Annotated in this window: 50 protein-coding genes, 1 tRNA gene and 1 riboswitch (1 of these 52 running past the window's edge); of the genes, 19 read left to right on the plus strand and 32 right to left on the minus strand. The window is 65.8% G+C overall.

Features of this window, described 5'->3' with window-relative positions:
- Positions 1 to 124 precede the first annotated feature (124 nt).
- From ACZ6YI_RS04695 to rnr, 3 genes are read right to left on the minus strand one after another with little or no spacing between them, the layout of a single operon-like run.
- Positions 125 to 397, minus strand: a complete 273-nt coding sequence (locus tag ACZ6YI_RS04695; RefSeq protein ID WP_440327984.1) for a CBU_0592 family membrane protein — start codon at positions 395 to 397, stop codon at positions 125 to 127.
- A complete protein-coding gene (gene rlmB, locus ACZ6YI_RS04700) occupies positions 394 to 1,143 on the minus strand; it encodes a 23S rRNA (guanosine(2251)-2'-O)-methyltransferase RlmB (protein WP_440327983.1) in 750 nt (249 codons plus the stop codon). The genes ACZ6YI_RS04695 and rlmB overlap by 4 nt, the downstream gene beginning before the upstream one ends.
- A 3-nt stretch (positions 1,144 to 1,146) precedes the next feature.
- Positions 1,147 to 4,044, minus strand: coding sequence for a ribonuclease R (gene rnr / locus ACZ6YI_RS04705; RefSeq protein ID WP_465777630.1), 2,898 nt, complete (start codon positions 4,042 to 4,044; stop codon positions 1,147 to 1,149).
- Positions 4,045 to 4,168: 124 nt separating this feature from the next.
- On the opposite strand from rnr, the gene ACZ6YI_RS04710 reads away from it, so the two are divergent.
- Both ACZ6YI_RS04710 and ACZ6YI_RS04715 read left to right on the plus strand, forming a co-directional pair.
- Positions 4,169 to 4,253: transfer RNA gene (locus ACZ6YI_RS04710), tRNA-Leu, on the plus strand.
- Between the two features lie 60 nt (positions 4,254 to 4,313).
- A complete protein-coding gene (locus ACZ6YI_RS04715; RefSeq protein ID WP_465777631.1) occupies positions 4,314 to 4,658 on the plus strand; it encodes a hypothetical protein in 345 nt (114 codons plus the stop codon).
- Between the two features lie 17 nt (positions 4,659 to 4,675).
- Here the strand turns inward: ACZ6YI_RS04715 and ACZ6YI_RS04720 are convergent, their stop codons facing one another.
- Both ACZ6YI_RS04720 and ACZ6YI_RS04725 read right to left on the minus strand, forming a co-directional pair.
- Positions 4,676 to 4,924: a hypothetical protein gene (locus ACZ6YI_RS04720; protein ID WP_465777632.1), complete on the minus strand. Its 249-nt coding sequence runs from the start codon at positions 4,922 to 4,924 to the stop codon at positions 4,676 to 4,678.
- Between the two features lie 182 nt (positions 4,925 to 5,106).
- The gene (locus ACZ6YI_RS04725; RefSeq protein ID WP_465777633.1) at positions 5,107 to 5,784 is read right to left on the minus strand and encodes a Rossmann-fold NAD(P)-binding domain-containing protein; all 678 of its coding nucleotides are present in this window, start codon (positions 5,782 to 5,784) and stop codon (positions 5,107 to 5,109) included.
- 226 nt (positions 5,785 to 6,010) lie between these two features.
- Here ACZ6YI_RS04725 and ACZ6YI_RS04730 point away from each other — a divergent pair, with 226 nt between their 5' ends.
- On the plus strand, positions 6,011 to 6,517 hold the full coding sequence (locus ACZ6YI_RS04730) for a type II toxin-antitoxin system HigB family toxin (RefSeq protein WP_465777634.1): 507 nt from the start codon (positions 6,011 to 6,013) through the stop codon (positions 6,515 to 6,517).
- 52 nt (positions 6,518 to 6,569) lie between these two features.
- On the opposite strand, the gene ACZ6YI_RS04735 is transcribed toward ACZ6YI_RS04730, so the two are convergent.
- Both ACZ6YI_RS04735 and ACZ6YI_RS04740 read right to left on the minus strand, forming a co-directional pair.
- Positions 6,570 to 8,606, minus strand: a complete 2,037-nt coding sequence (locus ACZ6YI_RS04735; protein WP_465777635.1) for a M13-type metalloendopeptidase — start codon at positions 8,604 to 8,606, stop codon at positions 6,570 to 6,572.
- 201 nt (positions 8,607 to 8,807) lie between these two features.
- Positions 8,808 to 10,766 (minus strand): CocE/NonD family hydrolase, encoded by a 1,959-nt coding sequence (locus tag ACZ6YI_RS04740; protein ID WP_465777636.1) that lies wholly within the window; start codon positions 10,764 to 10,766, stop codon positions 8,808 to 8,810.
- A gap of 155 nt (positions 10,767 to 10,921) precedes the next feature.
- Between ACZ6YI_RS04740 and ACZ6YI_RS04745 the strand changes: the two genes are divergently transcribed.
- The 3 genes from ACZ6YI_RS04745 (at position 10,922) to ACZ6YI_RS04755 (ending at position 12,896) form a co-directional block, all read left to right on the plus strand.
- Positions 10,922 to 11,779: a LysR substrate-binding domain-containing protein gene (locus ACZ6YI_RS04745; RefSeq protein ID WP_465777637.1), complete on the plus strand. Its 858-nt coding sequence runs from the start codon at positions 10,922 to 10,924 to the stop codon at positions 11,777 to 11,779.
- A 14-nt stretch (positions 11,780 to 11,793) separates the two neighbouring features.
- Positions 11,794 to 12,417: a LysE family translocator gene (locus ACZ6YI_RS04750; RefSeq protein WP_465777638.1), complete on the plus strand. Its 624-nt coding sequence runs from the start codon at positions 11,794 to 11,796 to the stop codon at positions 12,415 to 12,417.
- A gap of 221 nt (positions 12,418 to 12,638) precedes the next feature.
- Positions 12,639 to 12,896, plus strand: a complete 258-nt coding sequence (locus ACZ6YI_RS04755) for a hypothetical protein (RefSeq protein WP_465777639.1) — start codon at positions 12,639 to 12,641, stop codon at positions 12,894 to 12,896.
- A gap of 41 nt (positions 12,897 to 12,937) precedes the next feature.
- On the opposite strand, the gene ACZ6YI_RS04760 is transcribed toward ACZ6YI_RS04755, so the two are convergent.
- Entirely contained in the window at positions 12,938 to 13,576 is a 639-nt protein-coding gene (locus tag ACZ6YI_RS04760) for a TetR/AcrR family transcriptional regulator (protein ID WP_465777640.1), read from the minus strand.
- 86 nt (positions 13,577 to 13,662) lie between these two features.
- Here ACZ6YI_RS04760 and ACZ6YI_RS04765 point away from each other — a divergent pair, with 86 nt between their 5' ends.
- From ACZ6YI_RS04765 to ACZ6YI_RS04785, 5 genes are all read left to right on the plus strand, one after another.
- Positions 13,663 to 14,394, plus strand: a complete 732-nt coding sequence (locus tag ACZ6YI_RS04765) for an SDR family oxidoreductase (RefSeq protein ID WP_465777641.1) — start codon at positions 13,663 to 13,665, stop codon at positions 14,392 to 14,394.
- A gap of 166 nt (positions 14,395 to 14,560) precedes the next feature.
- A riboswitch (glycine riboswitch) is annotated at positions 14,561 to 14,654 on the plus strand.
- A 41-nt stretch (positions 14,655 to 14,695) separates the two neighbouring features.
- Positions 14,696 to 17,566: an aminomethyl-transferring glycine dehydrogenase gene (gene gcvP / locus ACZ6YI_RS04770; protein WP_465777642.1), complete on the plus strand. Its 2,871-nt coding sequence runs from the start codon at positions 14,696 to 14,698 to the stop codon at positions 17,564 to 17,566.
- Positions 17,567 to 17,774: 208 nt separating this feature from the next.
- On the plus strand, positions 17,775 to 18,440 hold the full coding sequence (locus ACZ6YI_RS04775) for a carbonic anhydrase (protein WP_440325591.1): 666 nt from the start codon (positions 17,775 to 17,777) through the stop codon (positions 18,438 to 18,440).
- On the plus strand, positions 18,437 to 19,315 hold the full coding sequence (locus tag ACZ6YI_RS04780) for a bestrophin family protein (protein ID WP_465777643.1): 879 nt from the start codon (positions 18,437 to 18,439) through the stop codon (positions 19,313 to 19,315). The genes ACZ6YI_RS04775 and ACZ6YI_RS04780 overlap by 4 nt, the downstream gene beginning before the upstream one ends.
- Positions 19,316 to 19,509: 194 nt before the next feature.
- Entirely contained in the window at positions 19,510 to 21,915 is a 2,406-nt protein-coding gene (locus ACZ6YI_RS04785; RefSeq protein ID WP_465777644.1) for a GH92 family glycosyl hydrolase, read from the plus strand.
- A gap of 89 nt (positions 21,916 to 22,004) precedes the next feature.
- On the opposite strand, the gene ACZ6YI_RS04790 is transcribed toward ACZ6YI_RS04785, so the two are convergent.
- Positions 22,005 to 24,275, minus strand: coding sequence for a copper-transporting P-type ATPase (locus ACZ6YI_RS04790; protein ID WP_465777645.1), 2,271 nt, complete (start codon positions 24,273 to 24,275; stop codon positions 22,005 to 22,007).
- A complete protein-coding gene (locus ACZ6YI_RS04795) occupies positions 24,209 to 24,625 on the minus strand; it encodes a MerR family transcriptional regulator (RefSeq protein ID WP_465777646.1) in 417 nt (138 codons plus the stop codon). The genes ACZ6YI_RS04790 and ACZ6YI_RS04795 overlap by 67 nt, the downstream gene beginning before the upstream one ends.
- Positions 24,626 to 25,338: 713 nt before the next feature.
- On the opposite strand from ACZ6YI_RS04795, the gene ACZ6YI_RS04800 reads away from it, so the two are divergent.
- The 3 genes from ACZ6YI_RS04800 to ACZ6YI_RS04810 all read left to right on the plus strand — a co-directional run bounded on the left by ACZ6YI_RS04800 (position 25,339) and on the right by ACZ6YI_RS04810 (position 32,957).
- Positions 25,339 to 28,554 carry a TonB-dependent receptor gene (locus tag ACZ6YI_RS04800; RefSeq protein ID WP_465777647.1) on the plus strand — a complete coding sequence of 1,072 codons (3,216 nt, stop codon included), beginning with the start codon at positions 25,339 to 25,341 and terminating at the stop codon, positions 28,552 to 28,554.
- Positions 28,555 to 28,636: 82 nt separating this feature from the next.
- Entirely contained in the window at positions 28,637 to 31,003 is a 2,367-nt protein-coding gene (locus ACZ6YI_RS04805) for a GH92 family glycosyl hydrolase (protein ID WP_465777648.1), read from the plus strand.
- A gap of 85 nt (positions 31,004 to 31,088) precedes the next feature.
- Complete coding sequence (locus ACZ6YI_RS04810) at positions 31,089 to 32,957, plus strand: glycoside hydrolase family 2 protein (RefSeq protein WP_465777649.1); 1,869 nt, start codon at positions 31,089 to 31,091, stop codon at positions 32,955 to 32,957.
- Between the two features lie 26 nt (positions 32,958 to 32,983).
- On the opposite strand, the gene ACZ6YI_RS04815 is transcribed toward ACZ6YI_RS04810, so the two are convergent.
- The 19 genes from ACZ6YI_RS04815 to rclC all read right to left on the minus strand — a co-directional run bounded on the left by ACZ6YI_RS04815 (position 32,984) and on the right by rclC (position 50,274).
- The gene (locus ACZ6YI_RS04815) at positions 32,984 to 34,780 is read right to left on the minus strand and encodes a GGDEF domain-containing protein (RefSeq protein ID WP_465777650.1); all 1,797 of its coding nucleotides are present in this window, start codon (positions 34,778 to 34,780) and stop codon (positions 32,984 to 32,986) included.
- Positions 34,781 to 34,808: 28 nt separating this feature from the next.
- Positions 34,809 to 35,126: a hypothetical protein gene (locus ACZ6YI_RS04820; protein ID WP_465777651.1), complete on the minus strand. Its 318-nt coding sequence runs from the start codon at positions 35,124 to 35,126 to the stop codon at positions 34,809 to 34,811.
- Between the two features lie 87 nt (positions 35,127 to 35,213).
- A complete protein-coding gene (locus ACZ6YI_RS04825; protein WP_465777652.1) occupies positions 35,214 to 36,059 on the minus strand; it encodes an SAM-dependent methyltransferase in 846 nt (281 codons plus the stop codon).
- An 86-nt stretch (positions 36,060 to 36,145) separates the two neighbouring features.
- Positions 36,146 to 36,715, minus strand: a complete 570-nt coding sequence (locus ACZ6YI_RS04830; protein WP_465777653.1) for a DUF488 domain-containing protein — start codon at positions 36,713 to 36,715, stop codon at positions 36,146 to 36,148.
- 4 nt (positions 36,716 to 36,719) lie between these two features.
- The gene (locus ACZ6YI_RS04835) at positions 36,720 to 36,932 is read right to left on the minus strand and encodes a hypervirulence associated TUDOR domain-containing protein (protein WP_440330095.1); all 213 of its coding nucleotides are present in this window, start codon (positions 36,930 to 36,932) and stop codon (positions 36,720 to 36,722) included.
- A 67-nt stretch (positions 36,933 to 36,999) separates the two neighbouring features.
- Positions 37,000 to 38,307 (minus strand): DUF58 domain-containing protein, encoded by a 1,308-nt coding sequence (locus ACZ6YI_RS04840; RefSeq protein WP_465777915.1) that lies wholly within the window; start codon positions 38,305 to 38,307, stop codon positions 37,000 to 37,002.
- On the minus strand, positions 38,307 to 39,314 hold the full coding sequence (locus ACZ6YI_RS04845; protein WP_440325504.1) for an AAA family ATPase: 1,008 nt from the start codon (positions 39,312 to 39,314) through the stop codon (positions 38,307 to 38,309). Before ACZ6YI_RS04845 ends, ACZ6YI_RS04840 begins: the two co-directional genes overlap by 1 nt.
- The gene (locus tag ACZ6YI_RS04850) at positions 39,311 to 40,393 is read right to left on the minus strand and encodes a DUF4350 domain-containing protein (RefSeq protein WP_465777654.1); all 1,083 of its coding nucleotides are present in this window, start codon (positions 40,391 to 40,393) and stop codon (positions 39,311 to 39,313) included. The genes ACZ6YI_RS04845 and ACZ6YI_RS04850 overlap by 4 nt, the downstream gene beginning before the upstream one ends.
- A complete protein-coding gene (locus ACZ6YI_RS04855; protein WP_465777655.1) occupies positions 40,390 to 41,904 on the minus strand; it encodes a DUF4129 domain-containing protein in 1,515 nt (504 codons plus the stop codon). The genes ACZ6YI_RS04850 and ACZ6YI_RS04855 overlap by 4 nt, the downstream gene beginning before the upstream one ends.
- Positions 41,894 to 42,871 (minus strand): stage II sporulation protein M, encoded by a 978-nt coding sequence (locus ACZ6YI_RS04860; RefSeq protein ID WP_465777656.1) that lies wholly within the window; start codon positions 42,869 to 42,871, stop codon positions 41,894 to 41,896. The genes ACZ6YI_RS04855 and ACZ6YI_RS04860 overlap by 11 nt, the downstream gene beginning before the upstream one ends.
- Positions 42,868 to 43,548 (minus strand): RDD family protein, encoded by a 681-nt coding sequence (locus ACZ6YI_RS04865; protein WP_465777657.1) that lies wholly within the window; start codon positions 43,546 to 43,548, stop codon positions 42,868 to 42,870. The genes ACZ6YI_RS04860 and ACZ6YI_RS04865 overlap by 4 nt, the downstream gene beginning before the upstream one ends.
- Positions 43,548 to 44,033, minus strand: a complete 486-nt coding sequence (locus ACZ6YI_RS04870; protein WP_465777658.1) for an RDD family protein — start codon at positions 44,031 to 44,033, stop codon at positions 43,548 to 43,550. Before ACZ6YI_RS04870 ends, ACZ6YI_RS04865 begins: the two co-directional genes overlap by 1 nt.
- Before the next feature lie 28 nt (positions 44,034 to 44,061).
- Entirely contained in the window at positions 44,062 to 44,568 is a 507-nt protein-coding gene (locus ACZ6YI_RS04875; RefSeq protein WP_465777659.1) for an RDD family protein, read from the minus strand.
- A gap of 130 nt (positions 44,569 to 44,698) precedes the next feature.
- Positions 44,699 to 46,384 carry a hypothetical protein gene (locus ACZ6YI_RS04880; RefSeq protein ID WP_465777660.1) on the minus strand — a complete coding sequence of 562 codons (1,686 nt, stop codon included), beginning with the start codon at positions 46,382 to 46,384 and terminating at the stop codon, positions 44,699 to 44,701.
- Positions 46,381 to 46,527 (minus strand): hypothetical protein, encoded by a 147-nt coding sequence (locus tag ACZ6YI_RS04885; protein WP_465777661.1) that lies wholly within the window; start codon positions 46,525 to 46,527, stop codon positions 46,381 to 46,383. The genes ACZ6YI_RS04880 and ACZ6YI_RS04885 overlap by 4 nt, the downstream gene beginning before the upstream one ends.
- Before the next feature lie 39 nt (positions 46,528 to 46,566).
- Positions 46,567 to 48,777, minus strand: coding sequence for a TIR domain-containing protein (locus ACZ6YI_RS04890; RefSeq protein WP_465777662.1), 2,211 nt, complete (start codon positions 48,775 to 48,777; stop codon positions 46,567 to 46,569).
- Between the two features lie 145 nt (positions 48,778 to 48,922).
- Positions 48,923 to 49,297, minus strand: a complete 375-nt coding sequence (locus ACZ6YI_RS04895; protein WP_465777663.1) for a lipid-A-disaccharide synthase N-terminal domain-containing protein — start codon at positions 49,295 to 49,297, stop codon at positions 48,923 to 48,925.
- A 3-nt stretch (positions 49,298 to 49,300) separates the two neighbouring features.
- Entirely contained in the window at positions 49,301 to 49,435 is a 135-nt protein-coding gene (locus tag ACZ6YI_RS04900; protein ID WP_465777664.1) for a hypothetical protein, read from the minus strand.
- A 221-nt stretch (positions 49,436 to 49,656) separates the two neighbouring features.
- Positions 49,657 to 50,274, minus strand: a complete 618-nt coding sequence (rclC, locus tag ACZ6YI_RS04905; RefSeq protein ID WP_465777665.1) for a reactive chlorine resistance membrane protein RclC — start codon at positions 50,272 to 50,274, stop codon at positions 49,657 to 49,659.
- Between the two features lie 226 nt (positions 50,275 to 50,500).
- Here rclC and ACZ6YI_RS04910 point away from each other — a divergent pair, with 226 nt between their 5' ends.
- The gene (locus tag ACZ6YI_RS04910) at positions 50,501 to 50,698 is read left to right on the plus strand and encodes a hypothetical protein (RefSeq protein WP_465777666.1); all 198 of its coding nucleotides are present in this window, start codon (positions 50,501 to 50,503) and stop codon (positions 50,696 to 50,698) included.
- Positions 50,699 to 50,710: 12 nt separating this feature from the next.
- Here the strand turns inward: ACZ6YI_RS04910 and ACZ6YI_RS04915 are convergent, their stop codons facing one another.
- The gene (locus ACZ6YI_RS04915) at positions 50,711 to 51,601 is read right to left on the minus strand and encodes a LysR family transcriptional regulator (RefSeq protein ID WP_465777667.1); all 891 of its coding nucleotides are present in this window, start codon (positions 51,599 to 51,601) and stop codon (positions 50,711 to 50,713) included.
- Between the two features lie 118 nt (positions 51,602 to 51,719).
- Between ACZ6YI_RS04915 and ACZ6YI_RS04920 the strand changes: the two genes are divergently transcribed.
- The 4 genes from ACZ6YI_RS04920 (at position 51,720) to ACZ6YI_RS04935 (ending at position 55,609) form a co-directional block, all read left to right on the plus strand.
- A complete protein-coding gene (locus ACZ6YI_RS04920) occupies positions 51,720 to 52,442 on the plus strand; it encodes an SDR family NAD(P)-dependent oxidoreductase (protein ID WP_465777668.1) in 723 nt (240 codons plus the stop codon).
- Positions 52,442 to 52,927: a RidA family protein gene (locus ACZ6YI_RS04925; RefSeq protein ID WP_465777669.1), complete on the plus strand. Its 486-nt coding sequence runs from the start codon at positions 52,442 to 52,444 to the stop codon at positions 52,925 to 52,927. The genes ACZ6YI_RS04920 and ACZ6YI_RS04925 overlap by 1 nt, the downstream gene beginning before the upstream one ends.
- Before the next feature lie 74 nt (positions 52,928 to 53,001).
- Entirely contained in the window at positions 53,002 to 54,426 is a 1,425-nt protein-coding gene (locus ACZ6YI_RS04930; protein ID WP_465777670.1) for a hypothetical protein, read from the plus strand.
- Positions 54,427 to 54,520: 94 nt separating this feature from the next.
- Entirely contained in the window at positions 54,521 to 55,609 is a 1,089-nt protein-coding gene (locus tag ACZ6YI_RS04935) for a glycosyltransferase family 9 protein (protein ID WP_465777671.1), read from the plus strand.
- 158 nt (positions 55,610 to 55,767) lie between these two features.
- On the opposite strand, the gene ACZ6YI_RS04940 is transcribed toward ACZ6YI_RS04935, so the two are convergent.
- Together ACZ6YI_RS04940 and ACZ6YI_RS04945 are read right to left on the minus strand one after the other, a co-directional pair.
- A complete protein-coding gene (locus ACZ6YI_RS04940) occupies positions 55,768 to 57,153 on the minus strand; it encodes an ATP-binding protein (protein WP_465777672.1) in 1,386 nt (461 codons plus the stop codon).
- Positions 57,150 to 57,671 carry the 3' portion of a response regulator gene (locus ACZ6YI_RS04945; protein ID WP_465777673.1) on the minus strand. The gene runs 144 nt beyond the window's last position, so only the last 522 of its 666 coding nucleotides appear in the window; its start codon lies off the right edge, out of view; the stop codon is at positions 57,150 to 57,152. The genes ACZ6YI_RS04940 and ACZ6YI_RS04945 overlap by 4 nt, the downstream gene beginning before the upstream one ends.

The raw sequence follows: 57,671 nt of genomic DNA on the forward strand, positions 1-57,671 counted from the left end.
GTCCCCCGCCCCCCCTCCCCCCCCGCTCCCCCCCCCCGGCTTGGGGGGGGGCGCGGGGGGGGGGGGGGGGGGCGCCCGCCCCCCCCCCCCGCCCCCACCCCCGCTCCCACAAGACGGGCGCTGGCTACGGCAGGATCTGCGCGGCCTTGCGGGCGCGTACGCCGCGCACGATGCCGTACACGCTGATCAGGAACCAGGCCATCTCCTGCAGGAACGCCGGGAGATTGAAGGTGCCGAAGATCAGCGAAAGCAGGATGCCGAACGCACCGAGCAGGTTCATCACCTGGTACGGGTAGCCCTGCCCCGAGAGCTTGTGCGCCTGGAGCAGGAAGAACGCGACCAGGACCAGGGCTACACCAACGAGGCCGCACCAGTCATGCCACAGCAGGCTGCTCATTTCTTGATACCTCGCTGGCGCAGCGCCTCGAACAACACGACACCGGTGGCCACGGAGACGTTGAGGCTCTCCATGTTGCCCGGCATCGGGATCTTCGCGACGAAATCGCAGGTTTCCCGGGTGAGATGGCGCATGCCATCGCCTTCGCTACCCAGCACGATCGCCACCGGGCCCTTGAAGTCCACCTGGTAGATCGACTGCTCGGTCTCACCGGCCATGCCGGTGATCCACACGCCGGCGTCCTTCATCGAACGCAGCGCGCGCGCCAGGTTGGTCACGGCCACCAGCGGTACCAGGTCGGCACCACCGGCGGATGCGCGGCGCACCGTCGGGGTGAGCCCGACGGCACGATCCTTCGGGACGACCACGGCCGTGACCTTCGCCGCCGCCGCGCTGCGCAGGCAGGCACCGAGGTTATGCGGGTCGGTCACGCCATCGAGCACGAGGATGAGGCAGTCCGGGCCCGCCTTCTCGACCAGGCTTTCCAGCTCGTTCTCGCCGAGCATGGGCGGGGTTTCATAACGCGCGACGACGCCCTGGTGGCGCGCTTCGCCGCTCATTTTCTCAAGCTGGTCCTTGCCCATCGTGCGCACCTGGATGCCGTGCTTGCGCGCGGCGGCCAGGATCTCGTTGATGCGGGCGTTCTTCGAGTTCTGCTCGACCAGCAGTTCACGCACCCGCTCCGGATCGTTGGCGAGGGCGCCTTCGACCGGGTTGATGCCTACGATCCACGTTTCTGTCGCCATGACTTACTGCTTGCCTTTGTTCGTACGCGGCGCGGCTTTCTTTGCCGCGGCCTTCTTCGCGGGTGCCGCGTTCGCGGTGCCCTTCTTCACGGCCTTCGTTGCGGCAGGCTTTGCCGGCGCGGCCTTCTTTGCCGGCGCCTTCGCCGCCGCCTTCTTCACGGCCGGCAGCGGGGGAAGCGCGGGGAGCGCATGATCCCCAACCGGCGTGCCCGGGGCAACCGCGGCCTGCTTGCGCGTGGACGCTGCTTTCGACGGTGCGGGCTTCTGCGACGGGGCCTTCGTTGCCGGTGCCTTTGCCGCGGGTGCCGGGGCGACGTGACCGCGCGGCGCCGGGGCTTTCGCGGCCGGTGCCTTCGGAGCCTGCGACTTCGGCGCGGGCGTCTTCACGGGTGCCGGCTTCGCCTGGGCGGCCTTCGCAGCCGGAGTTGGCGGCGCCTTGCTTGCGGCAGCCTTCGCGGGCGGTGCCTTCGAAACGGGTGCCTTGGTAGCCGCGGCCTTCTTCCCGGTAAGCTTTTCGGCCACCTTCTTCACCACGCGACCGAAGGCACGACCCACCTGGGCCACGGTGCCGACCGGCATCACCGGCGGCGGTGCGACCGGCGGCGGCAGCACGGGCTGCGGCAGCGCCTGCAGGCGTGCCTTCAGGCGGAAGTCGATCTTGCGGTCTTCCATGCTCGCGCGGAGCACCTGCACGCTGACGTAGTCGCCCAGGCGGTAACGCTCACCCGTGCGCTCGCCCGCCAGCAGGTGGCGTACCGGATCGAACTTGTAATAGTCGTTCGGCAGCTGCGAGACGTGCACCAGGCCCGACACACGCGAGGCCGCCAGTTCCACGAACAGGCCGAACGAGGTGACGCCCGTGATGGTGCCCGCGAACTCCTCGCCCACGTGCTTTTCCATCCACGCGCACTTGAAGCGCTCGTCGACATCGCGCTCGGCCTCTTCCGCACGACGCTCGCGCTGCGAGCAGTGCACGGCCATCTTTTCCATCTGGCCTTCGGTGTACTCGTAATCCGCCGGCTTGCCCTTGGTCAGGGCATAGCGGATCGCGCGGTGCACGAGCAGGTCGGGATAGCGGCGGATCGGCGAGGTGAAGTGGGCGTACGCGTCCAACGCGAGGCCGAAGTGGCCATCGTTGCTGGGCAGGTAAACGGCCATGCTCTGCGCCCGCAGCAACACCGACTGGATCAGCTCGGCTTCCGGGCGGTCGTGCACCTTTTTCAGCAGCGCGGAGAAATCCGCCGGCGTCACTTCATCGTTCGGCGGCAGGCGCAGCTTGAACTCGCGCAGGAACTGCAGCAGGTCTTCGTACTTCTCGACCGGCGGCGGCGCATGCACGCGATACAGCGCCGGGATCTTCCGCTTGGACAGGAACTTCGCCGCCTGCACGTTCGCGGCGATCATGCATTCCTCGATCAGCTTGTGCGCATCGTTGCGATCGGTGGCCCCCATGGCCATCACATCGCCTGACGGCGTCAGGCGGAACTTCACTTCCGGCGTTTCGAAATCGATGGCACCGCGGCGCTTGCGCGCCTTCGCCATGGCCTTGTACAGGCGGTGCAGCGTTTCCACCTGCGGCAGCACGTCGGCGATCTCTTCGCGCACGGCCGGGTCACGCTCACCCACGGCCTGCCACACCTTGGTGTAGGTGAGGCGCGCGTGCGAGTACATCACCGCTTCGTAGAACTTCGAATGCTGGACCTCGCCTTCCGCATCCACTTCCATGTCGCAGACCATGCAGAGGCGGTCGACCTTCGGGTTCAGCGAGCAGATGCCGTTGGAAAGGGTCTCCGGCAACATGGGCACGACGAAGCCGGGGAAGTACGTGGAGGTGCTGCGCTCGTAAGCTTCGGCGTCGAGTGCGGTGCCGACCGGCACGTAATGCGAGACGTCGGCGATGGCGACGATGAGGCGGAAGCCCCCGTTGCGGAGCTGCTCCGCGTATACCGCGTCATCGAAGTCGCGGGCGTCCTCGCCGTCGATCGTCACCAGCGGCAGGTTGCGGATATCGACCTTGCCCTTGCGCTCGGCGGCTGTGACCTTGGGCTCCACCTCTTCGGCCTGGCGGATGACCTGCGGCGGCCACTCATGCGGCAGGTCGTGGCTGGCGATAGCCATCTCGACCACCAGCGAGGGCTGCAGGCGGGCACCGAGCACGGCGCGGATGGCGCCGAGCGGACCACGATGCGGGGTCGGCGGATCGGTGATCTCGACGACCACGATCTCGCCCGAACGGGCGCCGGCGTCCTGGCCCGTGGGAATCATGATGTTCTGGTGCAGGCGACGGTCATCCGGCTCGACCAGCGTCACGCCGTTCTCGACGACCACGCGACCGACCAGGCGCGGCGAGCGGCGCTCGAGCACCTCGACGATGGCGCCCTGGCGTCGGCCGCGGCGGTCGATGCCGACGACGCTGGCCAGCACGCGGTCACCGTGCAGCACGCTGCGCATCTGCGAGGGCGAGAGGTAGAGGTCATCCCCGCCCTCGTCCGGGCGCAGGAAGCCATAGCCCTCGGCGTTGGCAATGACGCGGCCGGGGATCAGGTTGAGCTTCTGGGCCGGCGCATAACCGTTGCGGCGGTTACGCAGCAGCTGGCCATCGCGGACCATGGCACCCAGGCGCTTATCCAGCGCGTTGATCTGGTCATCGGTGAACAGCCGCAGGGCGCGGGCGATGTCCTCGGCCAGCATCAGCTCACCGCGCTCCTCGAGGAGCGCAAGGATCGCCTCGCGGCTGGGAATGGGATTCTCATAGCGCTGCGCTTCGCGCGCGGCATGTGGATCGGCTACCGCGGGACCCGGAATGCGGTCGCGGAACTTGGCCAGCGCCTTTCCGGGGCGGCTCGCCTTGGGCTTGCGGGGCCCCTTGCGGGCACCGGAACCTTTGTTTTTCTTCGTCACGTAAGGACCTTGAAGGGGGGAAGTAACAATTTTTACTTCCCGTTTTGGAAAATCGTTGACAAGTGTATCCGACCTGCCTAATCTACGCGGCTCACGGGGCAGCAATGCTGTTACCGGGACACCTGCCCAGGTGGCGGAATTGGTAGACGCACTAGTTTCAGGTACTAGCGGGTAAAACCGTGGAGGTTCGAGTCCTCTCTTGGGCACCAATTATAAGACAAAGCCTCGCAGCGATGCGGGGCTTTGTTGTTTCCGGGGTTTCAAAAAGCATGACTGATCACAAGAACCCCTCCCCCGCGGATCTTTCCCCCGAGGCAAGCGCCCTGCTCGCCCAAGCCGTTGAAGCCCGGAATGCCATGGACCGCGCCGCGCGCGATACCACCGTGGCTGCCGATGAATTGCGCCGCTATGCGAAGTTTTCGAAACCGGGCCAGCCTTCCGCGCATATCGTGCAGCTCCGGCAAAAGCAGGCCGCCGCGCGCATGGATTCCGCGCGGGCGAAACAGGCGTTCCTGAAGGCCTCGCAGGGTTTCGTGCATGCCGCGGGGCTGACGGTGCCACCTCGGGTGAACCTCGAAGCGTTCATGGAGCCCTGGTTAACGCGGGTGCCTTGAGGCGTGTGCTCCTAGAACTAAGTTCCTGGTTCGCCATCATCCAGCAGGTGCTCCACGTCACTGTTCTCAATGACGACATCAAGATCACGATGCACGACCGGGCCGGACGCGAGCCGCCGCATCAGGACCTGTGCAACGAGCTGCGTATTGCGGATCGTAATGGGGAACTGGCGCGATCTTAAAAAGTAGAAGACATAATTCTGCATATCCCAGGGCACACCGCCCCACTCGCGAGCCGCCACCTTGCCGTCGGTTCGATTGACCACCTGGTCTCTCCCTGATTCCTGACCAGGAGGAAGCAAGGAGCGAGCCAGAGCGAAAGCAGGCTGTCAGGCAGACGGATCATCGTGTCCGCGGACGTCCAAGCATCGGACAACCGGACACGTGCAGCGGTTAGGACAGCGTGAGTCCGCTGCGCTACCAACACGTTGCCTGGACGCTGCGCTACTCATGCACGTTGGCGTGCCATTCGCCTCATATCGCCGTTCTCAAAATAAGCGCTGCCACGCGGCGAATGATCGTCCCTGCATTCGGCTACAAAAGCCCGGCCGATGTCGACCTGTTCGATCACACCAAACCGGCCGGGTACGAGGCGGCCGAGCCATGCGACGTAGCCAGGCGTGTGCGCGTTGCCGGCGATAATGCCGGGACGAAAGATCGCGAGGCGCTCGAAGCCGACGGCCTCGACAGTGGCTTCCTTCAGGCCCATGACGCGTACATAGCGAAAACGGCTTCGCGAATCGCTACCGACGGCGGAAAGCAGCGCGAAACGCGTGATACCGCCGGCATGGCAGCCGCGGGCAAAGCCGCCAACGACGCCGACTTCCAGTGCCTTCAGCTGTTCTTCGGTCCAGTTCATGCTGCCGGACCCAACGCCCACGCAAGAGGCACCACAAACCGGATCGCCTGATGCCACCAAGGCTTGAGCGACGCGTGCAACCTGATCAGGAAAGCCCGGGGCCCCGGTGTCCAACACCACTTCGCGCAGGCGCGCCTCGGCCACTGGCAATGCCGGCCGTCGGTTGATCAAAACGACTTCCGCGCAGGACGGCTCGGCCAGGCACGCGGCCACGACCGCGGACCCAACCTGCCCCGTACCACCCATGAGCAGGACACGAAATGGCATGACTACCTCGGACTCGATGGATCTGTTGCCTATGGTACCTCCCTGAAGCCAGCGCAACGCCCCCTCGCGTCTGCGGTGCCCCGCAACGATCCGTGGTCCGGATTGCCTGACTACGAAAAGCCCTACTGCGAATCAGCGATCCCCTACGCGACAGCGAGGCGAAGGCCGGTGATCCGAGGGCGGTGCCCACGGCATAGTCACCGCCCAGACCCATACGGAGCAAGCCATGCGGGTGATTAGCCATCGCCCGTTAAGGGGGTTCGCAGAGCGATATCCGGACGCGCGTATCGCGCTGCAAACGTGGCGTAAGCATATTGAGTCGCGATCGCTCGCCAACTTTTCGGACCTTCGAAACACCTTTCGAAGCGTCGATCTGGTCCGTGAGCGCATTGTTTTCGACATCCGCGGCAATCGGTACCGGTTGATTACGTTTATCAACTTCGCGCGGCAGGAGTGCTACATCAAGGCAGTCCTGACGCACAACGAATATGACAAGAGGCATTGGATGACCTACACACACGTACGCGACGTCGCGCCAATCGGCTGGGGATTGTTCCAGCACACATCGACCGTACGGCCCATCGTCGACGAACGCGATCATGACCTCGCTCTTTCCGCCATCGACCGATTGGTGGATATCGGCGCAATGAATGACGAGCATCCCAACAGCCAGCTCTGCGGAATGCTTTTCGATGTGATCCATGCTTATGAGCAGGCCCACTATCCTTTCTGATGCCCCGAAGTCGTCGACCCTTCTTCCGCGATCGTCTCGTGAACGAGTAAAGCTACCAAAGGCGCACGCGATCGCCTGGCGGCAGATATAGAACAGATCCTTCGCTCACACCGTAACTTGAATACCAGACATCAAGGTTCCGCACGACAGCGTCGACTCGAACGACGAAGGGCGCGTGCACGTCGTCAACGAGTTGCCGTCTTAGCGCCGCGTCGGATTTCTTTCCGCGCCACATCCAGGCCCAGCCAAGAAACACGCGCTGGTCGCCGGTAAATCCATCGACAACTGGAGCTGGCTTGCCGCCGAGCGATTCGTGATACGCGTCAAGTGCAACGGAAAGCCCACCAAGGTCAGCGATATCCTCGCCCAGGGTTTGATCACCTCTCACGTGCAGTTGCGGAAAAGGGGCGAACGAATCGTACTGCCGTGCCAACCGTGCCGCGCGTTCGGAGAACGCGCGATCGTCCGCAGCGGTCCACCAGTCCTGACGCCGGTTCCGTGCGTCGATGCGCCGCCCCGTGTCATCGAATCCATGGGTCCACTCGTGCCCGACGAATGCGCCCAAGGCGCCGAAGTTGTACGCCGGATCGCGTTGACTATCGAACACAGGCGGCTGGAACAGGCCGGCGGGAAACTCAACATCAAGAGCCGGCCCGTTGTTGGCGTCGACCGTCTGCGGCGCTTCAATCCACGCATGTGGATCTGCCACGCGCCCCAGGCGGGCGAGCTCGCCAGCCCACGTCGCTGCTGCGGCCGCTCGCGCGTCTGCGACAAGGTCGCCCGGCACCAGGGCCAGCGATGAAAGATTCGCTGATTCGTCAGGGCCACCCAGCTTCACCGTGTATGCATCCAGCTTGGCGACGGCTGCTTCCCTGGTTGTAGGCGACATCCATGGCTCGCTGGCCAGGCGACGACGAAAAGCCGCGCGAAGCCGATCGACCATCGCCTTCGCCTCATCCCGAAGGTCCTCCGGAAAGTAGCTGGCGAGGTACAGATCGCCAGCCGCCCATCGCAGGCTACCGAAACATTCCGCTGCGGGCATGGCGTCACCCGGGCATGTCGTACCCGCAACGATTCGCACGGCGCGACGCCAATCCGGAGTTGGCGCGGCTTGACCTCCGATCGCTCTCTCGTGGAATTGCTGCCACCTATCGATCAGGTGGTCCGTCAGAAAAGGCGCTGCACGATCCATTACGCGGGCAGCCATCCAATGCTTCAGCACGGGCAGCGGTGTTTGCGCAAAGCGTGCCGCAAGCGCCCGTGCAGCGTCTGGCTCCGCTATAACGACCTGGGCGCTTATATTGACCCCTGCCGATTCAAGAAATGCCTGCCAGTCAAACCCGGGCGCGAATCGCACCAATTGCACCACGCCCATGTGGCGCCATGACTCCTCGACCTGCCTCTCAGACGGCCAACTGGCGCGAGCTAGCTGCGTCTCAAATGCCAAAACGTCGCGTGCCGCCTGAGCTGGCTCGGCAATGCCTGCGTCGGTAAGCAGTGCTTCCACGTAACTTCCATAAGCGCGCCGTTGCGTCAAGAAAGCACGGTCCATGTAGAAGTCCCGATCAGGCATGCCCAGGCCCGACTGGGTCAATACCGCCGCGTACCGCGGGTCTTCGCCATGATCGATGTCGACATAAATGTCGATAAAAGAAGCGGTGAAATCCACCTGCTCGCGCCCCATGAGGGATGCCAGTGAACGGCGATCTGGCGCACTGGCAATCGCGTCAAGCAGTGGTCGAACGGACGACAGTCCTATCCGCTCCCGCGAAGCCTTATCAAGGAACGCCCGATAGTACGCGGCCACCTTCCACGCGTTTGAGTCCTCCGGTGCACTGGCGGCACGCCCGATCAACTCGCGCATGCGCTCATCCATGCCGTCCACCGCGGTCTGCATGGGACCTGTTTCGGCATGATCCGCCGGAAGGACGGCGGCCTTTTGCCAACTGCCGTTCGCGTACGCGTAGAACCCGTTACCTGGCTTTACCGAATGATCGATTCCCTCGACGGCTTGCGTCTTTGCAGTCACCGCTGCAAAGGCCGACAACGCACCAGCGAGAACTGCGCCCAGCCAGCGACGAGCGTCCATGCCTGGTTTCCTTTTTCTGGAGTCAGCACAGTATAGGCAAGCACGCCGGTGCGCCGTAATGGTGAATTCTTACGAATTCAAGTCCACGACAAGCGCTACCTCGCAACTCCATCGACCTGAACGTCACCCGCCGAGCTTGACCACGAAGCCGCCGTCAGGGCACGTCGAAGACAGCGTGAGTTGGTTCCTGGTCCAGTTCCCCTATTGCCCCACCACCGGCAACCACACCGCACTCGGCTGGCTATCCGACCTCAACACGGAAATTGTCGCGGCCCGGTAATCACCCGGCTTGGCATTGAAGATGTTCGGGACATAGGTCTGGGGGTTGCGGTCGTATAGCGGGAACAACGTGGACTGGACCTGCACCATGATCCGGTGGCCTGGCTGGAATACATGGTTCACGTTGGGCAGGTCGAACTTGTAGGTCTGCGGGGTGTTGGCCGGGATGGCGCTCGGGTGTTCAAAGCTTTCCCTGTAGCGGCCCCGGAGGATATCCATCGCAATCGCCATCTGGTAACCACCCATGCTCGCGTCGCTGGGGACTGAGGACGGGAAAACATCGATGAGCTTCACCACGAAGTCGCCGTCGGTGCCGGTGGTCATCGCCTTGAGGTCCGCGACGGTGATGCCCTGCACGTGGACCGCCGAGGTGAGTACGGGCGTCTCATAAGTGAGGACATCGCTGCGGCCGTCGACAAAGCGCTGGTCGTGGAGCAGCCACGAACTCCAGGGGATGTAGCCCGCATACGTCGAGCCGTACCCGAAGAAGGGATCGAGCACCGGGCGCGGCAGGAACGGCACGGGCTTCGCCGGATCGCTCACGTAGGTATCGGCCGCTTGCCCGTCGGTGGGCTTGTCGAACGAGAGGCTCGCACCGCCGGCCAGATACAAGGGCTTGAGGCCCGTCCCGCATCCGCTCGCGCACGCGGTCGGCCAATCCTGGAAGCTCTCCCACCGATCGGCACCGGTGTTGTAGATGTTCACCTTCGCCAGCTTCGCGGGCTGGCCGTCCTGCAGGTATTGCTCGAAGAACGGCATCACCATCTGGCGGTTGTACTGGCGGGCCGTATCGCCTTCCCACTTGAACACGCCCACCGAGTAACCCTTGCCGTTGACCTGGCTGTGCGACCACGGCCCCATGACGAGCCAGTTGTTCGCGGTGTGCCCCGCGGCCTTGAGGGCGAGCCAGGCATGGTTCGCGCCCCACATGTCTTCCTGGTCGAAAAGACCCTGCTCCCAGATCGTCGGCACGCTGGATGGCTTGGCCGCCAGACGCCGCGCGAGGTCCTGCCCCTGCCAGAAATCGTCGTAGGCAGGGTGCTCCATCATGCGGGCGATGAACGGAAGCTTCTCCAGCCCGCGGCTGCGGATGTAATCGCCCACGGAGCCTGCGCGCAGGTATTCCTCGTATTTGTCGTAGGTGTCGGTCGGCGTAACGGCGCCCTCGCCCTTCTGCATGGTCTGCATGTGGACGTAGCCAAGCATCATCTGGCGGAAGGCGCCGTAGTGGAACCAGTCGTCGCCCATCCATGTATCGACCATCGGGCTCTCCGGCACCGCGGCTTTAAGCGCCGGGTGCGGATCGAGCAAGGCCATGACGATGGTCTCGCCCTCGTAGGACGAGCCGATCATTCCCACCCGGCCATTCGACTCGGGCACGTGTTTCACGAGCCAGTCGATCGTGTCCCAGCCGTCCGTGGTTTCATCGGTCTTCGTTGGGTTCAAGGGCCCGCGCGGCGGGTACATCATCACGTACTTGCCCTCGGAGCCGTATTTGCCGCGCACATCCTGGTAGACGCGGATGTATTTGGCTTCGACGAACATGGCATCCGGCGGTGGCAGGGAGGTAGCCAGGGTGGTGGCTTTGGGATTGCCTGCGCGCTCGGCGGCGTTGTAGGGCGTGCGGGTCAGGATGATCGGCGCATTCTTCGCGCCCTTGGGGACGACGATCACGGTGAAGAGCTTGGTGCCATCTCGCATCGGCACCATGACCTCACGCCGGATGTAGTCCTGGCCACCAGGGATAACATCCTCGAACTTCTGCGGGATATCGTCCTTGCCCACCAGCGACGCATCCTGCGCGCGCACCACGGAAGCGGAGCCCGCCAGGGCCGCGCCAATCAATACCGCCAGACAAGCCTGCTTCACGATCGCGTGCATCGTTCGTCCTTCCATCGGTGGTCCCCTTGGGTGGCCCGATCTTAATCACAGCCCATTCACCACGGGCAGCAAGAAGTTCTAATGCGGGCCATAAGCGTGGCTTGTACCTTACGCCAGACGCTTGCGGCGCGTCGTTCATGCCTTAGCATGGGGCCATGACACTCCGGCTGGATATCGCCCTGCTCCGCAACTTCGTCGCCATTGCCGAGGCGGCGGCGATGAGTCGTGCCGCGGACCAGGTCGGGCGCACGCAGGCCGCACTCAGCCAGCAGATCAAGAAGCTCGAAGAGGCGATCGGCCAGCCACTGATGAACCGGACCGGGCGCGGTATTGCCCTGACCGTGCACGGTGAACGCCTGCTGGCCCATGCCTACAAAATCCTCCGCGCCCACGATGAGGCCGTCGCCGAACTGACCGGGACGAGCCTGTCGGGCCGGATACGCTTTGGCTGTCCGGACGATTACGCGCGGATTTTCCTGCCGGAATTGCTTGAGACCTTCGCGACCCAGCACCCGCAGGTGTTCATCGAGGTGGTTTGTGCGTCGACGCCGCGGCTGGTCGAGCAACTAAAGGATCAATCGCTCGACATCGCGGTGGTGTCGTTGCCGGATAGCCCGGAGCGCGAGCAATTCCTTCGCTGCGAGCCGTTCGTCTGGGTCGCCGCCAGGGGCAGCGAGGCATACCGCCGTGACCCGCTCCAGTTGGCGTTGTCCGATCCGGATGCGCTGGATCATCTAGCAGCCACTTCAAGCCTTGATAAGGCTGGGCGTCGATACCGCATTGCTTATGCGAGCGGGAGTGTCGCGGGGCTTACGGCCGTCGTGCGTTCCGGCCAGGCGATCACGGTCATGACGCTGACCGGCGTGCCGCCCGACCTGCAGGTGCTGCCGCCGGCGAGTGGCCTGCCAATCCTGCCGTCAGTTGGCATCTCCGTGCTGACCGCGCGGAAGCATCCCTCGCGCCTGCTTCACCTGTTCGAATCCCACGTTCGCACCGTCCTTCCCACTCTCTAGGGCATATCGCTGGCATGGACCTGCACACCTGCCTTCTATTCGCTGGTGCGAGCGTCGCCCTCTTTCTCGTACCCGGGCCGGACATGCTGTTTCTCTTCGGGCGAACGATGGCGTATGGGCGCAGGGCTGGCGTATGGGCGGCGCTGGGGATCAACCTGGGTTCGTACGTGCATCTATGCGCGGCGGTCACCGGGCTGTCGGCACTGGTACTCACCTCCGCCACGGCATTCGCCTTCGTGAAGTACGTCGGTGCCGCCTATTTATTGTTCCTCGGCTGGCAGGCGTTTCGTTCGCGGGCAGGGTTTGCCACCTCCGCCGGGCGCCCAGCCAAACGCAACGCGCAGCATGTCTGGCATGGATTTCTCAACGACGTCCTCAATCCCAAGGTCGCGCTGTTCTATCTCGCACTACTCCCGCAGTTCATCACCGCGGGCGATCCCCACTCGGTACGCCACCTGCTATTGCTAGGACTGATCGCCAGCGCCATCGGGCTCGTGATGAGCCTGGCGTATGTCTTCCTCGCCGAGAAGCTAACGCGGGGGCTGCTACGGCGGCCTGCCATCGGGCGTTGGGTGAACCGGACGATGGGTGTGTTGTTCGTGGCGCTCGGACTTCGACTGGCGATTGAGAAGGTCTAGCGACGAAGGCTTCCACGAATCTTGTAGCCCGATCCTCATCGATTGACGCTTGGACTACACACCTTCAGTGCAGTCCTACATGCGCGCACGACAATCGCTGAAGGAACGCTCTCGGGGCATCGGCGAAACTAGCGCACCTGCCGCTTCTGGATATTTCAGTAACGCAGGCCTGCCATGTTGAGTCAATTCTTACCCACGCCGAGTACGACCGGAGACGCTGGATGAAAAAACTCGCCGTCAAGGACAGCCCGCAGCCAGCGAGGCCATCCCCCTACCCGTATGACATCCCCCCCATATTCGATGAGTCCGACTACGACAGGGCACTCATCGCCATTGAGGAACTTGCAGAACGAGGTGCCGCGGATGACTACCACCCGGACAACAGCATTCTCAGTCGAATACTACTGGCACTACACGCATACGAAAGAATCCATCACCCATGGCCGACGGCCGACGACCTTGAAGCAACCGTTGTCTGAGAACAGGCGATAACGCCATGGGCCATAAGCAGTAGCGCGGGCTACCCGCCACGCGGCGAAAGGGATGAAGCAAGCAGGTACGCCTTGCACATGATGGGCAATTCGGCAGATAGGCGGGCGACAGCTTCTGCAGTCCCATCATCCTCCAACACAGCCCGGACCGTCCCGACGAGCATGACCCGCAATGCGTAGGCCACCTTCGCAATATCATCGAATCGCGCATCGGAAGCACTCGAAAGCATCCTGACAATCACCTCATCAGCCCGCCGGACAATGTCATCAATAAGGCGGCCCGTATCCAGCTCCGAAGCCACCACATACAACGCCCGCGACCCAGGCATGCGCTTCATCTTCGCATCGAGGTAAGCGCGGCTTAGGCCATCGGCCATCTCGGCCAGCGGACCTCCGCGGTACCGCTGGTCCGCCTCCTCCATCGCCACCACCACATCCTCAAGGTAATCCTCAAGAACCGCGTAAAGCAGCGCCTCCTTATGGGGGAAGTACTGATACATCGTGCCAACGGAGACCCCAGCCCTTGCAGCCACACGAGTCGTTGTCAGCCCCGCGTAACCATCGGTCAGCAAAACCTGAATCGTTGCCTCGAAAATCGCGTCCACGGTGGCGGCGGAGCGCGCCTGCCGGGGCGTTTTCCGGGGCTTCAGGGCGTCGGATGGGGTCACGGGCATATGCGAATGTAAATGTCTGGTTTGAGTTCCCAGTTCAAGGGATGGGGATACCCATCACTTATTCAACGAGGAACCTGTGCATGTCGCAGCTCAACCGCATCACCCTGGTTACCGGTGCCAACAAGGGCATCGGCTTTGAAGTCGCCCGCCAGCTCGGCAAGGCGGGTCACCACGTTCTCCTGGGCGCACGAGACGCCAGCCGCGGTCAGGCGGCGACGGACACGCTCCGCGCCGAGGGGATGGACGTGCGTTTCGTCCTCGTGGACCTCGAGGACGCGGCCTCGCTGGCGCGGGCGGCGGCCGACATCGAGGCCCATGAAGGGCACATCGATGTCCTCATCAATAACGCGGGTGTCGCGCTGGAAGGCGATGGCAACGTCAGCCAGGCCAACCTGGATACGGTCCGTCGCATCTTCGACACCAACTACTTCGGCACGCTGGCCGCCACCCAGGCGCTGTTGCCCCTGGTGAAGAAATCGGGCGATGGCCGCATCCTCAATGTCTCGAGCCGCCTGGGCTCCCTCACCTACAACGCCGACCCGGCCTGGGAATATGCCGCGGTTAAGCTGGTCGGCTACAACGCCTCCAAGGCGGCGCTGAACATGTCCAGCGTCATCCTGGCCGATGAACTGAAGGACACGGGGATCACCGTCCACGTCGTCTGCCCGGGCTACACAGCTACCGACCTCAACGGGAACAGTGGCCCGCAGACGGTCGAGGAAGGCGCGGAGGAAATCGTCCGGCTGGCCACGGCGGCCGATCCCGCCCCGACCGGGTCGTTCACCGGCAAGGAAGGCCCGGCGCCGTGGTGATCGGCTGAAGAGCCCGGGAGCGCCGGTACGGCCGGCGTTCCCGGGGCACTCCCACCCGGCGGGATGGCTGTATAATCCCCGCCTTACCGTACGGTGGGAGAAGCGGATGGACCCGCTGCCGAAGGCGCAACGCCCGTAATCGCTCAGGCTCCCATACCACCGCGCGGCACATCACTCTGGAGAGACCGGTTCGATCCGGCGCCGAAGGTGCAAGGGGTACCCACCCCCAAACTCTCAGGCAAAAGGACAGAGGGGCGCCCCACGTGCCGGCACGGCACGTATTTCCGGACGCCCCTACGCCATGAGCCAGAAAAACACCCCCTCGCTGCGTGATCTCGAGAACCACGGCGCGTTCATCGAGCGCCACATCGGCCCGAACGATGCCGAGATCGCCGAGATGCTTTCCGTTGTCGGCCACGGCTCGCTCGATGCCCTGACCGATGCCATCGTGCCCGGCTCGATCAAGTCGCCCGCCCCGCTTGCCCTGCCCCGCGCGGTGACCGAGGAAGAGGCGCTGGCCAAGATCCGCAAGGTGGCCGACCGCAACCAGGTCTTCAAAAGTTTCATCGGCCAGGGCTACTACGGCACCCTGACCCCCAATGTCATCCTGCGCAACGTGCTCGAGAACCCGGCGTGGTATACGGCTTACACGCCGTACCAGGCGGAGATCTCGCAGGGCCGAATGGAGGCGCTGATCAACTTCCAGACCATGGTCACCGACCTGACCGGCATGGATATCTCCAACGCATCGCTCCTGGATGAGGCCACCGCGGCCGCCGAGGCGATGACGCTGGCCAAGCGTTCGGCCAAGTCGAAGTCGAAGGTCTTCTTCGTCTCGAAGGACGTCCACCCGCAGACGATCGAAGTGCTGCGCACCCGCGCCGACGGCGTGGATATCGAAGTGCACGTGGGTGACGATGCCGATGCCGGCAACGTCGACAGCTTCGGCGTGCTCCTGCAGTACCCGAACACGTTTGGCCGCATCAACGATTACAAGGCGCTCGCCGACGCGACCCATGCCCGTGGCGGCATCGTCTGCGTCGCGACCGACCTGCTGGCGCTCACCGTCATCGCCTCGCCCGGAAGCTGGGGTGCGGATATCGTCGTTGGCAACACGCAGCGCTTTGGCGTGCCGTTCGGCTTTGGTGGCCCGCACGCCGCCTACCTCGCCTGCCGCGACGCTTACAAGCGCTCGATGCCGGGCCGCCTGATCGGCGTGTCGGTCGATACGGAAGGCAAGCCGGCTTACCGCCTCACCCTGCAGACCCGCGAGCAGCACATCCGCCGCGAGAAGGCCACCTCGAACATCTGCACCGCGCAGGTGCTGCTGGCTGTCATGGCGAGCATGTACGCCGTTTACCATGGTCCGGAAGGCCTGGTGCGCATCGCTCGTCGCGTACATCGCCTGACCGCGATCCTCGCCGGCGCGCTGGCCAAGGCCGGCGTCCAGGTCGGTGGCGACTATTTCGATACGCTGCACATCACCGGCGTCGACGCGAAGGCCCTGCACACGAAGGCCGCCGCCGCGAAGATCAACCTGCGTGCCATCGACGCCTCGTCGGTCGGCATCAGCCTCGATGAATCCACCACCCGCGCCGACGTGGCTGCGCTCGCCGCCGTCTTCGGCGCGGACGCAAGCGATATCGACGCGCTGGACGCGGCTACCGCGGACGCGCTGCCGGCCGCCCAGCTGCGCGGCCTCGACTTCCTGCAGCACCCGGTCTTCAACACGCACCACAGCGAGCACGAGCTGCTCCGCTACCTGCGTGGCCTGGCCGACAAGGATCTCGCGCTCGACCGCACCATGATCCCGCTGGGCTCGTGCACCATGAAGCTCAACGCCACCGCGGAGATGATCCCGGTGACGTGGCCGGAGTTCGCCAACATCCATCCGCTGGCCCCGGCCGACCAGGCCCAGGGTTACAAGCAGCTGATCGACGAACTCGAAGCCATGCTGGTCGAGTGCACCGGCTACGATTCGGTCAGCCTGCAGCCGAACTCCGGCGCACAGGGTGAATACGCCGGCCTCCTCGCCATCCGCGCCTACCACCGCTCGCGCAACGAAGGCCATCGCGATATCTGCCTGATCCCGGAATCGGCCCACGGCACGAACCCGGCCTCGGCGCAGATGTGCGGCATGACCGTCGTCGTCACGCGTTGCGATGCCAATGGCAACGTCGATGTCGAGCACATCCGCGAGATGGCCGAGAAGTACTCCGACCGCCTCGCCGCGATCATGATCACCTACCCGTCCACGCACGGCGTGTTCGAGGAAGACGTGGTCGCCATCTGCGACATCGTGCACAAGCACGGCGGCCAGGTGTACACCGACGGCGCCAACATGAACGCGCTCGTCGGCGTGGCCAAGCCGGGCAAGTGGGGTTCGGACGTTTCGCACCTCAACCTGCACAAGACCTTCTGCATCCCGCACGGCGGTGGCGGCCCGGGCGTCGGCCCGTGCGCGGTCAAGTCGCACCTGGCGCCGTTCCTCCCGCGCGCCTTCGGTGGCGAGGGTGATGTCGGCATGGTCAGCGCCGCGACCTTCGGCTCGGCCTCGATCCTGCCGATCTCGTGGATGTACATCACGCTGATGGGTACGGAAGGCCTGCGCAAGGCGACCCAGGTGGCCCTGCTCAACGCCAACTACATCGCCAAGCGCCTCGCCCCGCACTACAAGACCCTGTACACCGGCCGTAACGGCCTGGTGGCGCACGAGTGCATCCTCGACCTGCGCCCGCTGAAGGACGCGACGGGCATCGGCGCCGAAGACGTCGCCAAGCGCCTCATCGACTTCGGCTTCCACGCCCCGACCCTGTCGTTCCCGGTGGCCGGTACGCTGATGGTCGAGCCGACCGAAAGCGAATCGCAGCACGAGCTGGATCGCTTCATCGACGCCATGATCCAGATCCGCGACGAAATCCGCGCCGTGGAAGATGGCCGCCTGGACCGCGAGGACAACCCGCTGCGCAACGCCCCGCACACCGCGACCATGGTGACGGGCACCGAGTGGACCCACGCCTACCCGCGCGAACTGGCTGCCTTCCCGCTGCCTTCGCTGAAGCTGAGCAAGTACTGGCCGCCGGTGTCGCGCGTCGACAACGTCTACGGCGACAAGAACGTGATGTGCGCCTGCATCCCGGTCGATGCCTATAAGGAAGACGCCGAGGTCTAAGACCCCGGTATCCTGTGGGAGCGCGCTTGCGCGCGATCGGGTCGCCGCCGGCCCATCGCGCGCAAGCGCGCTCCCACAATTTTCCGCAGGATCGTACAAATGGGCGGGAACCATACCGCTGCGCATTTCCATCACCCGGGTTTGCCTTAAACTGCGTCACCTAAGCCCGCCTGGCACCTCGCTGGCGGCATTCTTCCAAGGTGAGCACATGACCCAGGAAACCCCGCGCGACGACAGCCTGCTTGGCCTGCTCAAGGGCGTCGAAGACTTCAGCGCCAACGTCTTCCCCGAAACGCAGCAGCTGTTCAGCGAACTGGCCGAAGGCCAGAGTCCCCATACCCTCTTCATCACCTGCGCGGATTCCCGCGTGGTGCCGGAGATGATCACCCAGACCCAGCCGGGCGACCTGTTCGTCTGCCGCAACATCGGCAACATCGTGCCGGGGTACGGCGAGATGCTCGGTGGCGTGTCGGCCGTCGTCGAGTTCGCTGTCGCGGTGCTCCGCGTCCGCCACGTGGTCATCTGTGGCCATAGCGATTGCGGCGCCATGAAGGGCCTGCTCAATCCGGAATCGACGAAGAACCTGCCGACGGTCGAGGCCTGGCTGCGTAACGCCGCTGCCGCGAAGAGCGCCGTGTTCGCCCGCCAGCCGGATCCGGCGAACGTGCTGAAGGACGTCACCCAGCAGAACGTCCGCCTGCAGCTCGATCACCTGCGCACCCACCCCGCCGTCACGGCCGCGCTTGCCAACCATGCGATCACGCTGCAGGGCTGGGTCTACGACATCGGTGACGGCACCGTCGCCGTGCTCGACAAGGCCTCGGATACGTTCATTCCCCTCGCCGAAGCCATCAAGAAAGAACACAGCGCATGATCCTCCCGGGGCGCGCGCACCTCGGCCACATCCTGCGTTACGTCGGCAGGCCGCTCGCGCTGCTGTTCGCGTGGGATGTGGCGGTGACCGTGTTCTGGTTCGTTGCGCACCCGCGCTGGACGGCTGACTTCCCGGCCCTGCCCATCACCCTGCTGGGCTCGGCGATCGCCGTGTACCTCAGCTTCCGTAACACCACCGCCTATGCGCGGTGGTGGGAGGCACGCACGCTGTGGGGTGCGATGGTGAATGCCTCGCGCACCCTGGCGCGCGAAGCGTTGACACTGTTGCCGGTCCGCGCGACCGCCGTGACGGTCGTCCACCGACAGATCGCCTACGTGCAGGCCTTGCGCCTGCACCTGCGCCGCCAGGCTCCGTGGGACGAACTCGCACCGCGGCTGTCCGCCGACGAGATCGAGCGGCTGCGGCCGGTCGCGAACGTCCCGAACGCGATCCACAGCGGGACCGCCGAACTCATGGCGGCGGCAAAGCCTGATCCCGTGCTGTGGGCAGCCCTGGCCCGCACGCTGTCCGATATCTCCAACGCCCAGGGCGGCATGGAGCGGATCAAGAACACCCCGCTGCCCCAGCAGTACGCCACCTACCCGGCCATCTTTACCCATGGCTTCTGCCTGCTGCTGCCGTTGAGCCTGGTGGAAAGCCTCGGCCTGTGGACGCCGCTCGGCTCCACTGTCGCGGGCTTCCTTTTCCTCGCCCTGCTGCAGATCGGCAACGACATGCAGAACCCGTTCGAGAACCTCGACGACGACGTGCCGCTGACCACCCTCACCCGCGCCATCGAGATCGACCTGCGCGACATGCTGGGCGAGAAGCACGACCTGAAGCCCGTGCAGCCGGAAGACGGCATCCTGCTCTGAAGCCCGTCCTTGTGGGAGCGCGCTTGCGCGCGATGGCTGGCACGGCAAGATCCCATCGCGCGCAAGCGCGCTCTCACAAGTGCGGTCACATCAGCCAGCTCAATGCTGCACTGCAGCCGTGACCGTTGGCACACGACACCGCTCGCCGCAGGGATTTCAATCGATATAAATTTGCCCATCGTGGAGGTTTCCCCTTGCGCGCGTTCCAGCCCCTTGCCCTCGCCGCCGCTCTTGTCCCCGCCCTGGCCGGCGCCGCCTCCACCCCCGCGGAGCTCGTCAACCCGCTAATCGGCACCACGAACGGGGGCAACGTGTTCCCCGGCGCCGTGGTGCCGTTCGGCATGTTCCAGTTCACGCCGGAAGCCTCGCCCCTGCCGGGGAAGAAATCGCCGATCGCCGCACCGGGCGGGTATGAGTACCGTGCCGATGCCATCCGCGGCTTCGCCCTCACCAATGTGGAAGGCTGGGGCTGCGGTGGCGCATCAGGCGATGTGCCGATCATGCCGATCACCGAGGACGTGACCACCTCGCCGAGCACGGACTTCCGCCACGCCTACGCGTCGAAATTCAGCCACGCCAATGAAGTGGCGAAAGCGGGCCACTACCAGGTCAAGCTGGATAACGGCGTCACCGCCGACCTCACGGCCGCGCTGCACAGCGGTGCCGGGCGCTTCGCGTTCGCCGCCGGCAAGCCGGTGAACATCCTGGTCCGCGCCTCGGATTCCGAAGTCGGCTCGGAGCACGCCACGGTCAACATCGACAAGGCCAACCACCGCATCAGCGGCTCGGTCACCAGCGGCAACTTCTGCGGCTATATCGACAAGGCGGACCGCCACAGCTACTACACCGTCCACTACGTGATCGAGTTCGACCAGCCGTTCGCCAGCACGGGTACCTGGAAGAACACCACGGTGACCAAGGGCGGCACGAAGAGCGAAGGCGGCTCGGGCTATGGCGACAAGGGCTGGCCGAAGGAAGGCAATGGTTCCGGCGCATGGGTCGGCTTCAAGCCGGGCACGAAGGACGTGAACGTCCGCGTCGGCATCTCCTACACCAGCGCGGCCAACGCGCAGGCCAACCTCGACGCCGAAGTGCCGAAGGGCACCCCCTTCGAGAAGGTCCGCGACGATGCGGTGAGCGCCTGGAACAAGCAGCTCTCGCGCATCGATATCGAAGGCGGCACGCCGGACCAGCGCACCGTGTTCTATACCGCGCTGTACCACGCCTCCATGACCCCGAACGTCTTCAGCGACGTCAACGGTGAGTACATGGGCTTCGACCAGAAGGCGCATAAGGTCGCCGGTACGCAGCAGGCGCAGTACGCCAACTTCTCGGGCTGGGACGTTTACCGCTCGCAGTTGCCGATGGTCGCGTGGCTCACGCCGAAGATCGCCAGCGATATCGCCCAGAGCCTCTACAACCAGGCGCAGCAGAACCATGGCGTGTGGGATCGCTGGACGCACAACAACGGCGCCACGCACGTCATGAACGGCGATCCGGCGGCGCCGTCGATCGCGGGCATCTACGCATTCGGCGCCCGCGATTTCGATGCGAAGGGCGCCCTCGCCTCGCTCATCCACGCCGCGGATAACCCGACGGCACTGGATACGTCGATGGACGGCTGCCCGGTCGAATGCGTCGGCCAGCGCCCCGGCCTCGACCAGTGGCTGAAGCTGCACTACATCCCCGTGGGCGCCCCGTCGTGGGGCCCGGCGGCAGACACCCTCGAACTCGTCGCCGCGGAATTCGCACTGAGCGCCATGTCCGAGCGCATGGGTGACAAGGCCAACGCGGAACGCTTCCTCGGCCGTGCGCAGTACTGGCGCAACCTGTTCGACCCGAAGGCTGCGCCGGAGGGTGGCTACATCCGTAACCGCAATGCGGATGGCACCTGGGCGAAGGTGAAGGACGACGACGACAAGGAAGCCCACGATTTCGTCCCGTCGACCGGCGACGGCTTCGTCGAAGGCAGCGCTGCCCAGTACGTGTGGATGATCCCGTTCAACGTGCATGGCCTGTTCGAAGCCATGGGCGGCATGGACAAGGCCACGAAGCGCCTGGACAACTACTTCTACCAGCCGGACGGCACCTTCGCGGTCACCAAGTCGGGCCCGCTACACGCCGAGCTGGATAACGAGCCCTCGATCGGCGGCCCCTGGCTCTACAACTACGCCGGCCAGCCGTGGAAGACGCAGGAACTCGTGCGCCGCGTACTGGACACGATCTGGGTGAATGCGCCGAACGGCATCCCGGGCAACGATGATCTCGGCGAGATGTCGTCGTGGTACGTGTTCGCCGCGCTGGGCATCTACCCGAACATCCCGGGCCGCGCCGAGTTCATCGTGGGCAGCCCGCTGTTCACCAAGGCCGTCATCCACCGCGAAGGCGGCGATGTGACGATCCTTGCGCCGAATGCCGGCATGGGCAAGCCGTACGTCAACGCGCTCAAGGTCGATGGCAAGGCGGTCGACCAGTCGTGGCTGCCGGAGAGCTTCGCCCTGAAGGGCGGCACGCTCGAGTTCGACCTGAAGGACACGCCGAACAAGGCGTGGGCGGCGAAGGCGAAGGATGCCCCGCCGTCGTTCGATACAAAGAAGTAAACGCAACGCTTCAAAAAAACTTGTGGGAGCGCGCTTGCGCGCGATGGAGCTTGCCGCGGCCCCATCGCGCGCAAGCGCGCTCCCACAGGTCAGATCGAAGTCTTGCGCAGACGCAATGCGTTGCCCACCACCGACACCGAGCTCAGGCTCATCGCCAGCGCGGCGATCATCGGTGAGAGGGTGATGCCGAGCAGCGGATAGAGCACGCCGGCTGCAAGCGGTACGCCGGCAGCGTTGTAGATGAAGGCGAAAAGCAGGTTCTGGCGAATGTTCTTCACCGTGGCTTCGGATAGCGCCCGTGCCCGGGCGATGCCGGCGAGATCGCCCTTCAACAGGGTGACCGATGCGCTTTCGATCGCGATATCGCTGCCGTTGCCCATGCCGATGCCGATATCCGCCTTCGCCAGCGCGGGCGCGTCGTTCACGCCATCGCCGGCCATGGCCACCGTGCGTCCCTCGGCTTTCAACTTCGCTACGTAGTTCGCCTTGTCTTCCGGCGAGGCGCCTGCGTGCACCTCGTCGATCGGTAGCGCGGAGGCCACCGCCTTCGCGGTCGCCGTGTTGTCGCCCGTCAGCATCACCAGGCGGACGCCCGCCTCGTGCAGCGCATCCAACGCTGGTTTCGTCGATGCCTTCACCGGGTCAGCGAGTGACAGCACCGCGGCCAGCCGCCCATCGATCGCCACGTACATCGCGGTCGCACCCTTGGCACGCCACTTCTCGGCCACGTCACGGCCCGCCGCGGCGTCGACCCGCTGGTCATCCATATGGCGACCGTTGCCCACGGCAACATCGTGGCCATCCACTCTGCCCGCGACGCCACGACCGACCACGACCTGGAAGCCCGAGACCGCCAGGACGGCAGCACCCTCGCCCTCCGCGGCGGCCACGATGGCGGCCGCAAGGGGATGCTCGCTGGGCCGTTCCACTGCCGCAGCGAGCGCGAGCACCTCGCGCCGTTCGCGGCCGAACGTCCTCACATCCACCAGCGCTGGCTTGCCTTCGGTCAGGGTGCCGGTCTTGTCGAACACCAGCGTATCGATCTCGCGGAGCGACTCGATCGCCGCCGCATCGCGAAACAGCACGCCGGCCTGTGCACCACGCCCGCTGGCCACCATGATCGACATCGGCGTCGCCAGGCCCAGCGCGCAGGGGCACGCGATGATCAGCACCGACACCGCCGCGACCAGCGCATGCGCGAAGACCGGCTGCGGGCCGAACATCCACCATGCGGCGAAGGCCAGCAGCGCGACAACCACCACGCCCGGCACGAACCAGGCGGCGACCTTGTCGGCGATACGCTGCGACGGCGCGCGCGACCGCTGCGCCTCAGCCACCATCATCACGATGCGGGAAAGCACCGTATCCGCGCCGACGTGGTCCACGCGCATGGTGAGCGCACCATGCTGGTTCTGCGTGCCGCCGGTGAGCTTGTCGTGCACTTTCTTGGCCACCGGGTTCGCTTCACCGGTGAGCATCGCTTCATCCACGTGGCTTTCGCCGTCGAGCACGGTACCGTCCGCCGGCACCTTCTCGCCCGGGCGTACGCGCAGGTGATCACCGACGTGGAGATGATCCAGCGGCACATCGCTTTCGCTTCCGTCGGGGGCGATGCGGCGCGCCGTCTTCGGCACCAGGCCAAGCAGGCCACGCAACGCGGCACCGGTGCGGCGACGGGCGCGCAATTCCAGGAAGTCCCCGAGGGTCACCAGGGTGACGATGACCGCCGCGGATTCGAAATAGACGTCCACGTGGCCATGCATGTCGCGCATGGCGAGCGGGAACAGGCCTGGAGCCAGCAGCGCGACGACGCTGTATACCCAGGCCACGCCCGTACCGAGCGCGATCAGCGTGTACATGTTCGGTGACCACGGCTTCAGCGACCGCCAGCCACGCGCGAAGAATGGCGCGCCGCCCCACAGCACCACGACGCTCGCCAACAGGGCCTCGCCCCAACGCGCGAGCGCATCCCACGGCGCGGGCCACATCCAGCCGAACAGGTGCGGGCCCATGGCGACGGCGAAGACCGGCAAGGTCAACGCCACCAGCAGGCCAAGGCGACGCGCCATGGCGCTCACTTCGCCATCGTCCTCGTCGAGCGTGGGCATGGCGGGTTCAAGGGCCATGCCGCATTTGGGGCACGCGCCGGGGCCTTCCTGGCGAACTTCCGGGTGCATTGGGCAGGTGTAGAGGGTGCCTGGGGGCGCGGCTATGCCGGGACTCTTCGCGGAGCCATCGCGCGCAAGCGCGCTCCCACTAGCGGGTTGGGGGTTGTGGGAGCAGCAGCTGTGGGTCATGGCTGCGGCTCCGCCAGCGCCTTCAGGATCGGGCAGTCTTCCGGTGCGCCATGGCCCGGGCATGCGTCAACCAGCTCGGCAAGGCCATTGCGGACACGTTGCAGCTCGCTGATGCGGTCATCGATCGCCTTGAGCCGCGCCGTCGCGCGTTCGCGCACGCCTTCGACGCCGTCATTGCGGTCCGCCGACAAGGCCAGCAGCTCGCGTATCTCGTCGAGCGTAAATCCCAGCTCTTTCGCCCTGCGGATGAAGCGCAGGCGCGAGACCGCCGAGGCGTCGTACTCACGGTAACCGGACGGCCGGCGCTTCGGCTCGGGCAGCAAGCCCTCGCGTTCGTAGAAGCGGATGGTATCGATGGCCACCCCCGCGCTCTGCGCGATGCGGCCGATGGTGAGTGAGGTCGGGTTTGTCATGGGTGAAGTCTAGAGCCTTGAGCTAACTCCAGAGTCAACACCCGATCGCATTTCGTTACCTGCGCCCCGTCGAATGGTTCAATTTATGTGAATAAGTTGCCGTTTTTACATAGCGCACGCATGCCGAACGTAACTGCGCCGCAACAACGCGACCACGCCAGGTTAACCGGCGCCGTCCACAAACCGCGCTGCGAAGCCATTTGCTTACGATTTTTCGTAGATCTCTTCCGTTTTTGCGACGCAGCGTGACACCCCCCGGCCTCAGTTCTTAAATTTGCGTCGGGGGAATTAGATCGATCCAAGCCAAGAATGATTCGCATCGACGATTGTTTTTGGCCTGGCCAGGGTGGGGGTGAGTGGAAGGGGAACGTGCGCACGATGCGCTGCCCCGGCTGCCGTCCCTTTCCGACGCACCGTTTGAGGGGAATGGGAAGCGCACACGTGAAAGCCAGAACTGTCCGTCATTCCATGCTGAAGAAAGTCCACCTGGCTGAGCGCCCGAGCCGGCGCCCTACTGTCCTGCATCTGCTTCGTTGAACCACGCAGTGCCGACCTGCCCGGGGGCTGGTCGGCCGTCTTTAATTTGGATCGATCCAATCAAGTTTTAGAGGAGGACGTGTGCAGTACACATTCGCGCATCTGCACGGGTGATCAAACGGGGGATCACCGCGCTTGACCCGCAAGGGCTCTTTTCATTGAGGGATGAAAAAAAAATGTCTTATAAGCCGCAACTCTTTAAGCGCAAGCCGCTGTGTGCAGCGCTCGCCACAGCCACGTTCTCACTCGCCATGATCGTGCCCGCCGCCGCGTTCGCGCAGACCGCCGCGCCCGCGACCACGCAGGCACAGACCGACGCCACGCAGCAGCAAACCGACGCCACGCAGCAGCAGACCAACGCCGCCAAGACGAAGAAGGACGGCAAGCAGGCCCGTGCAAACGAAGGCCAGAGCCCGACCAACCTCGATACCGTGGTTGTCACGAGCTACGCCCAGTCGATCGAGCAGAACGTGATCGACAAGCGCGAGGCCAACTCGATTGTTGAAGTGATCAATGCGCAGAATATTGCGCAGTTCCCGGCCAAGAACATCGCCGACGCGCTTGCGCACGTACCGGGCGTGGTCATCAGCCGCGAATCGGGCGAAGGCAAGACCGTCAGCATCCGCGGCCTTGCGCCCGAACTGACCTACACCCAGTTGAACGGCAACTACGTCGCCTCGGCCGATACCTCGGCCGGCCTGACCCGCTCGTTCAACTACACGCTGTTCCCGGCGAACATGTTCTCGGATATCAAGCTCTACAAGAGCCTCGAGGCACGCCTGGATGAAGGCGGTATCGGCGGTAACGTCGACCTGCGCACGCGTCGTCCGCTCGAAATGGCAGCGAACGAAGGCTTCGTGACGGGTACCGGCGCCATGTCCGATACCAGCGGCAAGACCGAACCGCAGGGCTCGGCCCTGTACTCGTGGAAGAACAAGGACGAGACGTTCGGCTTCCTCGTCGCCGGCTCGTACCAGAAGCGCCAGGCAACCACGTACGAAGCGGATGCGACCAGCTGGCACTGGTGGTCGGACAACTGCCGCGACCACGAGACCTGCACGCAGGCACCGGTGGATATCCACGGCAACCCGTACGACTCGGCCGTCAACAACAACATCGACCTGTGGGGCAACGGCGTCGTCGACCAGGCCGGCAATGTCTCGAACGGTTTCTGGATGCCGCAGCAGTTCGCCACGAGCCGCAACGACCTGAGCCTGAAGACCAAGGGCGCCCAGGCCACGATGCAGTTCAAGCCGAGCGACCACTTCCTGCTGACCGGTAACTACTTCCGCTTCGAGCGCCAGCAGACCCAGATCACCAATACGCTCGAGATCCCCGAGTGGGGCCTGCCGAACAACAGCAACTACGCCGACCAGAATGGCCGCCTGCTTGCCCCGAACGGCCTGACCTTCGACCCGTCGCACACCATCGTCACCGGCGCGAACTATCAGCTCCCGGCCGCCGGCGTCGGTTGTAACTCCGCGACCAACCCCGTCACCGGCGCAGCCCGCCAGGCGGTGGACGTCTGCAACACCGAAATCCCCTGGCTCAACGGCAACTACTCCGTCGAGAAGGCCACCTCGCAGACCCTTAACCTGGAAGGCGAGTGGGACAACGGCGGTTCGCTCAGCGGTTCGTTCAACTTCGGCCGCACCTGGGCCAAGGGCGGCCCGTCGATCGAACTGGGCATGGCCGCCAAGCCGCGTAACTTCGTGAACGGCCAGTGGGTGAACGGCAGCAACGGTGCCTCGTGGACCACGTCCGGCAGCGATGTGAGCAGCAAGCCGGGCATCAGCGCCGAGCAGGACGTGCTGAACAACATGCTCAACGGTGCCGGCCAGGTCGACCTGGGCTCCACCGGTTCGAACATGGTCAACACGACCAACTCGCAGAACTTCGCCCAGGCCGACTTCACCTGGTCGCTGGATTCCAGTTGGCTGCAGTCGATCCAGTTCGGTGGCAAGTACAGCGACGCCAACGCCGAACAACAGAGCAACGAGGTGCGCTGGTACTGCAAGGGCACCCAGCTGCAATTCCAGACCTGCGATCCAAACGCGGGCCAGCTGCCGGCCGGCTTCCTGCAGTCGGAATACCTCAACGGGGTGAACCACGCCTATGGCGATGACATCTTCCCGGCGATCAACTTCCCGGCGTACTACAACTACCTGAACCAGACGTACGACCGCACGCTGTACAACAAGCCGCAGAACAAGTCGTCCATCGGTGAAAAGATCGCTGCTGCCTACGTGCAGGCGAACTTCGATACGGGCAGCGTCCGCGGTAACGTCGGCGTGCGCTTCGTCACCACGAAGCAGGACCTCACGGTCGCCAACCAGGTCACCACCAACAACGCCGTGTACTACCACGACCCGGCGGGCAACATCCTCATCTGCCCGGCCTCGGGCGTGAATGCGGGTGGCGGTGCGTGCGCCCCGGGTGACTTCCAGTACCTGCCGCGCGAAGTGTCGGTCATCGAGGACTTCACCAACTCGTCGACCAAGAAGCGTTACAACAAGTTCCTGCCGAGCTTCAACGTCGCCTGGACGTTCGCCGAAGACTTCGTCCTCCGTGCCGCCGGCTCGCAGGCGATGGCTCGCGCGAACTACACCGACCTTGCCCAGCTGGGCCAGCTGACCAACAACACCCAGGAGTACTACAACGACCGCAAGCAGTTCGGCGCACCGCTGCCGGGCTGGTACGGTTCGGGTGCCAACGCCGACCTGAAGCCGTTCACGGCCACCCAGTTCGACCTGGCCGGCGAGTGGTACTACGCGACCAAGGGCGTCGTCGGCATCGACTTCTTCAAGAAGAAGGTGAAGAACTTCGTCGTCCCGGTCACCGTCAACAACATCAACGTTGACGTGGGCGGCACCGCGACGAACTTCCTGCAGTACAGCACCAATGCCAACGGCCGCTCCGGTACGTCGAAGGGCGTGGAAATCTACGCGCAGCACAGCTTCGAGTCGGGCTTCGGCGCCATCGTCAACTACACGCTCAACAAGACGAACGAAACCGCGGTCTCGCTGGGTGATACCCAGGTCGGCAACGCCGAGCTGATCGGTAGCGCGAAGTACGCCGCCAACGTCTCGCTGTTCTATGAAAAGCACGGCCTGCTGCTCCGCGCCAGCGACAACTGGACCGGCCGCACCATGACCGGCCTGGCCTCGGGCCTGCCGGTGTATGCGCAGCCGTACCACCAGATCGACCTGAACGGCGACTATGAGTTCAACAAGCACTTCATGGTCACGGCGTCGGTCATCAACTTCAACAAGGCGACGCCGCACACCTACCTGGGTGGCGACACGCGCGCACGTCTGGTCCAGCTGCTCTACCCGGGCCGCCAGTACTACGTGGGCGTGACGTACAAGTTCGGTGGTGAAAGCGACAAGTAAGAAAATGGACGGGGCCGGGCACATCGCCCGGCCCCGTCTTCGTTTGAACGGATGAATCCCCGCTCCGTCGAAGGAAACCCTTATGACCATGCTCCTGGCACGCCAGCCCCGTCGTGCCCTTGTCCTCGCGCTCGCGACGCTCACCCTCGGCACTGCCTTCGCCGGCCCGGCGAAAGACGCAAAGCCCAACTCTTCTTCCATGTCATCGGTCGATCTCGCCAACCCCCTCGTGGGCACCGCGCCGCTCGATGACCAGGCACTCCTCGGCAACGCCCCGCCTCCTGGCGAGCCGACCTACACTGGCATGACGACGCCCGGCGCCAGCCTGCCGCAGAGCGCGACCGAAGCCGCGCCCGTCAACATCAACGCCGACCTCGGCTTCGCCACCGGCGTACCGGTCGCGTACGACTACCGCCGCCCGACCATGCTCGGCTTCAGTGGCGGCGGCTCGACCTATGGCGCGCGCGGCGCGCCCATCGTCATGCCGGTGGTCGGCGACTGGACCGTTCCGCCGGATTACGCCATGTCGTATTACGACAAGGCCAGCGAAAAGGCCTCGCCCGGCTACTACGCCGTGGACCTCGCCACGTTCCACACGCGCGCCGAACTGACGGCGACGCAGTGGACCAGCCTGATGCGTTTCACCTTCCCCGATAGCCACCGCTCCAACGTGGTCATCAACCTGCGCAAGGCCGGCGGCGATATCGAAGTGGTCGATGACCACACGGTGCGCGGCTCGGCCACGGCAGGCCGCCGTGACCGCGACACGGATGGCCCGTTCTTCATCGCTGAATTCTCCCGCCCGTTCACGCGGTTCGGCACGTTCCACGCTGAGATCAACGAGAAGGGCGAAGGCCTCGGCCGCGAGGATGTCCAGGCCGGCCGCCGCAAGATCTCCGGTGACTACGCCGGCGCCTACCTCGGCTTCGATACGAAGAAGGGTGACCAGGTGGTGGTGCGCATCGCCCATGGCCACAGCGCGGCGGAAGCCGAGCAGCGGCTGAAGGCACAGGATAGAGATGCCGATTTCGACCGCGTGCACGAGAAGGCGCGCGCGAAGTGGGCCGAGCTGTTCGATCGCGTGCAGGTGACCGGCGGTACGCCGAAGCAGCGCATGCTGTTCTACTCCACCCTGTACCACTCGTTCGCCAGCCCGCGCATGATCGCCCGCAAGGGTGAGCACTACACGGACACGCAAGGCAACGACAAGATCGCCGATTACGACCAGTACGGCCCGGTGCCTTACTGGGATACCGGCCGCAACCAGATCGCCCTGCTCATGCTGATGCAGCCGACCGTGGTGCAGGACATCATGCGCTCCGAGCTGGACCGCGCCCGCGAACGCGGCTACATGAACACCTCGTTCCACGGTGACCATGCCGTGTTCCTCTACGACGGTGCATGGCAGCGCGGCATCGATTTCGATTACAACGCCGCCTACGAATACCTGCGCAAGAACGCCACGGATCCGAAGGGTCCGCGCGGCTACCTCGCCGAGTACGACAAGCAGGGCTGGATCTCGGACATCATCCCGGATGGCAACCCGAGCCCGCCGTACGCCGGTGGCAAGGCCGGCGTCGCTACCACCCTCGAATACGCATGGGATGACCACGCGCTGGCCGACTTCGCCCGCCGCCTCGGCAAGGCCGATGACGCCGCCATGTTCGAGAAGCGCGCCGCCAACTATCGTAACGTGTTCGATCCCTCGGTCGGCTTCATGCGCGGCCGCACGGCGGATGGCAAGTGGATCTCGCCGTTCGATCCGGGTGAGCCGTACTACAACTTCATGATGAAGGAAGGTTCTGGCTGGTCCACCCTGTGGCTGGTACCGCACGACGTGCAGGGTCTCATGGACCTGCTCGGTGGCCGCGACAAGTTCAACGCCAAGCTCGATGCGTTCTTCTCCACGCCGTACACCGCGAAGGGCATCTGCCGCGACTGCACGGGCCTCATCGGCCAGTACGTGCAGGGCAACCAGCCTGACCAGCAGGCGGCCTACCTGTACGCATGGAGCGGCCAGCCCTGGAAGACCCAGGCGCTGACCCGCCGGATCCTGGCCGAGCTGTACGGCAGCGATGCCACGGGCTATGGCTACCCGGGCATGGACGACCAGGGTTCCACCTCGTCGTGGTACGTGCTGAGCGCCATGGGCTTCTACCCGGTGGATCCATCCACGCCGGATTACATCATCGGCAGCCCGATCTTCGACCACGTGCGCCTGCGCCTTGGCAACGGCAAGCTGTTCGAGATCGTCGCGAAGAACAACTCCGCGAAGAACATGTACATCCAGTCGGCCACGCTCAACGGCAAGCCCTGGACGAAGCCCTGGTTCAGCCATGCGGACATCGTCAACGGTGCCACGCTGGTGCTGACCATGGGCCCCGAACCCAGCAAGACCTGGGGCACCGCACCGCAGGACGCCCCGCCCTCCATGTCGCACGCCCCCTGAAGCCGCGCCCCACCCCTAAGCGCGCCCCCTGTGGGTGCGCGCTTGCGCGCGATACACGCCGCGACACCGTCACAAAGGACCGTAAATGAAGTTGCACCACAACCTGCCCCGCACCCGCCCCTACCTGGCCATCGCCCTCGCCATCGCCCTGGCCTCCCCGGCCATGGCCGCCTCGGCCGCGGACGGCGTATGGAACGGCAAGACCGCCCCGCTCGCGACGCCCTGGACCGGCGACGTTTCGCCAACCCACGCCCTGCCGGAATACCCGCGTCCGCAGCTCGCACGCCCTTCGCTCGACAAGCCGACATGGCTCAGCCTCAACGGCCTGTGGGAATACGCCGCGACGGAGAATGCCGCCGCGCCGCATTTCGGCGAGGCGCTCAAGGAAAAGGTGCTCGTGCCTTACCCGATCGAGTCGGTGCTCTCCGGGGTGCAGAAGCATTCCGATCACATGCTCTACCGCCGCACCGTGGAGATCCCCGCGGACTTCACGGCCAACGGCCAGCACGTCCGCCTGAACTTCGGCGCCGTGGCGCAGGAGGCCACCGTGTACGTGAACGGTAAGCAGGTAGCGAAGCATACGGACGGCTATACCTCGTTCAGCGCCGACATCACCGCGGCGCTGCGCCCGAATGGCCCGCAGGAAATCGTTGTCGCCGTGCATGCACCCGTCGATGGCGAGAACGTCATGGTCGGCAAGCAGCGGTTGAAGCCCGAAGGGATCTTCTACACGCCGGCCTCGGGCATCTGGCAGTCGGTGTGGCTCGAGCCCGTGCCCGCGGCGAGCCTCGGCCAGTTGACCTTTACCTCGGACACCACGCTGGACGGCTTCACGGCCAACGCGAAGGTCGATGGAAACTCCGCCGGTGCCACGCTGCACATCACCGCCTACGAGGGCGACAAGGCCGTGGGTGAAGCGACCGGGCCGGCTGGCAAGCCGCTGCACGTCGCCATCAAGGACCCGCACCTGTGGAGCCCCACCGATCCGTTCCTGTACACGTTCAAGGCCACCCTGGCCCAGGGCGGCAAGAACGATGAGGTCACCAGTTACGCCGGCCTCCGCACCATCGGCATCAAGAACGTGGGCGGCAAGAACCGCATCGTGCTCAACGGGAAGCCGACCTTCCTGCTGGCCACGCTGGACCAGGGCTACTGGCCGGATGGCATCCATACCGCCCCGACCGACGAAGCGCTGAAGTTCGATATCCAGAAGACGAAGGACTTCGGCTTCAACACGATCCGCAAGCACATCAAGGTCGAACCGGCGCGCTGGTACTACTGGGCCGACCGCATCGGCCTGATGGTATGGCAAGACATGCCGGCCATGCCGAACGGCCACAACGACAAGCTCAGCGATGCCGACAAGGCGCGCTTCAAGAAGGACGTCACGGCCATCGTCACCCAGCTCAAGGGCGAGACCTCGATCATCGGCTGGATCCCGTTCAACGAAGGCTGGGGCCAGTGGAGCATCCCCGCCGCAGGCGAACTGGCGACGCAGATCAAGAAGCTCGATCCCACCCGCCTGGTCAACGCACGCAGCGGCTACAACTGCTGCGATACGAAGGGCGATGTGCACGCCGGCGACATCATCGATGTACACGACTACCAGGGCCCGGGCCTGCCGGCGCCGGATGCGAAGCGCGCATCGATGGATGGCGAGCATGGCGGCCTGACGCTGGGCGTCGCGGGCCACATGTGGCCGAACACGGCGATCAATCCGTATGGCGACGTAAAGGACGCCGCCGCGCTGAACGCCGGTTACGTCGCGAATACGGCCGTGCTGCGCGACAAGGGCCCGGCCGTCGGCATGTCCGGCAGCGTCTACACCCAGATCACCGACGTGGAAGGCGAGCACAACGGCCTGTACACGTATGACCGCAAGGTCGAGAAGGTGGACGAAGCGAAGGTGAAGGCGATCAACGAGGCAACGATCCGGGCCTTCGAAGGGCCCTGATGCGTCGGCATGGGCACGAACCCGCGTCAGGCACGGCGCGGGTTCGTGCCCATCGCCGGATAGGCCGGGGTCACGGGGGTACGGCCATCCATGACCACCCGATCGCGCCCCTCGTGCTTGGCGACATAGAGCGCCGCGTCCGCGGCGCGGCACATGCGCTGCAGGTCGTATCCCGCCGTATCCACGCATGCGACACCGATGCTGGCGGTCACCGATACGACGGCCCCCTCCACTACGAGGGGCGATGCCGAGAGCGCGGTGCGCAGGCGCTCCGCGACCACGCCACCCTGCAGTCGCGGCGCGTCCAGCAACAGCATCGCGAACTCTTCGCCGCCTAGCCGGCCAAGCAGGTCATCCTTGCGCAACACGCCCTTGCAGATCGCCACGCAATGCCTGAGTACGGCATCGCCAACGGCGTGACCGTGCGTGTCATTGACCTGCTTGAAATGGTCGAGGTCGAGGAACACAAGACACGCGTCGCCCGCGCGCCTTTCAAGGCCCTTGAGAGCCAGGTCGGACTCCGCCATGAACGTCTGGTGGTTATATACGGCGGTCAGGCTGTCGCGGGACGAAAGCCACTTGAAGCGGAGCTGCGAGCGCTTGATGCGGACCGTCCAGAACAGGATGGAAAGGAGAACGAGGGCCAGCATGGCGATGTAAAGCCGGCTCGTTTCGACGGCATTGGCGTCGAGGGCCTGCTGCAGCCGAAGGATCCGGTTTTCCTTGCTCAGGCCTTCGCTTTCGAGCTTTTCCGCGCGGAAGTGCTGGCTCGCGGCCTCGTAAGCCGCGTTGCGGACGTTGGCATCACGCAGGTATCCCTGGTCCTGGACAACATAGTCCTCGTAGTATTCGAGTGCCCTGGCCGTGTTCCCCTGCGCCTTCTCAATACCGTAGAGCACGCGATACGCAATACGCAGCGCCTCGTTGATATCGCCGGGATGATTCAGCGATACCGTTTCGTTCGCCGCCTTGCGTGCCTCGTCGACGTTGCCGAGCAGCTCGTAGATCTGTGCCCGCTGGCTGGCAAGGTCGATGAGATGCGGAAAATACCCGCTCGCCTCGATGGCAGGCGCGATGGCCTGGAGGGCGGCCAGCGCCTGCCCGCCCTTGCGGTCGGCGATAAGCCGATCCACCCGGATCAATGCCGCCGTGTTGGCAAAGATCGGCTGCCTGTCCGCCGTGCAGGCGTCGATGGTCGTCTGCAATTCCGGGCTGTCCGCCGTGAGCTGCCGCGCACCTTCCAGTGCCGTGACCTTCTGCACCAGCGCCTGGCAAGGCGACCGCCCCACCGGCGTGGCCTCGATCATCATGTTCGCGTACTTGAGGCCCATCGCCGGCTCCCCCGCGAACGTCAGCATCTGTGCCAGGTTGGCCAGGAGCGAGAATTTCGCCTCGGGGTCGGAAACCGTCTCCAGTGTCTCGGCGGCCTGCGGGGCCATCGCATAGGCCTCGGCGTACTTGCCCCGGCTGGTCAGGTTGTTCATCAGCATCGCGGTCGCGCGCACGCCCAGCGCGTCGTCGTCCGATTCCGACATGACCGCGCGGAAGGCGGCTTCGGCTTCCGGGTAGCGACCCTCGTAATTGGCTTCCCAACCATCGAGGTAGCGCAGGTACCGCTTTTCGCCGGCATCCAGATCCGCCACATCGGTATGGAGTGCTGCGAGAAGCTCGGTAAAGCGCGCGTGATCCTTCGTGCGGATGGCGTCAACCTGCGCCATCCTCCCCTGCCCTGGGGGCGGCAGCGGGACGGAGGCGGCATGTGCCGCCAGCGCCACGCCCAGCACCAGGCCCGCGAAGGCAATCCGGTACCGAAAGCGTGACATGCCGCCTGGAACGATGCCCACCATGGCCTCAGGGCGAGGGTGCGTCCAGGTCGTCGTCGGAGGCGGTTCCGTCCTCGTCGCCCTCGTCGTCGTGATCCGGGTGGTGCGCGGGGTCGTGGTCGTCACCGTCGCCTTCATGGCCGCCGGTCTGGCTCATGTGCTCACCGTGCAGCTTCACGAGGCCCAGTTCCGCGGTCAGCGCCGCGTCGTTGCCCGTGGCCGCCAGTTCGCGCACGCCAGGCGATGCTCCGGCCGCGTCAAGCGCACTCGCGAGTGCCTCGGGCGAGGCATGCCGCAGGCTCGCATCGCGGCCGATGGCTTCCAGTAGTTCAACGGTATCGTGCACGTCATTCCCCCGTGTGTGGCGTTCATGCTGCGCGCGAACGGGCCTGCATGCTGCGTTAGCGGCGGGCCGTCCGGATTCTTTAGGTCGTCATGCGGGCACGACTGGCTCCGCGCCGGTGCCGTAGATCGCGTCGAGCGCATCCAGGCGCGCGCGCATCGCCAGGTTTGGCCGCAGTGCATGCACGGGCGGGAGCACCAGCGTTTCCTGGCCGATGAACTCAGCCGACGGGAAGTCCCGCAATACCATGCGCTGGATATGCGGGCCCTGGATGGGGAGCACCGGCGCCCGATAAACCACGATCGGGTGGTCGGCGGGATAGTCCTCGAGCAAACGCTCCACGAGCAGCTCGCGATACGCATCCGGCGTGCGGAAACGGCCCAGCGAACGATCGCCCACGACGCCGAGTTGCCAGAGGATCACATGGCTCGTGGTGTCCAGCCGCCTTTCGAAGAACAGCGGCTGGCTCGCCTCCAGGTGCTGGCAGCCAAAGCGGCCCGGATCGATACCAAGGTCCGCATAGAGGCAATCCTCCGCCGAGATGCCAGGTTCCATGAAGGCGCGAAAGCCTTCCTCGCGCGCCAGTTCGACCACCCGGTGCGGCGACCACGCAAAGATGCCGGGGTGCCCATAGAACACCGCGCATACCCGTTTCCCCGCACGCACCTCGGCCATCATCACGTCGACCCATTCTCGATAGGTCTTCATCCGCGACTTGCCAGGCCGGTAGTAAGGCTGCAACGTGATGACCGCGGGATTCAGACGCTGCAGCCAGAGCTCCGCGACATGATCGGAGAGCGCGGCAAACACCACGTCCGCGGTCTCGATGTGGTTCCGCGCGAGCGGCGTCAGGTGAGAGCCCAGGGTGATGCCCATCCCCACGCAGGCGATGCTCCCAGCGCGCCCGGCAGCGGCGCGTTCAACTGTCTCGGTCATGGCGAATGGCACGCAGGATGAGGAAGCGGTGCCTCATCATGCGACAGGACACACGTTTTCGGTAGGGAACCGGGTAATCATGCCGGTTATGCGCCAACCTGGGCCTGGGGAGCCTTGTCGGGGTCCCTTGGGTAGGTCACGGTACGGTCGTCATCCACCCGCGCCCCCTCATTGAGCCGGGCCGGTTCCAGGTGCCCGGCCTCGAAGATGTGAATGACCTCCCGCCCGGCCGCCAAGGCGTAGTCCGTGATGATGCGCCGGTGGCAGCGCCACCACAGCACCTCGGCGCACATCATGGCCGCGCGGCGTTCCGCGCTCGTTCGCAAGAGTTCGCGGAACGGCGCCTGGAAACCTTCGGTCAGCGCGTAGTCCGCGTAGTTGTGGAAGCCGGCGACCTTCCAGTAGCCGTTCACCGCGGGATCCACCGTTGTCGATTTCGGCCTGCGCCCGGCCAGGCCGGGGAGGTGGAGATAGCCGATACCCGCCCGGGCCAGCGCGTCGGGCAGCACATCGAAGTTGAACTGGGGGTTCGTCCGCGAACGCGGGAAGGCCCGCACGTCCACCAGGCACTCGATGTTGGAGTCGGTGAGTGCGGCGATGAACGCGCCCAGCTCGCGATTCGAATGGCCTATCGAGTAGAGCGGAAGCGCTGCCACGCAATCAACGCACGTGCTTCATCGCCGTGCCCTTGTGGGCGGCGATATGGTCGGTCTTGTCGCTCTGCACCTCGTACTGGGGCTCCTCGGCCGTCGCACGACGGGTGTGGCCCATGAATTCGAAATCGCGCGTGTGGACCTTGATGATCCGCCCGGTGACGTAGCCCACTTCGGAATTCCAGCGCACGTGGTCGCCTATCTTGAACGGGGAAGTCATGGTCGTGGCCCTCCGGTGATCGAAGGCAAACGATGCCACGCATCGGGGAAAAACCGGGTGAAGCGGCTTACAGGCGCCCTGCCCGCTTGATCGCGAGATAGCGCTCCACGAGGCGTCCCGACAGCTCGCTGGCGAGGACATCGAGCGTGGCGATGCCTTCGCGGCGCAGGCGGGCGTGCACGGCATCGCGCTGGTCGAGGTAGCGCAACGCGCCGGCGGTGCGGATCGCGGCCTCCAGGCTGTCGGTGTCGCCGGCGGCGGCGCGGTCGAGCGCCAGCTCGCGCAGGCTCACCACCAGCACGAGGTGGCGGCGCGACATCATCTTCACCGCCGCGCGCAGTTCCTCGTCGTCCTCGTCGCGAACATTGGTGACGAGCACGACGAGTGCCCGGCGCCGCTGCCGGGTCTGCAATTCGCTGGCGGCATGCAGGTAATCCGTCGCGATCGGCTCCGCGTGCAGGTCGTAACCCGCGCCCAGCACCATGTCCATGCCGCCGGCGCCCTGCTGCGGCGCCAGCCAGCGGGTGGCCTGGCCCGTGCAGGCCAGCAGCCCCACGCTGTCGCCCTGGCGTAGCGCGATGTACGCAAGCGCCAGCGAGGCATTCAACACCTGGTCGAAGTGACCGACACCGTCATCCTCGGCCAGCATGCGCCGTCCGCAATCAAGCATCAGCACCACCTGCTGGTGGCTCTCGTCGCGGTACTGGCGCGACATCAGCCGGCCGCTGCGCACGGTGGCTTTCCAGTCGACCTTACGCAGGCTATCGCCCACGCGGTAGTCGCGGAGCTCCTGGAACTCGGTGCCCTCGCCGCGCCGGCGCTGCAATCGCGCGCCGACCGAGCGCGACGCGAGCTCGACGCTCAGCCCCGCCATGCGCGCGAGCGGCGCGTAGTTGGGAAACACGCGTACCTCGCCGGGAGCATCCAGCGTGCGGCGGGAGCGCCACATGCGCCACGGCGAAGCGAGATCCACCTGGCAGCCGGCAAACGCGAACCGGCCGCGGGCCGCCGGCCAGGCGTGGTAGTCGAACGCCAGTTCGCGCGCGGCCGTCAGGGTGACGTCGCGCGGCAGGCCCTCGACACGCCAGCCGCCCGGGTGCATATCGTGCACGCGCAGGGTCTTCTGCCGCCGTCCCGTATGGCGCAGGCGCAGGGTGATGCCCGCGCGCTCGCCAAGGGGCAGCACGGCGTCCATGTCGCGGCGTAGCACCGGTGCCGGCTCCCGACGCGCAAGCCCTGCGTCGACTGCCGCGACGACCGCGACGGCGGCGCCCGCAACCAGCCATGCCAGCAGCGGCAGCATCTCGAACGCCACGAGCAAGCCAACGCCCGACCACGCGGCCAGCAGGCACATCAGGGGCAGAGCCGGACGCATCATCGACGCGGTGCGGCCACTTTATGCAGCAGGCCCTTGAGGATATCTTCCACGCGCTGGCCATCGATCAACGCTTCCGGCGCGAGCACCAGCCGGTGGCGAAGCGCGGGGATCGCCACGCCGCGCACGTCGTCCGGCGTGACGAAGTCGCGACCCTCGAGAAGGGCCGCGGCACGCGCCAGGCGGATCAGGGCAAGGCCGCCACGCGGGCCGGCACCGGTCATCACACCCGGCCATTCGCGGGTCGCCCGCGCGATGCGTACCGCGTAGTCGATCACTTCATGGTCCACGCGCAGGCTGGCGACCATGCGCTGCACGGCGATCAGCTCCGCCTCGTTCATCACCGCGGTGACGCGCGACACATCGAGATCCGCCGCCACCTGGCCACCAAGCACCTCGGCGACCATGCGGGTTTCATCGGCGAGCCCCGGGTAGTCGATCTGCACCTTCACGAGGAAGCGATCCAGCTGGGCTTCCGGCAGTGCGTACGTGCCTTCCTGCTCGATCGGGTTCTGCGTCGCCACCACCATGAACGGCTGCGGGAGCGGGAAACGGCGGCCTTCGATGGTCACCTGGTTTTCCTGCATCGATTCCAGCAACGCGGCCTGGGTCTTCGCGGGCGCGCGGTTGATTTCGTCGGCCAGCAGCAGGTTCGCGAAGACGGGGCCGCGGCGGATCTGGAAACGTTCGGCCTTCATGTCATAGATGGCATGGCCGGTCACGTCGGAGGGCATGAGGTCCGGCGTGAATTGCACGCGGCCGAACGTGCAGCCGACCGCGCTGGCCAGCGCGCGCACCAGCAGGGTCTTGCCCAGCCCGGGGACGCCTTCGATCAACACATGGCCCGCGGCCAGCAAGGCCAGCAGCACCTGCTCGAAAACCTCCGGCTGGCCGATGAAGGCATGCCCCACCTGGGTGCGCAACGCGGCGATGCGCGCGGCCACCTGCTCGGGTGTGAACGTGATCGGCGTCGCCTCGGCGCGCGGGGTGTCGACAGGCGTGTTCATGGGTGTCTCCGCAATCGGGACAGGATGGCGATGCTTTCGCGGAACGCGTTGGCATCGGCGGGAGGCCGGAAAGCCCGCGCGATGTCCGCGGGTGCCTCGTCGAATCGTTCGGCCAGGCGGGCGTAGAGCAACTCGCCCTCCAGCCCGTCGGTACCGGGATCGAGCCGTCGTGCGCGGGCAAGCACGCCAACGCACACGCGGGCATGCAATCCGCGGCCGCGGTCGCGGCCATACAGGAACTCGCCGGCCGCCTGCACGTGTTCGACCAGCGCGCGACGGTCCGCGCGCGGTGCGTCGCGCACGGGACCCAGCCGCGAGGCCTGGGAGACGGCCCATGCCGCGAGCAGGATCGCGAATGCCAGCATGGCCGCCCATCCCTTCGTGAACAGGAGGCTCCAGATGCGGGCACCTTCCACGCGGTAAACCAGCGCGATCGACTGGCGGGTATCGTCGGCGTTGAGCAAGCGCGCGACCAGCCGGCGTGCGACCGGATCCTCGAGGCCGCGATCCACGAAGGGAGCCAGCGACGGTACGAGGATGATCTTGCCGTCGCCATATCGCACGGTCGCCAGCAAGTCGCCGGTGGCGTCTCCGATGCCATCGACTCGAACGGCCGGCGTCATTTTCATGCGAGGGCCGCACCAGCTATACGCTTTCTCGCCGGGCTTGCCTTCGATGGAAAGGCAACCGTAGCCACTGGTTTTAAGCCCCGTATCTTCGGTGACGCTTTTCCAGAAACTGGCGCGCTCGGTCACGGCGGGGGAACCGGTGGGCAACACCAGCGTGCCCCCATCGCTTACGAAGTCCAGCAGGTTTTCAGCGTCGTTCCGGTCCAGGTTCGCCGGGTTGACGCCAAGCACCGCCAGCGACTCATCCTCCACCGGGATGTAACCCAGCGCGTGCGTTGCCACGCCCATGCGCTGCATCACGCGCTCCAGCGCATAGAAGTGATCGGTCGCGGCCTTGCCGCTCGGCGGTACGTCGACCTCGACATCCTTGCGTTCGTACAACGCAAAGAACCCGGCGAGGCAGGCCAGCACCGCCGCCAGTACGACAAGCGTCCATTTGCCGTGGGTCATGCGCGCTCCACCGGCCAGCCGCGGAGCATCGCGTGCAGGTCTTCATCAGCCGGAAAGCGGTCGGCGTAGGCGGCGTACTGCCAGGTGCGCACGATGCGAATGGCGCGGCGGCTCGCTTCGTCGTCGTCGAGCCGGCGCGCACCGGCGATCGCGTCCGCCTCGGTCGCATCGGGCATCACGGGCTCATCCAGCCGCGCGGAGACGCGCTCCACGGTGCCGCGGTACAGCAGCGCAAGGGCTTCGCGCCGCGCGCCCTTCAGCCACAGCGAACCGACCTCATCGCCAAAACCCCGCGGCACGGGTGCTTCGTCCAGGGTCGTTTCCGTCACCGCGTTGCGCGGTGCCTCCGGTGCTGCCGTGCGGCCCTGCCCGCGCGACGGCCAGCGGCGCACGGCGAACCACGCGAGCCATGCCAGGGCTCCGACCAGCAACGCCAGCAGGATCACCTTGAGCGTCACCGCGGCTCCGGCCATGTTGAATTCACGCAGGGGCACGTCCTTCGGTGGCGGCTTCGGCTGGAGGGGATGCTTCAGTGCCCAGCGCGTTTCATGGGCCGTGCCGCCGAGCAACGGGTCGGCAAGGACCGCAGCCGAAATGCGATCCAGGCGTTCGTCCGTCCCCGGCTGCGGCGCCTTGAACGCTGCATCCAGGTGGACGGTCGTCCGGCTCTTCGCCATCGCAGCCTGGGCATCATCCGCGGCGTGGGCGGGCTGGATGGCGAAGCACGCGGCGACGAAGATCACCATGGTGGCGCCTGCCGCCACCAGGCGGTTACGCAACCGCTGGAAAGCCAGGTCAAGGTCCCACGCTTCGAGCTCGGTGCGACGCCCGAGGTATAGGGCGAAACCGCCGGTGGTGCACAGCGGCTCGGCGAGCGACATGCCAAGGTAAGCACCGACGATGAGCGGCATCGCGAGCGCGTACGGCATGCTTTTCAGGAACCAGCCCTGTAGCCAGTACGACTCCCAGAGTTCGGTGGGCACGAACACCGGCACGAACAGCAGCACGCTCAGCATCACCACGAGCTCGAAGATCAGGCAGGTAAAGGTGAGCGAGGTGCCCGGGCCATCCACGCCACGGCCGAAGACGCGCCAGCGGCGCGCGCGCTCCTGCCCGCTCAGGCCCTCGAGATAGAACACCGGCTGGAAGACACAGCGCCGCGGATCGAACCGGCGGAAGGTGAGCCAGGGCAGTACGCCCTTCAGGCCCCAGCCTACGGTGCTGCGCAGCGCCTCGCGCCAGCCGGGCGCCTCGGCGAATACGGCGCGCGACACGACGAACAACGGGATGCGCGCGAAGAATGGCTTTAGCCACCACAGCAGCAACAGCGATAGCCACGGCCGGTCGAGCCAGATCTCCAGGGCGATCGCGATGGCGAGCACGGGCAGCGTGGCCATGAACCACGCGGTGAAAATGGGACGCGCGTGACGGCGCAGCATCGCCGCGCCCAGGTCCATCGATTCACGGGCGCTGCGCAAGCGCAGCACCACGGCGATGCGCTCAATCTCCACGGCGCCTCCCGCGGCCACCCAGCCAGAGCCAGGCGGCCACCAGCGTCCACAACACGGCGGCGCTGCCGAATTTCAGGCTATCGGGGAATGCCGCCACCGATGACCAGAACGCCTCGATGAACGCCGCGATCACCAGCATGACGAACGCGCCGAGCACCAGCTGCGCACCCGTCGATCCCGCCTGGCGCAGGGCATCGCCACGGCGCAGGCGCCCGGGTGCCAGCAGCGTGTACCCCAGGCGCAGGCCTGCCCCGCCCGCGATCACGATGGCGGTGAGTTCGAACGCCGAATGGGCGACGACGAAGCGCCAGAACGGGCCGCCATAGCCGATCGCGTCGAGATGCCCGGCAATACCCCCGAAAAGAATGCCGTTCACGACGAGCACGTAGATCGCACCGACGCCGAAGAACAGCCCGGCGGCGAAGGTGCGGAATGCGATGCTCACGTTGTTCAGGACATAGAAGCCGAACATCGCGACGTCGGTGCCGCTGGTTCGGCCGATCTTCGCGCGCGCGGGGTTATACATCTGCTCGAATTCATCGAGCTTGTGGCCGCTGAAGATCATCCCGGCGACGTCCGGGCGGAAGTGGATCAACAGGAGGCACGCGATCGTCGGCAGGTACAGCAGGGCCGTGGCGATGAGCATCGCCTTCCATTCGCGACGGACCAGCCGCGGGAAGCCCGCGACGATGAATTCGCCGACGCGGTGCCAACGCGGCGCGGGCGGTCGGTAAAGCACCTGGTGGCCGTGGTCCACCATCCGCTGCAGCCGGTCGATCACGTCATGGCTATAGCCGCGCGCCCTGGCCAGCGCGAGGTGCTGGCAGATGCGCCGGTACTGCGCGGGGAAATCGAGGCCCTGCTCGGCCAGGGCTGACGACCAGGCCTTGCGCCCGGTACCGCGCATCCAGGTCTCCACCTCCATCCACGCAGCCTCGTGCAGGGCGACGAACCGTTCCTGCTTCATGTCCGCCCCAGCAACCAGTTGGCGTGCGCCACGAGCTTGCGCAGGCCGGCATTGCCCATGCGACCGGTCAGCGGCTCGAGCAGGTCACCCAGTTCACGCTGGCGGGCCTCGTTCAGTCCGCGGGCACGCTCGGCGAAGGCGACGATCGCCTCCTGCTCGTCACGGTGCAGCGGCACCGGCGGCGGCTCCGCGGCCTCGTTGGGCACCTGCCCCGCGGCGCGGCGTTTCATGACATGCACAACCATGGTGCCGGCGACGATGTCGCCAATACGGCGCCCATGCGGATCCATGAGGCAACTGACCAGCCCGATGCCGTAAACGCCCGGCAGCCCATCCACGGTCCGCAGGAGGTTGCGCACGACCGAGGGAAGCAGGGTCACGGGGGTACCGTCGGCGTTCACCACGCGGAGGCCGATCACGCGTTTGCCGATCGTCTGCCCATCCCACCAGACCTCGAGCACCACGCCGTACACCCAGTAGGCGATGAAGAGCACGAGCATGCCCAGGCCGAGGCCTGCCTGGCCGAGCATGCCGAGGATCACGAGCAGGAAGAAGGCGACGACGGCACGCAGTCCGAAATCAATGAGCCACGCGTGCGCACGCGGCACGGCGCCGGCCGCGTGCAACTGGAGCGAGACCCCTTCCGGGGTCTCGATCTGGCGTACGGTGTCCAGCATCAGGCGTCGACGACGATGGTGCCCGCGATCAGGTCATGGAGGCAGCGGCGCTCGGCGCCGAAGATGAAGCAGGCGTCGACGATGGTCACCAGGTTCACGAAGGGAATCATGCTGACGATCTGCACCGGCAGCCAGCGCAACAGCAGGATGCGCCACAGCGGTGCCGGCGAGCCATCCGCCATGACCACCTTGGTGCCCACGATCTTCTTTCCGATCGTCTGGCCATTGTTGTAGAGCAGGATGAGGTTGGTGATGCAGATCGCGATCACGAGGATGCCGCACAGCGCCGCGGCGGTCGACGTCACCGAGCCGCCGTTCTGCTTGGAGTAGGTATACGGTGCGAGGCACATCGCGCCGAAAATCGAATCGAGGATCGCTGCGCCAAGCCGCTGGCCACGGGTCGCCTTCGAGCGCTCAAGCTTTCTTGCGTCGACGAAACGGTCGTCGAGGTCGGCGACGGGCGCCGCGTACGGGTTGCTATCCATGTTCCCTGGTCTGCCTGTGTGGTGGGTTTCAGGTGTGTACGACGACCGTGTCGGCCATGTAATCGTGGACGCAACGGCGCTCCTGGCCAAAGATCAGGAGCACGTCGACGAGCGAGAAAAGTGGCCCGACCATCGGCACGACGCCGATGAGCCGGACCGTGAAGATACGCAGGACAAGGATCCGCCAGAGTTCGCACGCCGCACCGTCGCTGCGCACGATGGCGATGCCAAGGGCGCGCTTGCCAATGGTCTGGCCGTAGCGCGCCAGCAGCACGATGTTGACGATGATCCAGGCCAGGATCAGCACGAGGGCGACGAAGCCGCCGACCAGGACTGACTTGCCAGCGCCGGCCTCGCGGCTGAGGCCAAAGAACATCACGGCGACAAAAACGATGGTGCCGACGACGGCGCCATCGATCAGGGCGGCGCCAAGCCGCACGCCCCGCCCGGCCTTCCGGGATTCGACGCTCTGCCTCAGCGGCGGAGGCGCAAGCTCGAGCTCCGCCTGCGGGGCGGCGTAAAAATTGTCGTTCATTCCCTGTAACCCCTGTGGCGCCGCTCTCCCCGAACCGCGCTGGCGCCGAGTATAGGCACGCGCGGAGCGCCGCGCAAAGTGGTTCGTGAAGGGGCGGCTGGCTGGCCGCCGGGGCGCCCCCTGCCGCCCTTCAGAGCTTGCTGTGCTCGACCTGGCGCTCGCGCTGCATGAGCGTCCACTCGGCATGCTCGGTCAGGGCCGCCTCGCCGAGGGCGTGCAGGATCGCGCGTTGCTGCGCGGGGTCGCCGGTGCGATCCAGGGCGCAGCGGGCACTGGAGAAGATGCGCTGCATGAAACAGTACTGTCGCATCAGCTCGCGATCGGCCTTGCGGTACGCATAGGCTTCGCGCACCGCGGCGACGATGGAGAGCATCGCCATCAGGGTGACCAGGGTCACCTTGGTTTCCTCGTCGAGGCGCAGGGCGAACAGCGCGAGGAACACGCTGATGGCGATGCCGCCCCACAGGCTGATCCGGCCGACGGTTTCCGTGATGTGGTGCAACCCGGTCCTCTCGGCGGTCTTGCGCTCGTAATAATGCAGTTGCCCCGAGCGCCCCGGTTCACCCACCCACTCCGCGATCACCTCGCGCAGGCTTTCCTCGCCCGGTTCCTCGGGGTGGGTGGAGGGATACAGGCTGGCCGCGCGCATCACGTTACGGATCCAGCCGAGCTCGATGTTCTGCTTCTGCAGGAAGTTGTCGTGCGCGAACTCGTGGTCGGCGCTGGCGGCGATCCCTGCGCGACGCCAGCAGGACTGGATGCGCAGGCCCTCGGCCAGCGCCCGGTAATCCAGGTATTTGCGATGCCAGCCGCGCCGCCGTGCCAGCATGGCGACGAAGCCGCCGGTGGCGAACAGCCCCAGGAACCCGTAGATGAGCGAGTTGTTGCCGGGCAGGTGCGCATAAAAGGTAAACGCGATGCCCATTAGCGCCGCCACCGTATAGGTGGCGCGCAGCGCCAGGACCACGCGCTTGCGGAAATGGATCGCGAGCCAGTCCGCCTCGTGGAATACCTTCTCGATCGTGGCGGTCGCCGCGCAGGGCCCGCCGTGCAGTTCGCGTGGGGCTTCGTCGATCTCGCCGGCGTGGCGCGCCGCATCGTCGTTGAACTCCGCCATGCGTTCGAACATCTCGTGGAAATCGCGGGGAAGCCTCGGCTGGAAAGTCATGTCGTCCGCGATGCGCCAGCCCGCCTCCATGGGTTGCAAACCCTCGGCCACCGCTTCCCCGGCCCGCGGGCAGACGATGTGGTACAGCAGGCTCTCGTCGCCGCCCGCCAGCACGTGACGCAGATGCTGGTGGCGAAGGGTCGGCCCCGGCAGGGCGCCGGTCAGGTGGTAATGCACGATCTGCGCGGTGCCACCGACACCGTTGGCCTCGTTGCCATCCCAGAGCGCGAGCAGTACGTGGCAGTGGCTTGCGATATACACGCCGGCCTTCGCGTACTGCCGGTCGCGCGCGGCGCCCGGCGAGCCGACGATGTGCCGGGGCATCTCCATGAGCCGTGGCAGCAGCACGACCTCGGCCCGCTTGCGCAGGGACTCGAACGTCGCGTGCACCCCCGCATCGTCGAAATCATCGACGTAAAGGTCGGGCGGCAGGGGCAGCGGCGCAACCAGCCGCGCACCCACGGCGAGGGCCTCCTCGGCCACGAGCTGGTCACCCCCTTCGGCCAGCGCGGAGAGCACGAGCAGGGGCAGCCCCGGGAATTCATCCCGGAGCTGTTCGAAGAACGCCCGCACCCTGTCACGGACCTGTTCAATATCGCTGGCCGCGATGTCGCGATGGCTGGTGACACCGATGACCAGTGGGATCATGAGGGCTTGATGCCCGGTTTCTTGGTGATCAGCGAAGGCCTTTCGAGCCCCTGCGCCTGTGCGTCACCATCGTCTTCCGGCGCCTTGTCGCGGAAATCCTGGCGTTCGTCATCGGGCGCATCGTCATTGCGGTTGTTGGCCATGTCGTTCTCCCACTGCGGTGGTGGATCACCCGGCCCCTGCTACCGGCTTGCACCCGTCGCTGCCACCAGCTCGCGCTGGAAGGCCTCGTTGACGGGGTAATCGATGTGCGCACGGCGCAACTGCTGCACGAGCGCGGGATCGCGGTATCCCGCGGTCCACAGTGCGCGGATGGCGGGCTCGGCCTCGCCATGCCGGCCAAGCGCGAACAAGGCTTCGACACGGAGGGCGACCAGGCGCGGATCGGCGGCGCCGCTTGCCACTCCGCCTGCATCGCGTAGTGTTGTTTCACGCAGCCGGCGCGCCTCCGCCATGTCTCGTGCCGCATCCGCGGCGGCGAGGCGCGCGGCCAGTGTCGCCAGCAGCGTGGCGCGGTCAGCCGGCTGTAACGCATGCAGCGGCTCAAGCGCCGCGAGCGCATCACGCGCGAAGGCGGCTGCCTCGACGGCGCGACCCGCAATCCATGCCTGGGTCGACGCTTCGGTGCGCGCCTCGGCGTACTCGCGTTGCCATGCGGCATTGCGTGGATCCTGCTTGTGCAGCATGGCGAAGACAGGGAGTGCCGCACTCACGAGGCTACCCGCCGCCGCGTCATCGCCGGCGAGGCGACGCAGGCGGGCCAGGTGCGTGGAGAACAGCGCGACATGCTCCTGAGCGTCGGTATTGCTTGCATCGAGCGCGACGAGGGCACGAGCGGCTTCCACCGCACCTTGCAGATGCGCGGTTCCGGCCGCCACATCACCCGCCATGGCCTGCGTGCGGCCAAGCATCGCCTGCACCGTCAGCAGGCTGTCCCGACGATTCGCGTCCTTTGGATCCGCCCGGCCGAGACGCGCCTGGATCGCCTCATCCGCGGCGTACTCGGCGATCGCGTTCGCCAGTTCGCCGCGCATCAGCGCGAGCTTGCCCAGGTTGTAATGCGCCGATCCGAGCCACTCGGCGATATCGGCATCGGCGGGCGCCGTGGCAGCGAGACGCTGGAGGCGCGCGAGCATGTCGCGGTAATGCGCCCCCGCGTCATCGAGCGCACCGCGTGCTTCCATCACGCGGCCCATGTTGTTATCGAGCATGGCCAGCTGGAAATGCAGGTCGTTATTGGCAGGGGCCACCTGCTCGGCGCGTACCAGGATCGCGCGTGCGCTGGCGAATGCGCGCTGCGCTTCGTCCAGCCGCCCCTGCCGCCAGTGGACCATCCCGGTAAATGTCGTGATTTCGGCGAGTAGCACCTGGCGCGATACGTCGGCAGGCGCGGCTATGGCGAGCCCCTCAGCCACGGCGCGGGCTGCCTCGTACGACGCGAGTGCCGCGTCCAGCCGCCCCTGGTCGAGGCGCACGCTGCCGATCTTTTCCAGTGCCGTGGCCCGCTGCAGCAACGCCCTGTCGCTCACTTCATGCGTGGGTTGGGCCTGGAAATAGGCCATCGCGCGATCGTCCACCGCCTCCAGGATATCGAGCCGCGAGACCTGCGCGAGTTTGTCGTTGAGGTCGCCCAGCATGAAGGCCACCAGGTCTTCGGCGTCCTTCTGCCTACGTTCCGCGACATGACTCGCCGCGACCGCGTCACGGCGGGCGATCATCGCGTTGATCGCCAGCACGGTCATCACCACCGTGACCGTGAGCGCCACCGCGGACAAGGCAACCGCGCGGCGCGCCCGCCGCTGCAGGTCGCGACGCTTCAGCATGTCGAGCTCGAGCCCGAGCATGCCGGCGACCAGCTTGCACAGCGCATCCCGCTTGCCGTCGCCGCCAGGGCGTACATCCGCGGCAAGCGGTTCGATCACATCGTCGATGAGGTTGCCTTCCTGGTCGTAGCGCTGGCGAAGGGCCGGCGGAAAGCATTCCTCCGCGCCACGGCCCGGGATACGACTGGCGTTCGGCTCACCGCCGACGACAAGGCAGAAAATGCGCTCGCCGCCGCCGAGCCGCTGGTAGGTCCTCACTTCCTCATCGACCCAACGCGACAGCGCGGCCTCGGGCGAACAGACGATCAGCAGGCAGGCCGATTGCGCCAGTGCATGGGTCACCTTCCGGCCAAGATCACGCGCGGTAGCCAGTTCGGCGGTATCTCGAAAGACAGGAACAAGCCGGCGCGGCACCGAGCCGTTGTCGGTCACGCGGCCAACCAGCCGCTGCGGGATCACATAGGATTCAAGCGCGCGGTGCAGCCACGCCGCCCAGGCCTTGTCCCGGTGGCTGTAGCTGATGAAAGCCCGATAGCGAAAGGCAGGCGCCGCCGACCGTTGCGCAACCACGCGTGCTCTCCCCACGACGTATGCCGAAGCCAGCCCATCCACCCCTGGGGGATAAGCACCGGCTTGCCCGCCTGCCCGGACACGCGAGTGGTTACGCTAGCACCAAAACGTGACAGGCATCACAATTTGTTACGTTTTACCCGGGTTAATTGGATTCTCTCTCCCGCCGAAGGATCCACAGATTCCGGCCATACAACGCCGGGAGAAACACATAGCTGAGGATGATCGGCAATTTATCGAGGTGAACCGCGTAAACCAGCGAGATGAGGCTGCCCCAGAAACTCAGATACCAGAATGCCGCGGGCACAACGAGTCGCCCTTTGCGTTCCGAATGGATCCACTGGAGAACGAAGCGACTGCTGAAAAGCAGGCCGCCCGTAAGGCCAACGCAAGTCCACAGCGTGGAGTCGGCGTACAGCCAGGGGACAACGGGTTCGACGTATTGCCGAAACAGGGATTCGTTGATCATAGTTCGCAAAATAGGTGATCCCAGCGGGCGCGCGCTGCAGCGCGCGCCCATCCCTCAAAGACCCGACTGGAAGAAGCTATTCAGCCAACGGTCAATCCAACCACCCTCAACCTGGCCGTCGCCAGGAATGCACATCCGGATGTTCGTCGCCTTGAGCGACTCTTCAAGCTTTCTCTCGTACTCGTTCATTGCGCGTCCTTTGTGCAAGTGTGGGAGCCGCCACATCGGGCGCGGCGCAGCGCGCAGCGCGAGTTCACAGTCCACCAAAACGAATACCGACGCACCTCAGCGCAAACGTCAACCGAGGCAAGATGCGGTTGCGCCCCAGCCTACCTGCTTGTGCGATACGTAACGCGTGCGACGAAGCGGTACGAGAGCAGCGCCCTAGGTGGACGCCGCCCTACGCTAAATCACTTAGCGACTACCGCTGAGAGCGCCGCCGCGCTGGCTCGATCTGCAACACGCTCCTCAAGAATCCGCTTGGCCGCATCGATACCGATGACCCAGGCACCTGCGAGCATCAGCGTGTCCTTCAGGACCAGGCGCCCAGCACCCGAGAGATAAGGGAAGCCGTGTTGCGCGTCGCCCAGTGCGGGCACCCATGCCTCGGGCGTCGTGATCAGGAACGACAACGTAACCAGCGTCGTGCCGAACGAAAGGAACGCACCCAGCAAACCAAGCCGCTTCGAGAACGGGAACGACAGCACCAGCGCCGCGATGGTCAGCTCGACAACGCCAAGGCCACGCGAGAAGCCATACGTGTTGTTCTGCTCCTGCCAGGCGCGCTGCTCCGGTACCAACTGGCCCTCGTGGGTCAGGTGCGCCTTGTACTCGGTCGGGTGCTCGTAGAAGAACGACATCACCGGGCTGTTCGCAACAAACGGGGTGATGCTGTCGGCCTCGAAAGGCACGAATTTCAATGCGCCGATCCAGATAAAGACGATGGCGATGGCAAGGCGGATCAGGTTCGGACCGACGGATTCAAAGCGGACGAAGCGTTCCAGCAGGGAACGGAAGGCGGTGTTCATGTGAGCTCCAGGGTTAACGGACCATCCGGCCCGGCTGCTGCATATGCTCCGCCGCTGGGGTCGAGAGGTTAAGACGATATCCGCTCATGTTCTGGCGCCATCGTCTCACGCCCCGCCCGCCCTACGTAAGCGTCAGTGTTTTCTGAAATTCAGCCGTCGCACCGGTATCCGTGCCATGCTGAGGTCGGGTCCACCTCAAGATCAGTCGAACCCGACGGGAGCAGCAATGAAGCGTTTCACGATCCTCGCAGCGATGCTCGGCCTGGCAGCGATCCTCTTCATGGCGGGTTTCGCCACCGGTGCCATGTGCCTGTTTGCTGCGGGCGCGATGGTCGAGGCCGCCTTCTGGATCAAGCTGCAGCGCAAATCGCGCCCCGTGCGCGTGGTCGCCCGCCGCGACGACACGCGTCGTCGCATCCGCTGAACCCTCAGCCCGTCACCACGACGGGCTTTGCCATGCCGCCAGCGCGTCCAGGAAGACCTGCAGGCGCTGCGGCATGAAGCGTCGCGTGGGATAAACCGCGTGCACGGGGAATTCGGGTGAAGCCCATTCCGGCAGCAGGCGCACCAGATCCCCCGTGGCCAGCTGCTCATCGCAATACGCAGACGGCAGAAAGCCGACGCCGTGGCCGCGATAGACGAACGCACTCACCGAATTGAAATCGCGGCTGGATAGCGGCCCGCTGACGTGCACCCGCTCCGAGCGCTTGCCCTTCGTCAGCACCCACTCGGCCTGGTTATTGCGCCCGTTGATCATGATGCAATCGTGTTCCGCGAGGTCCGCGGGCTTCTGCGGCAACTTGCGCCCTTCCAGGTACGCGGCGGTCGCGACGACATAGCGCACGCTCGTGCCTACGTGCCGGGCCACCAGCGATGAGTCGTGCAAGTCGCCGTAGCGTATGGCGACGTCGATGTTCTCGCCGATCAGGTCGAGGAACGTGTTGGTAATGAACAGGTCGACGCGGATGCGTGGATACGCCCGCATGAATGCCGAGACGAACTCGAAGAACGGCGCCTGGCCCAGGACGACCGGCACGGAGATGCGCAGCAGGCCCTCGGGCGTCCGCTGTGCCTGGGTCAGCGCACGCTCCGCATCCTGCAGTTCGTTCAAGGGTTCGCCGCACTGCTCGTAATACGCCCTACCCTGCACGGTCAGGCTGAGCTTGCGCGTGCTGCGCTGGAGCAGGGTCACGCCCAGTGCTTCTTCCAGCGCGGTGACCCGCCGGCTCACGGTGGAGATCGGCATCGCCAGGGCCTGGGCGGCGCGGCTGAAGCTGCCCAGCTGGGCGACCCGGATAAAGACCGCGATGTCGTTGAGGTCCAGCATGGGCCGACTTTTGCACGAATGGAAAAGAGATTCCACACTTTTCCGTCTAATCAAGTAATGCCGATCGGCGGAGGATACCCATCCAGCAAGACACCTCCCTCACGCATCGGAGTCACTCATGAACGCTAAAACCATCATCGTCACTGGCGCTTCCCAGGGCATCGGCGCCGGCCTTGTCAAAACCTTCCTTGAGCGCGGCTACAACGTCGTCGCCACCTCGCGCACGGTCAGCCAGTCCACCGAACTGCCGAGCTCGGACCGCCTCGTCCGCGTCGACGGCGACATCGCCAGCCCGGCCACCGCCGAAGCCGTGGTCAAGGCCGCGGTGAAGGCCTTCGGCACGGTCGATGGCCTGGTGAACAACGCGGGCGTGTTCATCGCCAAGCCGTTCACGGACATCACCGAGGACGACTATCGCCAGCTGCTGTCGACCAACGTGGACGGCTTCGTCTACATGACCCAGCAGGTCATCCGCCAGATGCTCGCGCAGGGCACCGGTGGCGCCATCACCAGCATCACCTCGCCGCTGGCCAACCACCCGATCGCCGGGGTGCCGACCTCCGCCGCCATGATCACCAAGGGCGGCATCGAATCGGCCTCGCTGAACCTCGCGATGGAATACGCAGCGCAGGGCATCCGCGTGAATACCGTCGGCCCCGGCATCGTCGATACGCCGATGCACGCGAACGGCCCGAAGGACTTCCTCGCCACGCTTTCGCCGATCAACGGCATCTCGAGCATCCAGGAAGTCGTCGACGCCGTGGTGTTCGTCACCGAGGCGCCGCGCGTCACGGGCGAAGCGCTCCGCGTGGATGGCGGCGCCCACCTGGGTCGCTGGTAATGAACGCCCCGCAAGCGCAGGTCGCCGGCGCGGAACGGCGATTGGTGGAACTCGGTATCACCCTTCCGCCGCCGCCGTCGCCGTTTGGCAAATACGTCGAGGCGGTACGCGTCGGCAACATGGTCTACTTCAGCGGCATGCTGCCTGCCGTAGGCCATGACCTGCCCTTGCTGGGCCGGGTGGGCGAGGCGCTGACGGTGGCGGACGGCCGCAAGGCCGCCGAGATGGCCGCCCTCAGCGCGCTCGCCGCGGCGAAGGAGTTCCTCGGTTCGCTCGACAAGGTCACCGCCGTCGCGAAGCTCGGGATCTACATCGCCACGGTCGGCGATTTCCGCGAGCATCCGGCCATCGCGGATGGCGCATCCGAACTGATTGCCCGCGTGTTCGGCGACGACAAGCTCGCCCCGCGCGTGGTCCTCGGTATGGCGAGCCTCCCGCTGGGCGTACCGGTGGAACTGGAAGTCCTGCTCGAAGTCGCCGATTGAGTGCGACAAGGTGGGCGGCCTCAAGCTGTGCGGCCGCCCGCCGTTACACAAGGAGACTCTGACGAAGGACCGTTGTGAATCCCCTGCTGCTGAAGACCCCCGCCGCACCCGCCGCACCTTCGTGGCAGGACCGGATCGTCGCCCTGGCGACGCGCCCGGCTGTGTCGTCGCTCGCGTCGGCAAAGCCCTCCGTCGTGTTCGAGAGCTCGCCGCCGGCGACCGACCCGACGTATACCGACGCGTCGAAAACCACGGTGGACCCTTCTTCCGACGATGCGATCGGCGCATTGCTCGCACGCAACGGCACCCCAGGCCAGGCAGGTAGCGTTTTCGCCGGTCTCGGCCAGGCCCTGCTTGGTCGCTTCACGACCGAAGGCGCCAATTTCAGCTCCAGCGTCTCCGGCGCTACCCGCGCGGACAGCACCATCAGCCTGGGCATCCACACCGCAAGCGGCGCCACGGTCAAGCTGGCACTGAGCGCGACGGCCGACGGGCTCTCCGTTGCATTGAATTCGGATCGCACGCTCTCCGAGGGCGAAAAGAAGGCTGTCGCCGGATTGGCCCGCGCCTTCCAGGATGCCGTCGACGGACTCAGCAAGCAGCCGCCCACGTTGTCGCTCGATGGCTTGATGGCCGCCGATCCGTCGGTGCTCACTGGCGTCGACCTGAGCGCCACGGTCGCAACCGCCCCGGGCGTCCACGAAACGATCGACCTGCATGCGGGCAGCAACAGCCGCACGCTGAAGATCGCCGGTGCCGCAGGGTCCCTTTCGCTGGGGCTGGACATGAGCCAGCCGGCGACGTGGGGCAACCGCGCCCAGCGCGAAGCATCAATCGCCAATACGCTCGACCAGATCGACGCGGCCGCGACGCGCGGCCATGCCGATACGTCGCTCGTCGCGCTGTTCAAGGATGGCTTCAGCCAGCTCAACAGCCACTACCCGCCATCGCCCGCTGATGCGAGCACGCGCGGCACGACGCGCGATCTTTCCAGCACCGATCACGCGCTGCTGACCGGCCTGGCCGACTTCCAGGCGTCGATCGCGCAGGCCGGCAGCTCACCCAATCCGATGCGCAGCGGCGAGCGGGATACCTTCAACTACGAGCTGTCGCAGTCGACGGCGCTTAGTGGCCGCAACGCCAGTGACCGCCACATCAGCCAATCGCTGTCGAGCCACCTCACGGCGAGATTCCACACCTCGCCGTGGGCGGATACCGCGCTGCATCTCACCAATCAGCTGGGGTCGCAGAACTACAACTACACCGAGATCGACGACTCGGCACATGCGAGCACGGATATCGGGTATGCGAAGGGGAAGCTCGTCTCCGCTAGCGTCAGCCACGATGCGAGCCAGGACACCCGCGTGCGCAAGTACATGGTGGGCCAGCTCATCGACGATACCGACACGCCGACGCACCACGAGGCGACCCGCGACCTGCTGCCGCTGTTGAAGGCCATGGCGCGTCCGTCGGCGGGCACTCAGCTAAGACTAGGCTAAGTAAGCCTCCCGTCATCTGGCTGACAGGAGGCTCTAAGGTCCGTTCGGCAAGGTGTGCGCATTGCCCGCCCCACGGGTGCCCCACGGAATGCGCATGTCCTCGATCGTCGCCACCAACCGTTCCACGGCTGCCACGGAAGGCAAGCGCGCGCCCATGCACGGCCGCCTGCAAGCCTTCCGCCGCGCGGCCGTGGCGTGGTTCGTGCGCCGGGCTTTTCCAGACGCGCCGAATGTCGTGGCACCGGGCCAGCTTCCGCGTACCGGCATGCAGCGCATCCTGGTCTGCCGGCCCAACCACCGCCTCGGCAATACGTTGATGGTGACGCCCCTGCTCGCCGAGCTCGAGGCGCGGTTCCCTGGCGCGGAAGTGGACCTGCTTGCATCCGGTGGTGCTGCACGCGGCGTGTTTGCCGGCTTTTCGTCCGTTGGCGAGTTGTTCCTGCTCGATCGCCGCGCGCTGCGCCACCCGCTCGCCACGTTGCGCACGCTCGGCCGCCTGCGCGCGAAACGCTATGACCTGGTGATCGATGCCGCCTCGGGCTCATCCTCCGGCCGTGTGGCCGCGGCACTTGCCCGCGCCCGCTACCAGGTGCGCATGGACGCCACACCCGATGCACCGGCGCATTTCGCGGCGCGCCCCGTACATGCGCTGCGTGAGGCACTCGGTGTCCAGGGTGGCGAGTGGCCGATGCTCGACCTGCGCCTGGGCGACGCGGAGCGTGCGAAGGGCGCCGCGACGCTGCACCGCGTGCTCGATGCCGGCCATGACGGCATGGCGCCGGTGATGGCGATCTTCCCCAACGCCACGGGCGCCAAATGCCAGGATGCGCGATGGTGGCAGCAGTTCCTCGCGGCACTGTTCGAGCGCATCGGCGAACACCGCGTCGTGGAACTGGTTGCCGCGGATGGCCTGTCGCGGCTGGATAATGCGTACCCGACCTATTTCACCAGCGATGCGCGCAAGCTTGCAGCGTTCATCGAGGCCGCCGGCGTGTACATCAGCGCCGACTGCGGCGTGATGCACCTCGCCGCCGCCACGCGCGCCACCACCATCGGCCTGTTCAACCGCACCGACCCGAAGCGTTATGCGCCGTATGGCGCGGGTAATGCGGGCATCACGTGTGATGAAGCGGGTGCGGAGCAGACCGCGCGGCGCGTCGCGACGTTGCTAAAGCCGTTGTAGGAACGTTGTGGGAGCGTGCTGTGGGAGTTCGCTGTGGGAGTTCGCTGTGGGAGCGCGCTTGCGCGCGATGGGTGCTTGCGACGAGCACCCATCGCGTGCAAGCACGCTCCCACAGCACGCTCCCACAGCACGCTCCCACAACGGCGTTAGCACGAAAACTAGCGGGCCAGCGGCATGCGCACGTGCACCCGCAGCCCGTGCCCCCACGGCGCATCCTCCAGGCTGACCTGCGCGGCATGTAACTGGGCGACGCGCTGCACGATCGACAGGCCCACGCCGAAGCCATCGCCAAGGCCGGTCGCTTCGCGATGGAAGCGGGCGAACACCGCCGTGCGCCGTTCCGGCGGAATACCCGGGCCATCGTCGATCACGTCGATGTGCGCCTCGCCGTCGCGTGCCGCCAGGACCAGCATCACGCGGCCACCGGGCGGTGCGTGGCGTGCCGCATTCTCCAGCAGGTTGCGCAGCATCGCCGCCAGCGCGGCGGGATACCCCATCACGCTGACCACCTGCGACGGCAGCTCCACGCTCAGCGTGAAGCGCGTGCAGTCCACAGTCGGCGACCACTCCGCGACCACCTCACGGGTCACCTCGTTGAGATCCACGCGATTGACCGGCAAGTGGGCATGTTCGTCCAGGTGGGCCAGCACCAGCAGCTGGTCGGTGCGCCGCGAAAGCAGGCGCAGGCTGGCCAGCGCATCGGCCAGAGTCGCCGGTGAGGCCTCGGCACTGCCAAACGCGGCGGCGCTGTCGAGGTTGATCATCGTGGCCGCGATCGGCGTGCGCAGCTCATGCGCAACGTCCGCGCTGAAGCGCCGTTCGCGGTCCAGCGTGGTTTCGATGCTGTCGAACTGCGCGTTGAGCGCATCGACGATCGGCGTGATCTCGCGCGGCGAATCCGCGAGCACGACCGGCTCGCGGGCACCCGGCTGCCGACGGGCCAGCAGGTTCGCCAGCGTATCGAGCGGTCGCAGGCCACGACGCACGGCCCAGCGCAGCGCGATGAACAGAAGCGGCAGGCCGACCAGGATAGGCAGCGCCCGCTCCATGGCGACTGCATTGGTCATGTCGCGTCGGGAATCGTGCCGCTCGGCGACGCTGATGGTGACGCCCAGCGTCGGGTCCATGCGCGTATACACGTGCCAGAGGCGGCGATGGACCACGAACGTACGGATGACGCCGTCGGCCACGAGATCGCGTGGCAGGTCGCGCATGTTTTCGGTCACCAGGAGCGGATCGCCATCCTTGTCGGTCACCCGGTACCCCACCTCGGCCTCGAAGGTCGAGGCCGGTCCTTCACCGTTGGCGACCACAGGCACCGACGGCAGCGCTTCAAGCAGGGCCTGGTTCGAAAGCGCTCCCACGCCGGTCTGGCGGAGCAGCGCGTCGAGCGTTTCCGCCGTCTGGCGTAACCGCACGTCCGACAGTTCGTTCAACTCGGAGAGGGTGCGCAAGGCCGTGAGCAGCCCGAGCGGCAACAGCACCGCGAGCACGGCGAACGCCACGTAGCGACGCAGGCGGCGCTGGAGCGAGCCAGGCCTCACGCAGCGTCCGTTGGGACCATGTAGCCGAAGCCGCGAACCGTGCGGATGCTGTCCGGCCCCAGCTTCCGGCGCAGGGCGTGCACGAGCACCTCGAGCGCGTTGGGCCCGACATCGGACTCGTTGCCGTAGACCGAGCGCTCGATCGTTTCGCGCCGGACGATCCGCCCTGCCCGCTCCATCAGCACGTGCACGAGGGCAAACTCGCGGCGGGTCAGCTCGATCCGCTCGCCATCGCGGGTCAGTTCCATGCGCCCCACATCCAGGCGGAGGGGTCCCGCCTCGATGACGTTATCGGCCAGGCCCTGCGCGCGACGGGCCAGCGAGCGGATGCGCGCGGCCAGTTCGTCGAGATGGAAGGGCTTGACCAGGTAGTCATCCGCGCCGGCATCCAGGCCTTCCACGCGCGACTCGATGCTGTCGCGCGCCGTCATCACCAGGATCGGCGTGCGGATGCCCTCGCGGCGCGCCTCGCGAAGGACCTGCACGCCATCCTTGTTGGGCAGGCCAAGGTCCAGCAG

This window comes from Luteibacter sp. NPDC104163 (assembly GCF_055584245.1).

Coding starts and splice junctions, on each gene's coding strand:
- ACZ6YI_RS04885 (WP_465777661.1), bottom strand. CDS start 46,527: ATGGCCAACAACCGCAATGACGATGCGCCCGATGACGAACGCCAGGAT.
- ACZ6YI_RS04880 (WP_465777660.1), bottom strand. CDS start 46,384: ATGATCCCACTGGTCATCGGTGTCACCAGCCATCGCGACATCGCGGCC.
- ACZ6YI_RS04920 (WP_465777668.1), top strand. CDS start 51,720: ATGAACGCTAAAACCATCATCGTCACTGGCGCTTCCCAGGGCATCGGC.
- ACZ6YI_RS04790 (WP_465777645.1), bottom strand. CDS start 24,275: ATGCCCGGGCCATGGCGCACCGGAAGACTGCCCGATCCTGAAGGCGCT.
- ACZ6YI_RS04815 (WP_465777650.1), bottom strand. CDS start 34,780: ATGTCACGCTTTCGGTACCGGATTGCCTTCGCGGGCCTGGTGCTGGGC.
- ACZ6YI_RS04860 (WP_465777656.1), bottom strand. CDS start 42,871: ATGAAGCAGGAACGGTTCGTCGCCCTGCACGAGGCTGCGTGGATGGAG.
- ACZ6YI_RS04730 (WP_465777634.1), top strand. CDS start 6,011: ATGCGGGTGATTAGCCATCGCCCGTTAAGGGGGTTCGCAGAGCGATAT.
- ACZ6YI_RS04740 (WP_465777636.1), bottom strand. CDS start 10,766: ATGCACGCGATCGTGAAGCAGGCTTGTCTGGCGGTATTGATTGGCGCG.
- ACZ6YI_RS04810 (WP_465777649.1), top strand. CDS start 31,089: ATGAAGTTGCACCACAACCTGCCCCGCACCCGCCCCTACCTGGCCATC.
- ACZ6YI_RS04935 (WP_465777671.1), top strand. CDS start 54,521: ATGTCCTCGATCGTCGCCACCAACCGTTCCACGGCTGCCACGGAAGGC.
- ACZ6YI_RS04795 (WP_465777646.1), bottom strand. CDS start 24,625: ATGACAAACCCGACCTCACTCACCATCGGCCGCATCGCGCAGAGCGCG.
- ACZ6YI_RS04735 (WP_465777635.1), bottom strand. CDS start 8,606: ATGGACGCTCGTCGCTGGCTGGGCGCAGTTCTCGCTGGTGCGTTGTCG.
- ACZ6YI_RS04925 (WP_465777669.1), top strand. CDS start 52,442: ATGAACGCCCCGCAAGCGCAGGTCGCCGGCGCGGAACGGCGATTGGTG.
- ACZ6YI_RS04895 (WP_465777663.1), bottom strand. CDS start 49,297: ATGGGCGCGCGCTGCAGCGCGCGCCCGCTGGGATCACCTATTTTGCGA.
- ACZ6YI_RS04775 (WP_440325591.1), top strand. CDS start 17,775: ATGACCCAGGAAACCCCGCGCGACGACAGCCTGCTTGGCCTGCTCAAG.
- ACZ6YI_RS04870 (WP_465777658.1), bottom strand. CDS start 44,033: ATGGATAGCAACCCGTACGCGGCGCCCGTCGCCGACCTCGACGACCGT.
- ACZ6YI_RS04745 (WP_465777637.1), top strand. CDS start 10,922: ATGACACTCCGGCTGGATATCGCCCTGCTCCGCAACTTCGTCGCCATT.
- ACZ6YI_RS04850 (WP_465777654.1), bottom strand. CDS start 40,393: ATGACCCACGGCAAATGGACGCTTGTCGTACTGGCGGCGGTGCTGGCC.
- rlmB (WP_440327983.1), bottom strand. CDS start 1,143: ATGGCGACAGAAACGTGGATCGTAGGCATCAACCCGGTCGAAGGCGCC.
- ACZ6YI_RS04755 (WP_465777639.1), top strand. CDS start 12,639: ATGAAAAAACTCGCCGTCAAGGACAGCCCGCAGCCAGCGAGGCCATCC.
- ACZ6YI_RS04865 (WP_465777657.1), bottom strand. CDS start 43,548: ATGCTGGACACCGTACGCCAGATCGAGACCCCGGAAGGGGTCTCGCTC.
- ACZ6YI_RS04915 (WP_465777667.1), bottom strand. CDS start 51,601: ATGCTGGACCTCAACGACATCGCGGTCTTTATCCGGGTCGCCCAGCTG.
- ACZ6YI_RS04825 (WP_465777652.1), bottom strand. CDS start 36,059: ATGACCGAGACAGTTGAACGCGCCGCTGCCGGGCGCGCTGGGAGCATC.
- ACZ6YI_RS04845 (WP_440325504.1), bottom strand. CDS start 39,314: ATGAACACGCCTGTCGACACCCCGCGCGCCGAGGCGACGCCGATCACG.
- ACZ6YI_RS04800 (WP_465777647.1), top strand. CDS start 25,339: ATGTCTTATAAGCCGCAACTCTTTAAGCGCAAGCCGCTGTGTGCAGCG.
- ACZ6YI_RS04725 (WP_465777633.1), bottom strand. CDS start 5,784: ATGCCATTTCGTGTCCTGCTCATGGGTGGTACGGGGCAGGTTGGGTCC.
- ACZ6YI_RS04900 (WP_465777664.1), bottom strand. CDS start 49,435: ATGAACGAGTACGAGAGAAAGCTTGAAGAGTCGCTCAAGGCGACGAAC.
- ACZ6YI_RS04715 (WP_465777631.1), top strand. CDS start 4,314: ATGACTGATCACAAGAACCCCTCCCCCGCGGATCTTTCCCCCGAGGCA.
- ACZ6YI_RS04910 (WP_465777666.1), top strand. CDS start 50,501: ATGAAGCGTTTCACGATCCTCGCAGCGATGCTCGGCCTGGCAGCGATC.
- ACZ6YI_RS04840 (WP_465777915.1), bottom strand. CDS start 38,307: ATGCGTCCGGCTCTGCCCCTGATGTGCCTGCTGGCCGCGTGGTCGGGC.
- ACZ6YI_RS04695 (WP_440327984.1), bottom strand. CDS start 397: ATGAGCAGCCTGCTGTGGCATGACTGGTGCGGCCTCGTTGGTGTAGCC.
- ACZ6YI_RS04805 (WP_465777648.1), top strand. CDS start 28,637: ATGACCATGCTCCTGGCACGCCAGCCCCGTCGTGCCCTTGTCCTCGCG.
- ACZ6YI_RS04875 (WP_465777659.1), bottom strand. CDS start 44,568: ATGAACGACAATTTTTACGCCGCCCCGCAGGCGGAGCTCGAGCTTGCG.
- ACZ6YI_RS04765 (WP_465777641.1), top strand. CDS start 13,663: ATGTCGCAGCTCAACCGCATCACCCTGGTTACCGGTGCCAACAAGGGC.
- ACZ6YI_RS04780 (WP_465777643.1), top strand. CDS start 18,437: ATGATCCTCCCGGGGCGCGCGCACCTCGGCCACATCCTGCGTTACGTC.
- ACZ6YI_RS04750 (WP_465777638.1), top strand. CDS start 11,794: ATGGACCTGCACACCTGCCTTCTATTCGCTGGTGCGAGCGTCGCCCTC.
- rclC (WP_465777665.1), bottom strand. CDS start 50,274: ATGAACACCGCCTTCCGTTCCCTGCTGGAACGCTTCGTCCGCTTTGAA.
- gcvP (WP_465777642.1), top strand. CDS start 14,696: ATGAGCCAGAAAAACACCCCCTCGCTGCGTGATCTCGAGAACCACGGC.
- ACZ6YI_RS04835 (WP_440330095.1), bottom strand. CDS start 36,932: ATGACTTCCCCGTTCAAGATAGGCGACCACGTGCGCTGGAATTCCGAA.